Below are 57,671 nucleotides of genomic sequence, written 5' to 3'. Positions count from 1 at the left end.
CCAATTCTAGCCATAATTCTCACCTCCTACCATCTAATTGCTAGTATGCTCAAGTTTACTGCATATATTTATGAAAAGACGGTAGGAAGTAAATCTTTGTTTAGTCGTTATATACGCCAGTAAGCATTTGACTAACGAATTGATCGTTTAATGTATCTTGTGCTGAAGAAGTATTTGAATGGATGTCGATTGAAGCAATAAAATGATTATGTTCTTTCGTATTTGGTTCTACCTCTACGTAATTATCGAATTTACAAAAACCTTTCGTATCCATTAGATCAAATAATTGCAGCATTTCTACTACCTCTTGTCTCGTTCCTTTAATTTGTACACACGCCATATTTATTTCCTCCTTTATTTTGACAAATTGTTTTTTAAAAATAGGATTATGATTATGAAATGAAAAATATGAATGTTATTTTTAGACAGCGCTATTTTTGTTATTTTCCCCCTTTTTCAGCAAAAGTCGTTATATATTCCCGGATTTATAAAATCGGACGTCCGTTTATTGAATACAATAGATTCGTATCAATTGATGAAAATCCTTCTTTTAAACAAATATTTTTTTAGTGGAAATTGGCGAAAAAAATTTTTTGACTTTTTGTAAACGTTAACAATGTTGTTAAATCAGTATAAGTAAAGAAGTACGTATGATTAAAAATTATAAATTTTCTAAAAATTCACTTGATTTATTTAGAAAGGAGAGTAAACTAGGAAACAATAAAAAATTCATAGAACATAGGAGGCGCTTCTAGTGAATGAGCAATGGATTTTCTTAAATGGAGAATTTGTTCCAAAAGCTGAGGCAAAAGTTTCAGTATATGATCATGGCTATTTATATGGCGATGGAGTGTTTGAAGGAATTAGAGTTTATAGCGGTAATGTTTTCCGTTTGAGAGAGCATCTTGTCCGGTTGTATGAATCAGCAAAATCAATCCTTTTAGAAATTCCATATTCATTAGATGAAGTAACAAATATTGTTGTTGAGACGATTCGACAAAATAAATTATCTAATGGATACATTCGCCTTGTTGTATCAAGAGGAGCAGGAAATCTTGGATTGGATCCCGATTCATGTAAGAAGCCGAATGTAGTAGTAATTGCAGAACAATTATCTTTATTCCCACAAGAATATTATGAGAAAGGGATTCCAGTTGTAACAGTTGCAACGCGCCGAAATCGTCCCGATGTTTTATCCCCTCAAGTAAAATCTTTAAATTACTTAAATAATATTTTAGTTCGTATTGAAGCGAAATTAGCTGGAGTACAAGAAGCGCTTATGTTAAATGATCAAGGATATGTAGCTGAAGGATCAGGAGATAACGTGTTTATTGTTAAAGGAAATAAATTAATTACACCACCAAGTTCTGCTGGAGCGTTAGAAGGTATTACACGAAACGCCATTTTAGAAATCGGCGAAAAACTTGGGTATGACGTAAGAGAAGAGTTATTTACAAGACATGATGTATATGTAGCTGATGAAGTGTTTTTAACAGGAACAGCTGCTGAAGTGATTGCTGTTACGACAGTAGATGGTAGGACGATTGGCTTAGGGCAAACAGGTCCACATACGAACCGTTTATTAGAAGAGTTTCGTAAGTTAGTTGTAGAAGATGGAGAGAAAATTTACGAAGAAAATAAAGTTGGATAACAACTTTTTTAACATAAGAAAGCGTTGATAGGGAGGAGTAGTTGATTGTGAAGCCTCACAGAGAGTCGGTGGTTGCTGAAAACCGATGGTTCACGTCGACGAACATCGCCCTTGAGTGCTAAGCTAAAGCATTTGTCTAGGCTTAGACGGTAGCTCCGTTATTAGCTAGATCCATTTATGGATCACTGAGGCAAGAGTATTCTTGCAAAGAAGGGTGGTACCGCGAAATCTTTCGTCCCTTCAGCACATAGCTGGAGTGTGGACGTAGGATTTTTTTATTGTATAAAAGTTTGAAAAAGGGGGCTTATAAGAACAATGTCTTCAAAAACGAAAGAGAAACTGGCAACTGGTGCACAGCTATTGTTAGAAGCGCTAGAAAAGGAAGGCGTAGAAGTGATTTTCGGTTATCCGGGTGGTGCCGTTTTACCTCTCTATGATGCATTGTATGATTGTGAAATTCCGCATATTTTAACAAGGCATGAGCAAGGGGCAATTCACGCTGCTGAGGGGTATGCCAGAATTACAGGGAATCCAGGGGTTGTAATTGCAACGAGTGGACCAGGTGCTACAAATGTAATTACGGGTCTAGCTGATGCGATGATTGATTCATTGCCACTTGTAGTATTTACAGGCCAAGTAGCAACAACGTTAATTGGGAGCGATGCTTTTCAAGAGGCAGATATTATGGGACTTACGATGCCAGTGACAAAACATAACTATCAAGTGCGAAAGGCCTCAGATTTACCTCGAATTATTAAAGAAGCATTTCATATTGCTAAAACAGGAAGACCAGGACCAGTCGTTATTGACCTTCCGAAAGATATGGTAGTCGAGAAAGGTGAGCGATGTAGCAATGTACAAATGGATTTACCAGGATATAACCCTAATTATGAACCGAATCTACTTCAAATAAACAAATTACTCAAAGTAATTGAAACCGCAAAAAAACCGTTAATTTTAGCTGGAGCGGGTATATTGCATGCGAAAGCTTCGAAAGAATTGACAAGTTTTGCTCGTAAATATGAAATCCCTGTTGTGCATACATTACTTGGACTTGGTGGTTTTCCACCAGATGATGAACTATTTCTAGGGATGGGGGGAATGCACGGTTCTTATACAGCCAATATGGCATTATATGAATGCGACTTACTCATTAATATAGGCGCGAGATTTGATGATCGTCTTACTGGAAATTTAGCTTTTTTTGCTAAAGGGGCGACTGTTGCACATATCGATATTGATCCAGCAGAAATCGGGAAAAATGTGCCAACAGAGATTCCTATTGTTGCAAGTGCTAAGCAGGCGTTAGAAGTATTGCTTCAATCAGAAGGAAAGAAAGAAAACCATCATGAATGGCTCTTTTTATTAAAGAATAGAAAAGAAAAATATCCATTCTCTTATAAAAGAAATTCTGAAAGTATTAAACCTCAATATGCGATTGATATGCTATATGAAATTACGAAGGGAGAAGCGATTGTAACAACAGACGTTGGGCAACACCAAATGTGGGCAGCGCAATATTATCCACTGAAAAATCCAGATAAATGGGTAACTTCTGGTGGATTAGGAACGATGGGATTCGGATTTCCAGCAGCAATCGGTGCGCAAATTGCAAAGCCTGAAGAATTAGTTATTGCAATTGTTGGTGATGCTGGGTTTCAAATGACTCTGCAAGAATTAAGTGTATTAAAAGAACACGCTTTACCCGTTAAAGTATTTATTTTAAATAATGAAGCTTTAGGAATGGTAAGACAATGGCAAGATGAATTTTACAATCAAAGATATTCACATTCTTTATTACCATGCCAACCAGATTTCGTCGCTCTTGCAAATGCATATGGCATAAAAGGTGTTCGTATTGACGATCCACTTCTTGCAAAGAAGCAAATCCAGCATGCGATCGAATTACAAGAGCCAGTCGTAATTGATTGTCGTGTACTTCAATCAGAGAAGGTTATGCCGATGGTTGCGCCAGGAAAAGGTGTTCACCAAATGGAGGGAGTGGAAAAAGGGTGAAGAGAATTGTTACAGCGACAGTTCGAAATCAAAGTGGTGTGTTAAACCGAATTACAGGGGTTATGACACGAAGACATTTTAATATTGAAAGTATTTCAGTAGGTCATACAGAATCATCAGATATATCGCGAATGACGATTGTTGTACACGTTGAAAGTGAACAGCAAGTGGAGCAGTTAATTAAACAACTGCATAAGCAAATTGATGTTCTGAAAGTATCAGATATTACAGAAGAAGCGATGATTGCTAGAGAGCTTGCTCTTATTAAAGTAGCAACTTCTGTAGCGAGGGCAGAATTATATAGTTTAATTGAACCGTTTCGAGCCGCTGTAATAGATGTTGGGAAGGATTCCATAGTTGTGCAAGTAACAGGTACGCAAGACAAAGTAGAAGCGTTAATTGAATTACTTCGTCCATACGGTTTGAAAGAAATTGCTAGAACAGGTGTAACAGCATTTACACGTAGTATGAAAAAACAAGATAAGCAAGTTATGTTAATTCAATAATCATTTAAATATAGGGGGAAATGAAAATGGCAAAAGTTTATTATGAGAAAGATGTAACAGTAAATGTATTAAAGGAAAAGAAAGTAGCAATCATCGGATATGGCTCGCAAGGTCATGCGCATGCGCAAAATTTACGTGATAACGGATTTGATGTAGTAGTAGGTTTAAGAAAAGGTAAGTCTTGGGATAAAGCGAATGAAGATGGGTTTTCTGTATATACAGTAGCAGAAGCTGCGGAAAAAGCTGATGTAGTAATGATTCTACTGCCTGATGAATTACAACCAGAAGTATATGAAGCTGAAATTGCACCAAATTTACAGGCTGGAAACTCTCTCGTGTTCGCACATGGATTTAATGTTCACTTTGGTCAAGTAAAACCACCAGCTAATGTAGATGTATTTCTAGTAGCGCCAAAAGGACCAGGGCATCTCGTACGCCGTACGTTCGCCGAGGGCGGGGCTGTTCCTGCATTATTTGCAGTATATCAAGATGCAACAGGAGTTGCGACTGAAAAAGCACTTTCTTATGCTGACGGAATTGGAGCAACGAGAGCTGGTGTACTAGAAACGACGTTTAAAGAAGAAACAGAAACAGATTTATTTGGAGAGCAAGCTGTACTCTGCGGCGGAGTGACTGCACTTGTAAAAGCGGGATTTGAAACGTTAGTTGATGCGGGATATCAGCCTGAACTTGCATATTTTGAATGTTTACATGAACTGAAGCTAATCGTTGACCTTATGTACGAAGGTGGACTTGAAAATATGAGATATTCAGTTTCAGATACAGCGCAGTGGGGAGACTTCGTATCAGGACCACGCGTTGTTACTGAAGATACGAAGAAAGCGATGGGGGCAGTATTAGCAGAAATTCAAGATGGTACATTTGCAAGAGGATGGATTGCAGAACATAAAGCAGGAAGACCAAATTTCCATGCGACAAATGAGAAAGAGAATAAACATGAAATCGAAGTAGTTGGACGTAAATTACGTGAAATGATGCCTTTCGTACAGCCGCGAGTAAAGGTAGGGGTTAAATAATATGAAGCAGGTTTTGTTCATGGATACAACGCTTCGTGATGGCGAACAATCACCAGGAGTAAATTTAAATGAACAAGAGAAATTACAAATTGCTAGGCAATTAGAGAGGCTTGGTATTCATGTAATGGAAGCTGGATTCGCGGCAGCTTCCGAAGGCGACTTCCAATCGGTAAAACGTATTGCGAATACAATTCAAAACGCTACGGTTATGAGTTTAGCTAGAGCGAAAGAAAGTGACATTCGAAGAGCATATGAAGCTGTGAAAGGCGCTGTATCTCCTCGTCTACACGTATTTCTAGCTACGAGTGATATTCATATGAAATATAAACTTTGTATGTCAAAAGAAGATGTGTTAAATAGTATTCATCGCTCGGTTACGCTCGGAAAATCATTATTTCCGACAGTACAATTTTCTGCAGAAGATGCGACAAGAACATCGAGAGCATTTTTAGCTGAAGCAGTAGAAATTGCGATTCGAGCAGGAGCGAATGTAATTAATATTCCGGATACAGTTGGATATACAAATCCGGAAGAGTATTATTCTCTTTTTAAATACTTACAAGAATCCGTTCCATCATATGAAAAAGCGATTTTTTCTTGTCATTGTCACGATGATCTTGGTATGGCAGTAGCAAATTCGTTAGCTGCGGTTGAAGGGGGAGCAGTGCAAGTAGAAGGAACGATTAATGGCATTGGAGAAAGAGCAGGGAATGCAGCGTTAGAAGAAGTTGCAGTAGCTCTTCATATTAGAAAAGATTTTTATAAAGCAGAACCTTCGATGACTTTAAAAGAAATTAAGGCGACGAGTACATTAGTAAGCAGGTTAACGGGTATGGTTGTACCGAAAAATAAAGCAATCGTTGGAGCGAATGCATTTGCTCATGAATCAGGCATCCACCAAGATGGGGTTTTAAAAGAAGTAACAACTTATGAAATTATCGAACCAGCGCTTATAGGAGAATCTCAAAATCTCTTTGTACTTGGGAAACATTCTGGCCGTCATGCGTTTACGGAAAAAATGAAAGAGCTTGGTTATGAATTTACAAATGAAGAGCGAGATGCGGCATTCGAAGCATTTAAAAAATTGGCGGATCGTAAAAAGGAAATTACTGAGGAAGATTTACGCGCAATTATGCTTGGTGAAGCAGCATTTGCAGCCCAGCAATATAACATTACGCAATTACAAGTGCATTTCGTATCAAACAGTACACAATGCGCAACAGTTGTGCTGAAGGATGAGGAAGGAAATGTATATGAAGATGCAGCCACTGGTTCTGGTAGTATTGAAGCGATATACAATGCGATTCAAAGAATTTTAGGATTAGAATGTGAATTGGCAGATTATCGCATACAATCTATTACACAAGGTCAAGATGCACTTGCTCACGTTCATGTTGAATTAAAAGAAGGTAGTCACCAAATATCAGGTTTCGGAGTTGCGCAAGACGTATTGGAAGCGTCGGCGAGGGCTTATGTCCATGCAGCAGGGAAATTAAAATCTCTTATAGCGCTTGTGAAATAAATAATTGATAGGTGAGAGAAGCTTTCCTCACCTATCAAATTAAAGTTCTGAAAATTCAGTTAAAAGGAGTGTTAAAAATGGAAAAACGTATCGTTTGTTTAGCTGGTGATGGTGTCGGTCCAGAAGTAATGGAGAGTGCGAAGGAAGTATTGCATATGGTAGAAAGGCTATATGGACATCATTTTCATTTGCAAGATGAGTACTTTGGTGGTATTGCTATCGATTTAACTGGGCAACCATTACCACAGCGAACACTTGCCGCCTGTTTAGCGAGTGATGCGGTTTTACTTGGAGCAGTAGGTGGACCAAGGTGGGATAGTGCGAAAGAAAGGCCTGAGAAAGGATTATTAGCATTAAGAAAAGGACTCGGTGTATTTGCGAATGTTCGCCCTGTAACGGTAGAAAGTGCAACTGCACATTTATCACCATTAAAAAACGCTGATGAAATTGATTTCGTTGTCGTTCGTGAATTAACAGGCGGAATTTATTTTTCTTATCCGAAAGAGCGAACGGAAGAAGTGGCGACAGATACACTTACGTATCATCGCCATGAAATTGAACGTATCGTTTCGTATGCTTTTCAATTAGCAAATAAGCGGAAGAAAAAAGTAACATCTATTGATAAAGCGAATGTTTTAGAGTCTAGTAAATTATGGAGAACTGTGACAGAAGAAGTAGCACTTCGCTACCCAAATGTGGAAGTAGAACACATTTTAGTAGATGCAGCAGCTATGGAATTAATTCGGAATCCAGGAAGATTTGACGTTATTGTAACGGAAAATTTATTTGGTGATATTTTAAGTGATGAGGCTTCAGTATTAGCTGGATCATTAGGAATGCTTCCATCAGCAAGTCACGCTGAAAAGGGACCTTCATTATATGAGCCTATTCACGGATCAGCACCGGATATTGCGGGGAAAAATAAGGCGAATCCAATTGCGATGATGCGTTCTGTTGCAATGATGCTTGGGCAATCTTTCGGATTAACGAGAGAAGGATATGCAATTGAAGAAGCAGTTTCTGCAGTCCTTAAATCAGGGAAATGTACAGCAGATATCGGGGGGACTGAAACGACAACTTCATTTACAAAGGCAGTTATTCAAGAAATGGAAGAGCAAGCGTTAGTAGGGAGAGGAAGATAATGGGAAAAAGGTTACTAGATAAGCTTTGGGAAAGACATGTAGTTGCGACTAATGAAAATGGATTGGATTTATTATATATCGATCTACATCTTGTTCATGAAGTAACGTCACCGCAAGCCTTTGAAGGCTTGCGGCTTACAAATCGAACAGTCCGCAGACCAGATTTAACATTTGCAACGATGGATCATAATATTCCAACGAAAGATGTTTGGAATATTACCGACCGCATTGCGAAGCAGCAATTAGATACACTTCGGCAAAACTGTAAACAATTTCAGGTGCCATTAGCGGATATCGGAGATGAAGAGCAAGGGATCGTTCATGTAATAGGACCAGAACTTGGACTCACACAGCCAGGAAAAACGATTGTTTGTGGTGATAGTCATACAGCAACACACGGTGCTTTTGGCGCACTAGCGTTTGGTATTGGTACGAGTGAAGTGGAACATGTATTGGCAACGCAAACGTTATGGCAACGAAAGCCGAAAGCGATGGGCATTGAGTTAAAAGGAAAGTTACCGCAAGGTGTCTATGCGAAAGATATTATTTTACACCTTCTTTCAAAGTACGGAGTAGCAGTTGGAACAGGTTACGTAATGGAATTTTACGGAGAGGCCATTCATGCTATGGATATGGAAGAGAGGATGACGCTTTGCAATATGGCAATTGAAGGGGGAGCAAAGGCTGGTATTATTGCACCAGATGAAAAAACGGTTGCTTACGTAAAAGGGCGTAAATATGCGCCGAAAGACTATGAATCTATTAAGGAAAAATGGTCAGAACTTTATACAGATTTAGATGCAATTTATGATTTACATATTCTAGTAGATGTTACAGATTTAGCGCCGTACGTTACGTGGGGAACAAATCCTAGTATGGGTGTTCGGATTGATGAGAAATTGCCAGAAAAGCATGATGCAAATGACGAAAGAGCGTTTTCTTATATGGGATTGAGTCCCGGACAAAGTACGTATGACATTCCAGTTCAACATGTTTTCATTGGATCTTGTACAAATTCCAGGCTTTCTGACTTAGAAATTGCTGCATCTGTCGTGAAAGGTAAAAAAGTAAAAGAAGGTGTGCGAGCACTTGTTGTACCTGGATCTCAAAGGGTAAGAGAAGCAGCGATGCATAAAGGATTACATCGCATATTTGAAGAAGCTGGATTTGAATGGAGAGAGCCCGGATGCTCAATGTGTCTAGGTATGAATCCAGATCAAGTGCCTGAAGGAGAACATTGTGCCTCTACGTCCAATCGCAATTTTGAAGGAAGACAAGGAAAGGGAGCACGAACGCATTTAGTTAGCCCGGCAATGGCGGCAGCGGCTGCGTTATATGGTCATTTTGTTGATATTAGAAAGGAGAGTTATGATGGAGCCATTTCGTATTCATAAAGGTACTGCCGCAGTACTGATGAATGATAACATTGATACAGATCAAATTATTCCGAAGCAATATTTAAAGAGAATTGAAAGAACTGGGTTTGGGAAGTTTTTATTTGATGAGTGGCGATATGATAATAATCGCCAAGAAAACCCTAATTTCCCGCTTAATGCACAAGAAAGAAAAGGAGCCAGCATATTAATCACAGGTGATAATTTTGGATGTGGCTCGTCAAGAGAACATGCTCCATGGGCACTTGCTGATTATGGTTTCCGCGTTATTATCGCTGGAGGATTTGCCGATATCTTTTATATGAATTGTATGAAGAATGGCATGTTACCGATTGTAATGGATAAAGATATGCGTGAACAACTTGCTAAAACAGATGCGAGGGAACAAATTACAGTTGATTTAGAAAATGAAATAATGACAACGAATACGCATAGATTCCATTTTACGATCGAGAAAATGTGGAAAGAGAAGTTATTAAATGGTTTAGATGAAATTAGTATTACAATGCAATATGAACAAGAAATAAAAGAGTATGAAAGAAAAGTGGCTTTACATTAAAAAAATGACGGAATATTAAAAATGTATTTACATTCAAAATTAACTGTTATATACTATGTGAAAATCAGAGGAGAAAGGGAGTAAGTATTATGAATATCGTGCAATCTATTACAATGCTTACACAACTACATCATCATACATGAAACCCTTGAACCTAGCGTGAAAACGTGTAGGTACAAGGGTTATTCCCGTTGTACCTACACTCTACTGAAGAGCCTTGTAGGTATTTTGTCTACAAGGCTCTTTTTATTTTCGGCTTAGGGGAATGAAATAGGCATACATTAGAAGGGGAAAGGTGTGAAAATTTAGATGACAAAATGGAAACGAGCAAACCCGAATGGAACGAGAGATTATTTATTCGAAGAATGTACGTTAATTGAAGAAGTAGAACAAAAATTAAGGCTTACTTTTTTAGAGAGAGGTTATGAGGAAATAAGAACACCTACAATTGAATTTTATGATGTTTTTGCATTTCAAAATAGACCGATAGATGAAGAGAAGATGTATAAATTTTTTGATGAAAAGGGAAGGATTATCGTTTTACGTCCAGATATGACAATTCCTTTAGCGAGAGTTATTGGAACACAGAGATGGGATACGCCACTTAAAGTGACGTATAGCGGGAATGTATTTCGAGCGAATGAATCCCATTCTGGAAAATATAATGAAATCGTACAAAGTGGTATTGAAGTTATCGGGATTGATAATGTAAGAGCTGAAATTGAATGTGTAATAAGTGTCATTCAAGCACTTCAAAAGTTGAAGGTGCAATCTTTTACAATTGAGATTGGGCAAGTACAGTTATATAAATGTATTGTAAAAAAACTCTCCATCCAGGATGAAGAAGAAAGGGTACTTAGAACGTATATAGAAAGTAAAAATTATGCAGCCCTCTCAAATTTTATCGGAGAAAAGAAATTAGATCGATGCGATGAGACAGTAAGATTACTTGAGAAATTGCCAAGGCTATTTGGAAATTTAGAAGTTATTGAGGAAGCAGAAAAGCTTGCTTCAAGTAATGAAATGAAAATGGCAATTGCAAGAGTAAAAGAAATGTATGAAACAATTGAAACGTTAGGATATGGTTCTTACATATCAATTGATTTGGGCATGATTCAACACTTAGATTACTATACGGGTGTTATTTTCAAAGGATATATATATGAAATTGGAGAAGAAATCGTTAGTGGCGGAAGATACGATGAGCTAATTGGGAATTTTGGAGAAATGTTGCCAGCTGTTGGACTCGCGGTACAAGTAAATCAAATTGTGAAGGCGCTGCAAGAGCAGCAAGAACCATATGAACGAAATCAAATTGATATTGTGATTCATTATGAGTTAAATAGATTAGCGGAAGCAGAAAGGTTACGAAATTTACTTCGAAAGGATGGGAAAAATGCTTGGTTATCTCTATTCTCTAATTTAAGCGATACCTTTCAATTTGCAAGAAAAAATAAAATAGGAACGGTCGTTGAGGCAAAGAATGAATACTTAGTGGAATATGTATGGAATGAGAAATGGGTAGTCCAGAAAGAAGGAGAGGCTTCATGCGTAACATTCAAATTGCGTTAACGAAAGGAAGATTAGAAAAACATGTCATTCCACTTTTTGAGCAGATTGGAATTGATTGTTCCGAGCTCAAAAATAAAGGTCGGAAGCTTGTATTTCAAAGTAAAAATACAAATGTTTCATTTATTTTAGTAAAAGCGGTTGATGTTGCTACTTATGTAGAACATGGGGTAGCTGATATTGGCATCGTTGGAAAAGATATTTTAATGGAAAACGAGAAAGATATTTATGAAATGCTGGATTTAGGAGTGGGGATTTGTAAGTTTTGTGTTGCTTCTATTCCTACGTATAATCCGAAGAGTTACCGGAAGAAAAGAATCGCTACGAAATACCCCCATATTACTTCTACTTATTTTCATGATAAGGGAGAGGATGTAGAAATTATTAAGATAGAAGGTTCTGTAGAAATCGCTCCTCTTCTTGGATTGGCAGATGCGATTGTAGATATTGTTGAAACAGGAAAAACATTACAAGAGAATGGACTCATTGTATTTGAGGAAATGTACTTTATATCGGCTCGGATGATTGTAAATAAGGCAGCCTTAAAAACTAAAAAAGACGAAATATTCAGCATTATAAATATGATGGAGCAAGAAATCTTATCAGGGAAATAGGAGGATTTAAAATGGAAATCATTTATGAAGAATTTAAGGAGGCATTATCTAAAATAAAAGTGCTAAGAGAAAACGCTAATATAATAGAAGAAACTGTTCAAAGAAGTGTAAGAGAAATCATTAGACATGTAAGGGAAGGGAAAGATGAGGCTTTATCTTTCTATACAAAAAAGTTTGATGGTGTAGAGATGAAAAATTTTCGTGTAAGTGAAGAAGAAATACAGCAAGCGAGTATGTTTGTAGAGAATTCATTTTTAGAAGCTTTAAAAGAGGCGAAGAAAAACGTTGTTTCGTATCACGAAAAGCAAAAGAAGCACTCAATATTCGATTGTGAAAGTAAAGGGATAATTAGAGGGCAACTCATTCGGCCGTTAGAAAATGTAGGTGTATATGTACCGGGTGGGACAGCCTCATATCCTTCTTCAGTATTAATGAATGTATTGCCGGCGAAACTCGCAGGTGTGAAAAAGATTGTAATGGTAACACCGCCGAGGAAAGGAGGAATTGATCCGCATATATTAGCTGCTGCAGATCTGGCGGGAGTAGATGAAATTTATACGATAGGTGGCGCACAAGCAATTGCTGCTTTAGCATACGGGACGGAATCGATTCCGAAAGTGGATAAAATAGTTGGACCGGGAAATTTGTACGTCGCTCTAGCGAAACGAGAAGTATACGGAATAGTAAATATCGATATGATTGCTGGTCCATCAGAAATTGTAGTTGTCGCGGATGAAACAGGTAATGCAAAATATATCGCAGCGGATTTATTATCGCAAGCAGAGCATGATGAGAGAGCAACGGCGATTTGTATTACAACGAATATGGAACTAGCTAAAGAAGTAGAAAAAGAGGTAGAAAGACAGTTAGAAACGTTACCAAGAAGTGAAATTGCACGTGAATCAATAAATAGAAATGGAGCCATCTTTATCGTTCCTTCTTTAGAGGAGGCGCTAAAGTTATCAAATGAAATTGCTCCAGAACATTTAGAGTTACATATAAAAGAACCAATGAATGCTCTAGATTATGTGAAACATGCAGGCTCTATTTTCCTTGGGCCATATTCACCTGAACCGCTCGGGGATTATTTAGCGGGACCGAATCATGTATTACCAACGAGCGGAACGGCAAGATTTTTTTCTCCGTTATCAGTCGATGATTTCGTGAAAAAATCAAGTTTTATTTCTTATACGGAGGAAGCATTAAAAAATGTACAGCATCATATTGTAGAGCTTGCAAATAAAGAAGGGTTACATGCACATGCGAGAGCAATCCAAATAAGGTTTGAGGAGGAAAAATAATGCGTCAGTCCAGTCAAGCACGTGAGACGACAGAAACAAAAATTAAATTAAATTTGCAGCTTGATGAAAGTACAAATGTATCTATTCAAACAGGAGTTGGTTTTTTCGATCATATGCTTACTTTATTTGCTAGACATGGAAGATTTGGATTGCAGGTTGAAGCAGAAGGTGATGTATTTGTCGATGCACATCACACCGTTGAAGATGTTGGAATTGTACTCGGAAATTGCTTGAAAGAAGCATTGCAAAACAAAGAGGGAATTAATCGTTACGGTTCTGCGTATGTACCGATGGATGAATCTTTAGGATTTGTCGCAATTGATATAAGTGGACGCTCATATTGTGTATTTCAAGGGGAATTAACAAATCCGAAGCTCGGGGATTTTGATACAGAATTGACGGAAGAATTTTTTAGAGCAGTTGCACATGCTGCCAATATTACATTACATGCGCGCATTCTATACGGAAGTAATACACATCACAAAATTGAAGCATTATTTAAAGCTTTTGGTAGAGCGCTTAGAGAAGCGGTCGAAAAAAATGCCAACATTACTGGTGTAAATTCAACGAAAGGAATGTTGTAATTGATTGCCATTATAGATTATGGAATGGGGAATATTCGCAGTGTAGAGCAAGCATTAAAATATATTGGCGCAGAGTACATTGTAACGAGTGATAAAAAAGAGATATTGAGAAGCGATGGCGTGATTTTACCGGGAGTAGGTGCATTTCCGAAAGCGATGGACGTATTAGAAGAAAGAGATTTAGTGTGTGTACTAAAAGAGGTTTGTGATATAGGAAAACCACTCCTCGGTATATGTTTGGGCATGCAGCTTTTATTTGAACGAAGTGAGGAACTAAAAGATTGTAGCGGGTTAGGTTTACTACCAGGGGAAATTCGTAAGTTAAAAGTTTCGTATAAAATTCCTCATATGGGATGGAATGAATTAAGGAAGGAAAGAGAATTTCCGCTTTGGAATGGATTAGTGGATGGTTCTTTCGTGTATTATGTTCACTCATATTACGCGGATTGTCCAGATGAAATTGTATGCGGAGTAAGTGATTATGGAATGCAAGTACCAGGGTTTGTCGCGAAAGGAAATGTATTTGGTGCACAGTTTCATCCAGAAAAAAGTGGCGAAATTGGCATGCAAATATTAAAAAATTTTCAAGGGGTGGTAGAAGCATGGAAATCTTCCCAGCTATCGATTTAAAAGAAGGACGATGCGTTAGACTTTATCAAGGAGAGTTTAGTAAAGAAACGGTGATGAATGAAGATCCAGTAGCGCAGGCGATCATATTTGAAAAGCTTGGAGCGGAAATACTACACATTGTTGATTTAGACGGTGCAATTGCTGGCGAGTCTTTAAATTTGCCCGTCATTGAAAAAATCTGCAAGGCGGTACGTATTCCTGTGCAAGTGGGAGGAGGAATTCGTTCACTTGTAACGGTGGAGAAGTTATTGTCAGCAGGTGTAGAAAAAGTGATTTTAGGAACAGCAGCTCTTTATGATAAGTCATTTTTAGAGGAAGCAGTTCGTCTATATAAAGAGAAAATCATTGTTGGAATTGATGCGAAAAATGGTTTCGTAGCAACGAGAGGTTGGCTTGATCTATCTGAAATTTCTTACGTTAGTTTAGCGAAACAAATGGAAAGTTTAGGTGTTCAAACGATTGTGTTTACAGACATTTCGAAAGACGGGACGCTTGCAGGTCCAAATTTTGAACAATTAGCGATACTTCAAAAAAGTGTGGGCATTCGTCTCATCGCCTCTGGAGGAGTGGCATCTATTCAAGATGTGAAAAAGTTAAATGATATGAATATATATGGGGTCATAATTGGAAAGGCGCTTTACGAGAAAACGATTGATTTAGAAGAAGTATTACAGGTAACGAAGTTATGTTAGCGAAACGAATTATTCCATGTCTAGATGTGAAAGAAGGGCGAGTCGTAAAGGGTGTAAATTTTATAGGATTACAAGATGTCGGTGATCCGGTTGAAATAGCTGAAGCATATAACGAGGCAGGGGCAGATGAAATCGTATTTTTAGATATTACGGCGACTCATGAAGGAAGAAAAACGATTATAGATGTTGTAGAAAAAACAGCAGCAAAAGTATTTATTCCTCTTACGGTTGGCGGGGGGATATCAAGTGTGAAAGATATGTACAATTTACTAAGAGTTGGGGCAGACAAAGTTTCACTAAACTCAGCGGCAGTGCGAAACCCGAAGTTAATAGAAGAAGGGGCAGAACACTTTGGATCACAATGTATTGTCGTGGCAATTGATGCTAGAAAAGTAGCAGAAGATAAATGGAACGTATATGTCAACGGCGGAAGAGTTGACACAGGAATGGATGCCATAGAATGGGCGAAGCGTGTTGTTAAACTTGGGGCAGGTGAAATTTTGTTAACGAGTATGGATGCAGATGGAACGAAAAGCGGATATGACCTTCGTTTAATAGAAGAAATTTCAAAAAGTGTTTCTATTCCAGTCATCGCATCAGGAGGCTGTGGTCATACGGATCATATTATAGAAGTTTTTCAAAAGACAACGGTTGATGCAGCGTTAGCGGCATCCATCTTTCATTATGGTGAGGCGACAGTGCAGAGTGTAAAGCGAAAATTAAGAGATGCAAATATTGAGGTGCGGTTATGAAACCTAATTTTTCAAAAGGATTAATACCGGCAATTGTCATCGAAGAAGGTACGAAAGACGTTTTAATGCTAGCTTATATGAATGAAGAAGCATATAAAAAAACGTTAGAGACGAAAAGAACATGGTTTTATTCTCGTTCGAGGCAGTCGTTATGGAATAAGGGGGAAACATCAGGGAATGTTCAATATGTGCAATCTTTATATTTAGATTGTGATCAAGATTCAATTGTTGTGAATGTGAAACAAGTAGGACCTGCTTGTCATACGGGAGAGAAGACATGTTTTCACTATCAAATTATATAGGGGGATACATATGGAAAATGCCTTTAAGTTGCTGTATAAAACAATTGAAGAACGAAAGGGAAGCCCACTTCCTGAATCGTATACAAATTATTTATTTTCAAAAGGAGAAGATAAAATTTTAAAGAAGATTGGTGAAGAGTGTGCTGAAGTAATTATCGCATGTAAAAATAATGATAAAGAAGAAGTAGTGAAAGAAATAGTTGATGTATTTTATCACTGTTTCGTTTTATTAGCTGAAAAAAATATTGCATTGGAAGATGTGATGCGAGAGGTGAAAGAACGAAATGGAAAGCTTTCGAGAGTTGGGGATAGAAGGGAAATAGATACATTATAAGGGGGAATGTATATGAAAGTAGATTATCATCTTCACTTAGAAGAAGGACCGTATTCAATAGGATGGCTTGCTAAAATAAATGAAGCGTTGGAATGTTATGAACCGCTTCAAGAAAGACATTCTATTGATTGGCTTATGAAAACACAAGAGCGTTTGCAAAAGCGTGTGAAGGAAGGGCCATTTACAACAGAATGGATAGATCTATATTTAGAAGAAGCTGTGCGAAAAGGAATAAAAGAAGTGGGAATTGTTGATCATCTATATCGTTTTCATGAAGCAAAAGGATATTATGAAAAATATGTAGATATTAGTGATTCTAAGCTCGGTCGTATACAGAAAGAATGGTTAGATCAAGTAAGGGTAGTTTCACTGTATGATTTTACAAAGGCAATTGAAGAGGCGAAAGAACGATGGGGGAAAAGAGGTGTCACACTTAAACTTGGAATTGAAGCGGATTATTTTATTGGTTGTGAAGGAGAGTTAAAAGAATTATTAGCGCTAGGAGACTTTGATTATGTAATTGGTTCCGTTCATTTTCTAAATGGCTGGGGATTTGATAATCCAGATACGAAAGAATATTTTGAGGTGCATGACCTACGCGCATTATATGATATGTTTTTTAAAACAGTTGAGAGTGCGATTCGTACCGAGTTATTTGATATTATCGCTCATCTTGATAATATAAAGGTATTTAATTATCGATTGGATGAGAATGAACAGCTTTCTTATTATGAGGAAATTGCCTGTGCATTAGTAGAAACGAATACGGCAACAGAAATAAATGCAGGATTATACTATCGTTATCCTGTTCGTGAAATGTGCCCAAGTCCACTATATTTACAAGTATTAGCTAAGTATGGTGTTCCAATTACGATTTCTTCGGATGCCCATTACCCAAATGATTTAGGGAATTATGTACAAGAAAATATACAAACATTACGAGCTCACGGTGTTACTCAGGTTGCAACATTTACGAAGCGAGCAAGAGTAATGAGGTCGCTTGAAGAAGAAGTAACAAATTCAAAATGAAACGCAATTTTTTGATGAAAACTGTCCTTTTTGTTCAAAATAAGAAAGAATGAAAAGGAGGGTAAGAAATGGCGAAACAACAAAACAAACAAAATGTACAAGGTGCACAGCAACAAGCTTATACTTCTGAAACGAATGCTGCATCTCAATCGGTTATTGAGGAGCAAATTAGCGATACGGTTGCAGAAGGAACTATTGATGTGAAGCTTGGAAAAGAATCGCAGGAAAAAGCGTAAGAAGAGGGGAGAGTTGCATCTCCTCTTTTTTCATGGAAAAGTGTCGATTTTCAAAACTATAATCAAATTCCTTGGTTTTTATATGTGGATTTCTTACAATGAAATATAAGAGATGTCTTATTTTCTATAGAAGAGGTGTTAGTAGTGGCAAAAATATTAGTAGCGGGAAAAATTCCGGAAATTGGATTAGAACTATTAAAAGATCATAATGTAGAAATGTACAATAAAGAGGAGTTAATTTCTATAGATGAATTAACAGAGCGTGTAAAAGATAAAGATGCATTGTTAAGTTTACTTTCGACAAAAGTGCCAAAAGAAGTTATTGATGCAGCGCCTCATTTAAAGATTGTTGCAAACTATGGTGCTGGTTACGACAATATTGATTACACGTATGCGGGCGAAAAAGGAATTGCAGTTACGAATACACCGAAAGTATCAACGGAAGCGACTGCAGAATTAACATTTGCACTTCTTTTAGCAGCGGCGCGTAGAATTCCTGAAGGGGATACGTTATGTCGTACGACTGGATTTAACGGATGGGCACCGTTATTTTTCTTAGGACGAGAAGTCCATGGTAAGACAATCGGAATTATAGGTCTTGGAGAAATTGGGAAGGCTGTTGCAAAACGTGCGAAAGCATTTGGAATGGATGTTTTATATACAGGGCCAAATCGTAAGCTTGAAGCTGAAAGTGAACTGGGAGCAACGTATGTGACGTTGGAAGAATTATTACAAACAGCAGACTTTATTACAATTAACTGTGCTTATAATCCAAAATTACATCATATGATTGATGAAGAGCAGTTTAAAATGATGAAGAAAACAGCGTATATTGTAAATGCTTCACGTGGACCAATTATGAATGAAGCAGCACTTGCTCATGCATTAAAAACGAATGAAATTGAAGGAGCAGCTCTTGACGTGTTTGAATTTGAACCGAAAATTACAGAAGAGCTAAAAGAATTAAAGAATGTAGTACTTGCTCCACACGTAGGGAATGCAACATTTGAAACTCGTGATGCGATGGCTGAAATGGCTGTCAGAAATATTTTAGCTGTATTAAACGGCGAAGAGCCAGTAACACCTGTAAATCAAAAGGTATTAGTTACAAAATAAAAAGAAACCTTCCGGACTCGGAAGGTTTTCTTATTTTTCTTTATTGGCTTTTTTAGACGGTCTTTGTCTAATGAATTGAGATAACATGTACAAAATATATAGTGGAATGGCAATGAATAAGAAAACAGAAAAATTTCCAAATCCTGTTTGATACATTGTAATAATGATTCCAACTAAAAATAGTGTAATAATGATGCTATATCGTGGAATTGGTACATCTTTTAAACTTGGGATACGAATGCGGCTCACCATTAAAAATGCGAACGTTACAAATACGGTAATAAGAACGATTTTTGGAATGGTATGTGAAAATAATGTTAAGAAAGCAACAAGCCCTCCCGCTGCTGTAATCGGTACTCCAGTGAAATATTTCATTGAAGTAGAAGATGGTGTTACATTAAATCGTGCTAAACGATATGCTCCGAAAAGAGGGAATAATCCCGCTATGTATAATCCGATGATTCCGTAGTTTGAGAAAGATGTGTAATACATTAAAACAGCTGGTGCTGCACCAAATGTTACGACATCTGCAAGCGAGTCGAGCTCTTTTCCCATTTGTGAATCAACACGTAATAAACGAGCAACACGACCATCAAGACTATCTAACATCATCCCGATAAGTACTAAAATAGCAGCTGATTTATAATATCCTAAAGATGCATAGCCGATTGATAAAAATCCGCTATATAAATTTCCGAGCGTAAATAAGTTTGGAATAGCTGCTCTATACAAAATCTGATCCCTTGCTTTCTGTAATAAATTCTTAATTAGTGTATGAAAGTTTACTTATTTTATCATACCATAAATTTATTCCTCATACGAAAGAAATTACCAATTTGTGAAAGATTTCATAGAAGGATGGTTCGAAAATTAAGTGGAAATAAAAAGAGGAAGCAACTTGTATAAAGTTGCTTCCTTTACTATTCAAATTTCGTTGTCATCGTTCCGGTTTTATATCGATTATTAGGATCGAAGCGTAATAAATCTCCATAAATTAATTTATCGGAGAGTTTTAATTCTGTTTTTGCTTTTTCAATATACGGCTGACATAACGTCATGTCAGCTTCTTCACCCGTACTTCTTTTGTAGCACATATTTTTTGTATAAACATACTCTTCAGAAACAAAGCTACCATCACGCATTACCATAAGCGGGTCTTTCTCTTTAATAAATAAGTCAGTTCCAAATTCAACGGATTTATTTGTTTTAATACCAAGTAAATGAAGGAGCGTTGGCTTAATATCAATTTGACCGGATACTTTAGAAACAACTTTTCCTTCTTGGCCAGGCACATGAATAATAAGAGGGACTCGTTGTAATTGCATAGAATCGAATGGTGTAATAGTATCTTTTCCTAGGAACTGTGCCATAGCTGCGTTATGGTTTTCGGAAATACCGTAATGATCACCATAAATGACAATAACGGAATTATCATATAATCCTTCTTCTTTTAATTGTTGAATAAATAATTTAAGAGCTTCATCTGTGTAACGAACAGTTGGGAAGTAGCGGTTTACAACACCACTTTCCGAGTTGAATTCATCAACATATTGATCTTCCGGATTTAGAAGAAACGGAAAATGATTTGTTAATGTAATAAATTTTGTATAGAACGGTTGCGGTAAAGATTTTAACTTTGGAATAGATTGTTCAAAGAACTCTTTATCTTTTAATCCCCAACCGACAGACATTTGCTCCGTTCCTGCGTAATCATTTAAATTAAAATAACGATCATATCCAAGCGCAGGATACATTACATCCCGATTCCAAAACGTTTTATCGTTTGAATGGAAGACGGCAGAAGAATATCCGTATTTCTTTAATTGTTCTGGTGTCGCTGTGTATTCATTTGTTGCATGAGTAAAGAATACAGAACCACGATCTAGCGGATAAAGTGAGTTTTCAACGATAAATTCAGCATCAGAAGTTTTGCCTTGTCCAGTTTGATGATAGAAGTTATCGAAATAGAAACTATCCTTAATAAATTCATTTAAAAATGGTGTAATTTCTTTTCCATTTATTTTTTTATTAATAACAAAGTTTTGTGTAGATTCCATTGAAATTAAAATTACATTTTTACCTTTTGCAGCTCCAAATAAGTTTTTATCAACTTGTTTGTCTTTTGAGTCTGTATAGTTTTTAATTTCAGAAAAACCATCCCCACTTGCAAATACACGCTCAGCTGAAGACTTGGATTGAAGCGTAATATCAAATAGATGGTATGTGTATAAACCTAAATTCTTCACGACAGTTTGACGGTCAAATGAGCGCGAGAACATTTGTGGTTTATAAATAACTGATACAACAATTTGTAGTGCTAATAAAGCTGTTACACCGCTAAAGAAAGTTCGCTTCTCTGAGCGGGAAAGTGGTGTTTTGTCGCCAAATGATGGGAATTTACGTGAAATAAACATTAAAATAATTGCATCTGCAAATAAAAGTAATGTTTTGTACGTAAAGAGTTCTTTTATACTTGTCCCTAAATCAGCCATATTGTTTGTTTGGAATAAAACCGGGAAAGTAACGAAATCGTTATAGAACCCATAAAACATTGCGTTTCCAAATAAAATAAATGACAGTATAAAACTGATTCCAATTATAATTCGGTTTCGGTGCTTAGATGCAAGTAAAGCTAAGCCAAAAAATAAAAGTAACGCAGCTAGTGGATTGATAAAAAGCATGAATTCTTCAAAGAAATTATCAATTTTAATATCAAATGCTAGCTTGTACACAATATATGTTTTAATCCATAGTAAAACGACTGCAACGAGTGCAAATCGCAGTTTTGGAAACAGGTGTTGTAGCATAATATACTCCTCTCCTAAAAAGCATGACAGTTCTTGTGAGTCAGTTTGCTTAACGACTCGTTTTATATATACGAACAGTCCTTTGTTATTATGATTATTATACTATGAGTATCATTATACGAAAATAAAAGAAGGTTGTGGGCTTTTTTATAATAATCGAGTAGAAAAAGAGTGGTGGGAGACAATAAAACAGAATTTCTATGTATGATAATTATCGTACGCAGAAAGAATCGCGTGATAATACGGAGGTTATAATGCGAAAATTATTATATTTTATAGCATGCAGTAGTGTTATACTTTTTACTTCACCGAGTGTGTCGGTAGCCCAATATGATGCACCTCTTATGGAAGATGCACTTTATTCTGTTTTATTTCCAAAAATAAATAAAGCAATTGAAAAACAATATGGAAGTTTGAAACCTTATCAATGTCCTAAAATTATTAGTTTAAAAAAAGTGTATAGCGGTACATATTTATTTCAAGCAAGTATTGAAGTGACAAAGTATGAACGTGTTGCTGGGAAAATTGCTCCACCATTTGAGAAGGTAACGATTACATTTAATAACGAAGAAGGCGAATGGGAAGTGACAAAGATTTCGGTAAAGCGCTTACCAAATGATACGAAACTAAACTGTAAAAAAATAATATAAAAAATTGTTTGACAAATAAAATGGTCCTTTGGTATTGTTAATAGCAACAATTAGATGTTTGAAAATTAAATAGACTTACCTCATCTACTCTCAAAGGTAGAGGCCGCGATAGGAAAGAGTAAGCTATGGGAGATTTAATGGAATCTGTGATCATAGGTTGAAAGGGACTATTGCCGAAATATAAGAATAACCATCTTATTCATATATTGGGACTGCATTGAATAAATGTAGTACTGTCATAAGATTTATTTTATGGAGAGCTATTTGGAGATGTTGATGCGGTTTCTTATTTTGAGGAGATAACAACTCGTTTATTTTTTCAATATATATTTTTCCTAATAAGAAACGCGTGTGAACATTGTTCCGCGCGTTTTTTGTCTATCTAAAAGCGTGCTGCAATGAATAGAAGATTGGGGTTATGAGTTTTAGAGGAAATAAGGGAGGAATTTAAATGTATTTACACGGCACAAGCCGAATTAATGGGCAAGGACACTTAGAAATTGGAGGGTGCGATACGACGCAGCTAGCAAAGCAATACGGAACACCACTTTATGTATACGATGAAGAGTCTATTCGAGGAAAATGCCGAGCATTTCATCGTGCTTTTAAAGAAAGTGGTTTCTCTTATCAAGTAGCATATGCAAGCAAGGCGTTCTTGTGCATGGAGATGTGCCGAGTAGCTCGTGAAGAGAATATGTCATTAGACGTTGTTTCTGGGGGAGAATTATATACTGCGCTCCAAGCAGGATTTCCGGCATCACGTATTCATTTTCATGGAAATAATAAAACAGAAGAAGAAATAGTGATGGCTCTTCAGGCGAATATCGGTTGTTTTGTTGTAGATAATTTCTTTGAATTAGAAGTTTTACACGATTTAGCGATGCAACATGGGAAATTTGTGAACATATTAATTCGTGTAACGCCTGGAGTAGAGGCGCACACACATGAATATATTACAACAGGTCAGGATGATTCGAAATTTGGATTTGGTGTTTCAAATGGTCAAGCAATGCAGGCAATTGGATTTGCTTTACAAAAATCCAATTATAATGTGCTAGGGATCCATTCACATATTGGGTCGCAAATATTTGAAACAGCTGGTTTTGTTCGAGCAATTGAAGTTCTTCGCCAATTTTTAGAAGAAGTGAGAGAGCAAACAAACTATGTAGTAAAAGTGTTAAATGTAGGCGGGGGATTTGGAATACGTTACACAGAGTCGGATACACCATTAACTCTTGAGACATATGTGCGAGCTGTAACAAGTGCAGTGAGAGAACAATTTACTCTATGTGAATATCCATTGCCAGAAATATGGATTGAGCCAGGCCGTAGCATTGTAGGTGATGCTGGGACAACAATTTATACAGTTGGATCTGTGAAAGATATTCCTGGTATTCGGAAATATGTATCAGTCGATGGTGGAATGACAGATAATTTAAGACCTGCTTTATATAATGCGCGTTATGAAGCGATGTTAGCGAATCGAGCGAATGATGAGAATGAGGAACTCGTTTCGATTGCCGGGAAATGCTGTGAGAGTGGAGACATGTTGATTTGGGATATTCATTTACCGAAAGTCGCTGCTTCTGATTTACTAGCAGTTTCCTGTACAGGAGCATATGGGTACTCGATGGCGAATAATTACAATCGGATGCGAAGACCAGCCGTTGTCTTTGCAAAAGGCGGAACATCGCAAGTAGTTGTGGAACGCGAAACATATGAAAATATTATTGGGAACGATCGCATACGTATTAAAGAGCTTGTCTAAATAGGAAAAGGAGTTGTTCGAATGGGCAATTCCTTTTTTATAAAATAAAATAATTAAAATATATCGGAAAACTAGGATTGAAAAAAATCAGAATTGTGATAAAATACAAATACAAAGCTTATCAAGAGAAGCGGAGGGAACTGGCCCGAAGAAGCTCGGCAACCTGCTTATAGAAAGCAAGGTGCTAAATCCAGCAAAATGGGATCCATTTTGAAAGATAAGGTAAAATATATTACCGAACAGTCTTTTCGAAATGGGAAAGATTTTTTTTATGAATAAAAAGGGGGGCTGTTCGCGTGAGTGTACGGGAACATTTTGATGAAGTATCCGAGAAGATTGAAGCGATGCTTGCTGATATGAAATATGGTTCAATTACAATTGTTGTGCAAGATGGAAAAGTAATTCAGTTAGAGAAAAGTGAAAAAGTACGTTTAAAGTGAAAAGCGCTGACTAGAAAAACTAGAGGCGGTTTTAACCTATTTTCATTAGGTTAAAACCGTCTTTTTGCTTTTACAGGGGGAAAAAACATGTTGACGTATGAAACGTGGGAAGAAAATGTTGTTTCGTTTTCGGAAGAAGATGAAACAAAAGGTGCGTTATCAGTATTAAATTGGGCTTATAAAGAATATAAAGATGAGGTTGTCTACGCATGTAGCTTTGGGGTGGAAGGTATGGTATTGCTGCACATTATAAACCAAGTAAATCCATCTGCTAAAGTTGTATTTTTGGATACAAATGTTCATTTTCAAGAAACGTATGAATTAATTCAAAAAGTGCGGGAACGATTTCCTTCATTGAATATTATAGAAAAACAGCCAGAACTTACACTTGATGAACAGGCGAAGTTGCATGGTGAAAAACTGTGGGAGAGCAATCCGAATCTTTGTTGTAAGATTAGAAAAATTTTACCTTTAGAAAAATCATTAGTCGTTGAAAAAGCATGGATATCGGGCTTAAGAAGGGAACAATCAGAAACACGTAAGCATACAAAGTTTATAAATCAAGATCATCGTTTTCAATCTATTAAAGTTTGTCCACTCATTCATTGGACGTGGAAAGAAGTTTGGCGATATGTATACAAACATAGCTTGCCGTATAACCCGTTGCATGATGTTGGCTATCCAAGTATTGGGTGTGAGAAATGTACGTTACCTGTAGGGGATGGTGGCGATTCAAGAGATGGTAGATGGGCTGGAAAAGTGAAAACTGAATGTGGTCTTCATTACCAATAAGATGAATCTTGAAATAAAGCTAAGAGAGGATATAGAAAAATGAGCATAGTAAACGAATTAGTAAACCGTATAGATGAGACATATGACGTATCACAAATTGAAAAAGAAATTAAATTAGACAATATTGCGTTAAGTGATTTAGAACTATTGGCGACAGGTGGATATAGCCCCCTTACTGGTTTTTTAGGGAAGGAAGATTATGATTCAGTTGTAGAAACGCTTCGTTTAGCAAATGGTAGTGTGTGGAGTATACCAATTACATTACCGGTAACAGAAAAAGTCGCAGAAAGCCTGAAGGCTGGAGAGGAAGTAAAGCTTGTTAACAATGGAAATATATACGGTGTCATTCAAATAGAAGATATTTTTGTACCAGATAAAGAAAAAGAAGCGTTACTTGTATATAAAACAACGGATGAGGCTCATCCAGGAGTGAAAAAATTATATGAACGACCAAACGTTTACGTTGGAGGAACTATTATTCTAACAAAACGCTTTGAAAATAATCAATTTCCTTCTTATCATTTAGACCCAATTGAAACGAGGGAAGCATTTAAAAAACGTGGGTGGAAAACAGTGGTCGGATTTCAAACGAGAAACCCGGTACATCGTGCCCATGAGTATATTCAAAAATCTGCTCTTGAAATTGTAGATGGTCTCTTTTTAAATCCGCTCGTTGGAGAAACGAAATCGGATGATATTCCTGCTGATGTAAGAATGGAAAGCTATGAAGTACTTCTTCAAAACTATTATCCGAAAAATCGTGTCTTTTTAAGTGTATTTCCTGCTGCCATGCGTTACGCAGGACCAAGGGAAGCGATATTTCATGCGTTAGTAAGAAAGAATTTTGGATGTACCCACTTTATAGTAGGGCGTGATCATGCTGGAGTAGGAGATTATTACGGAACGTATGAAGCGCAAGAAATCTTCACAAATTTTACGATAGAAGAGTTAGGAATTACACCACTATTCTTTGAGCATAGTTTTTACTGCACGAAATGTGAAGCGATGGCTTCAACGAAAACATGTCCGCACGGAAAAGAAGATCATGTTATTTTATCGGGTACGAAAGTAAGAGAATTATTAAGAAATGGTGAGATTCCGCCAAGTACATTTAGTCGTAAAGAAGTAGTGGAAGTGCTAATTAAAGGCTTGAAAAAAGAAGTAGTAACAGAATAGGGAGAGAACGAGATGGATACGAATATTACTTGGCATACAGCTTCGGTTTCAAAAGATGAGAGAAGAGTGAAGAATGGACACCATAGTTTTGTAATTTGGTTTACTGGTTTATCAGCTTCGGGTAAATCTACAGTAGCGAATGCGGTCGCTCGTAAACTGTTTGAAAAGAATATTGGAAATTATGTGCTGGATGGGGATAACATTCGCCACGGTTTAAATAAAGACTTAGGATTTTCTGAAAGTGATCGCATGGAAAATATAAGACGTATTGGCGAAGTGGCAAAGTTATTTGTAGACCAAGGAGCAGTTGTCCTTACAGCATTTATTTCACCATTTCGAGTAGACCGCAAACAAGTAAGAGATTTATTAGCGGCAGATGAATTTATTGAAATTTTTGTGAAGTGTCCGATTGAAGAGTGTGAGAAACGTGATCCGAAAGGACTTTATAAAAAGGCAAGAAAAGGTGATATTAAGGATTTCACAGGTATTGATTCGCCTTATGAAGAGCCAGAGCAAGCGGAATTAATTGTAGAAACGCACAAATATTCTATTGAAGAATGTGCAGAACAAATCGTGAAGTACTTACAAGAGCGTAGTTTTATATAGGGGGATAAACAATGAGTTATGAAAAAGTATGGGCTAACAATGAAAAATTAAATCAGACCGAGAAAAATAAATTAGAAAAAGATGGCTTAGAAATTTTTAATGATATTCCTTACTATGCGGAAAATGGTTTCGAATCTATTCCGAAAGAAGAGTGGGATGCCTTTAAATGGGCAGGCTTGTATTTACAAAGACCGAAAGAAGCTGGTTATTTTATGATGCGGGTAAATATTCCGTCAGGGATTATTACAAATGCACAGGCAGAAGTACTTGCTTCTATCGCTGAAGATTATGGACGTAATGTAATAGATATTACGACGAGACAGGCGATTCAGTTTCACTGGTTAGAAATTCAGCAAATTCCAGATATTTTTAAAAGATTAGCAAGAGTTGGGTTATCTTCAGCGGGGGCTTGTGGTGATATAACGCGGAATATTACAGGTAATCCGCTTGCTGGCATTGATGCAAATGAACTATTCGATACAACGCATATTGTAAAAGAAGTATATGATTACTTCCAACATAATGAAGAGTTTTCTAACTTGCCACGTAAATTTAAAATGTCTATTAGTTCTAATATTTATAATTCAGCAAACGCAGAAATTAACTGTGTTGCATTTACGCCTGCAACGAAAGAAATAGATGGTGAGAAAAAAGTTGGTTTTCATATAAAAGTAGGTGGAGGATTATCAGCTCGACCGTATTTAGCTGATGAATTAGATGTATTCGTTTTACCAGAAGAAGTGAAGGCGGTGGCGATTGCGATTGCTACTATATTCCGTGATTTTGGATATCGTGAAAAACGTCATTTAGCTCGGTTGAAATTTCTTGTTGCGGACTGGGGAGCAGAGAAATTTAAAGAGAAACTAATAGAGTATACAGGGCCTTTACAAAGTAAAGGGGAAAGTGCACTCAAAGGATGGAATGCAGGCTATTTTTATGGTGTTCAAGACCAAAAACAAAAGGGACTAAAATATGTAGGTTTTAATGTACCGGTAGGTCGTTTACATGCAGAAGAAATGTTTGAGATTGCAAGAATCGCAAAGCAATATGGAAATGGACAAATTCGTACATGTAACTCGCAAAACTTCATTATTCCGAACGTTCCTCCAGAAAATGTAAAAGGATTACTTAGTGAACCGCTGTTTGAAGCGATATCTGCTAGCCCGAAATCATTTATTGGTCATGCGGTTTCATGTACCGGTATTGAATATTGTAATCTTGCACTAGTAGAAACGAAAGAAAGATTACGAAAAATTGCAGAATACTTAGATACACAAATTGCACTCGATGTTCCAGTTCGAATTCATATGGTAGGCTGCCCGAATTCATGTGGTCAACGTCAAATTGCTGACATTGGGCTACAAGGGGTGAAAATGAAAACGAAGGAAAAAGGTATTGTTGAAGCGTTTGAAATATACGTAGGTGGAACATTGTTAGATGGCGGTGCCTACAATCAAAAGTTAAAAGGAAAAATAGATGGCGAGGATCTACCTGATGTACTCGCATCATTTATAAGTTATTTCAAAGAGAATAAATTACCAGCCGAAACATTTTATGATTTTGTAGGTCGTGTTGGTGTAGATACATTACAAATAGCGTTAAATAACGTGCTAGAAGAAGTAATAGCGTCTTAGGAGGGACGATATGGATTTATATCGATTTGAAGCTGTGTTAGTAAATAGTATTGTTCCGATTGTTGTTGTTGCTCAAAGTGAAGAACAGGCATTTAAGCTTGCGGAGATTGAGCTTGAAAAGCATTTTTTACCGTTGCCAGAGGTAAAAGAGATTTCTTTGTTTGAAAAAAAGAAGATTCGAAAAGGTGGGGCATTTGTTATCCATGAGTAGAGATCAGTAATACGAAAAAATAAAAACTTCCATTCTTATATACGAATGGAAGTTTCATTTTAATAGAAGAAATGAGGAGAGATGATGGGGAAGGTTTATATTGTTGGAGCGGGTCCTGGCGATCCAGATTTAATTACTGTTAAAGGGTTGAAATGTATTGAGAAGGCAGATGTTATTTTATACGACCGACTTGTGAATAAAGAGCTGCTTTCATACGCAAAGCCTGACGCGGATTTAATTTATTGTGGAAAACTCCCGAATTATCACACGATGAAGCAAGAGACAATTAACACGTTTCTTATTAAGTATGCGAAAAAAGGAAAAGTTGTAACGAGGCTCAAGGGTGGCGATCCATTTGTGTTTGGTAGAGGGGGAGAAGAAGCTGAAGCATTAGCAAAGCAAGGTGTACCATTTGAAATCATTCCTGGTATTTCAGCTGGAATAGCTGCTCCTGCTTATGCGGGCATTCCAGTGACGCACCGTGATGCAAGTGCAAGTTTTGCTATTGTGACTGGGCATAGGAAAGAAGGTGCTGAAGAAGAAGTGAAATGGGAAAGTTTAGCGAAAGGTGTAGAGACTTTAGCGGTATATATGGGGGTTAGTAATTTGCCCTACATATGTGAGCAACTTATGAAGCATGGAAAAGATAAAAGTACGCCAGCTGCTATTATTGAGCAGGGGACGACGTCTATGCAACGCACAGTTGTTGGAACGTTAGGGACAATTGTAGATGTTGCGAAAAAAGAGCAAATTCAAAATCCGAGTATGATTGTAATTGGAGAGGTTGTCCGTTTTAGAGAGAAAATTCATTGGTTTGAGAAGCAGACAGAAAATGCTTATCAAGTAAGTGGAGTGTTGTAAAATGAAAGCCGTCTTATATATATGTCATGGAAGTCGTTTGAAGACAGCGAAAGAAGAGGTGATTCAATTTATTACATCGTGTATGAGCCGTATAGAAGCGACTATTCAAGAGGTTTGTTTTTTAGAGTTAGCGAATCCTTCTATTGAAGATGGTTTTCGTACATGTGTGAAGCGTGGGGCCACTGAGATTATTGCTATCCCTGTTTTTTTATTAGCGGCAGGTCATGTAAAAAAAGATATCCCTTTTGAATTAGAAAAGTTAACCAATCAATTTTCGGATGTTAAAGTGACCTATGGTAATCCGTTTGGTGTATCAGAAACACTTGTTAAATCGGTGTATAGCGGAAGTGGCATCGAACAGGAAGATAAAAATGAAGTGACGTTACTTCTTGTTGCAAGAGGGAGCAGTGATCCTGAAGTATTAAGAGATATAAACTGGATTGCTTCTTTATTTCAAACAAAAGAGAAGGTTAAAAAAGTAGAAGTTTGTTATTTAGCGGCTGCAGAGCCAAAATTTGAGGAGAAGTTAAAGGAAGTTGTAGAACGAAAAGAAAAGAACATCGTTGTACTGCCTTACTTGTTATTTACAGGTTTACTTATGAAACATATTGAGAAAGAAGTGCGCCAATATGAAGTGGAAGAGATAAAACTCAGTCCATATTTAGGGAAGAATGAAGCGTTTCAAGATATGTTAATTCAGAAAACGACGGAGTTATTGAAAGGAGATCAGTATGTATCCACTTACAGTGCGAGTTAATGAGAAACGCGTTGTTGTTATTGGCGGGGGAAAAGTTGCAGGATTTAAAATTATTCCTTTACTCAAACAAGGTGCGGATATAGTTGTGATAAGTCCAGAATTAGATGCGAATTTAGTAAAACTTGTGGAAGAAAAGAAAATTCGTTGGTATCAAAGAGAATATGAAAAAAGTGATATTAAAAGTGCTTTTTTAGTTGTTGCAGCGAGTAGTGATTCAATATTAAATGAACAAGTTGCTGAAGATGCCGCTGAGAATCAATTAGTAAATGTTATTACAAATCCAGAAAGTGGTAATGTTCATTTTCCGGCAGCGATTCATCGTGGTTTACTTAATATAGCAGTTTCTACTGGGGGAGCGAGCCCGAAGCTCGCAAAAAAAATTCGAGATGATATTGCAAATAAATATGATGAGACATATGAATCGTATTTAGATTTTTTATATGAAGTAAGGTTGAAGTTAAAAGATTTACAGTTAGAAAAGAGGGAACGAAATATATTGCTCCAAGAAGTGTTAAAATCAGTATATGTGCAAAATGAGGGGAAAAGAGAAAGTTTTTTACGTGAGTTAGAGGAAAAGGTTTTAAAATAATAAAAGATAAAGTGCGCTTTACAAATATAAAAATATAATTTATAATCACAAGTAACTTCAATAGATGAAATCGATGAGCAAGAAGAGTACGTATATTTGATGCGTTCAGAGAGCTGGGGTTAGGTGGGAGCCCGGTACGATAAAATATACAGAATGGGCTTGCGAGAGGTATGTTGAACATTGTAGTAGGCAACCCGGGTTCCGCCGTTAAAAGGATAGAGTATCGGAATTATTCCTGTACTTGAACAAGTGGGATTTATCAATCCAATTGAGGTGGTACCACGGTATTTACATTACATATATCGTCCTCTACATGCATATTTGCGTGTAGGGGACTTTTTTATTTTCTAAAGGAGGTGTGCGAGTATGAAATGAAAGTGTATAATTAACAAAAGTTTAAATATTCAGAAAAGGAGAAATTATGATGAAAGAAACACAGCAATGGACGTCGAAAATAGGCTTTGTACTCGCAGCAGCCGGAGCCGCAGTAGGTCTTGGTGCGATATGGAAATTTCCATATGTTGCAGGTAATGGCGGGGGAGGCGCATTCTTCCTTGTATTTTTACTATTAACTTTATTTATAGGTATGCCTCTTCTAATAGCGGAGTTTGTTATTGGACGTAGCACGCAAAAAGAGGCGGTTACAGCTTATAAAGTACTAGTGCCAAATAGCAAATTATATCCTTGGATTGGTCGTATGGGAGTTGTTACTTGTTTTAGTGTACTATCTTTTTATAGTGTTGTAGGTGGATGGATTTTACTTTATTTATATTATAGTGTGACAGGAAGTTTCTGGAATGGTGCAGCTGATTATGGACAATTGTTCGGTGAAACGATTTCAAATCCATTAAGTGCGATTGGAGCACAATTTATCTTTATGCTTTGTACGATTTTTGTTGTAAGTAAAGGTGTAGAGAAAGGTATAGAAAAGGCAAGTAAGTACATGATGCCGCTATTATTTATTTTATTTATTGCGATTATTGTTCGTGCGTTAACACTCGATGGTGCTTTTGCTGGAGTAGAGTTCTTCTTAAAACCAGATTTTTCAAAGCTTACAGCAGATACAATTTTATATGCGATGGGACAATCTTTCTTCTCGCTAACTGTAGGTGCCTCGGTAATGGTAACGTATAGTTCGTATTTAAAGAAAGAGGAACATTTAGCGAAATCGGCAACATCTATTGTAAGTTTAACTGTTTTTGTTACAGTACTTGCAGGATTAGCAATTTTCCCAGCGATTTTCGCATTAGGAGTTAAACCGACTGAAGGACCGGGATTACTGTTTATCGTCCTTCCAGCAGTATTTGCAAAAATACCATTTGGTCAATTTTTCTTTATTATGTTTTTAATTTTATTCTTCTTTGCGACTTTAACATCAGCAATTTCAATGCTTGAAATTGTAGTAGCATCTGTTGCGAAAGGTAATGAGAAGAAGCGTCCGTCAGCATCATTATTAATTGGTATTCTTATTTTTGCAGTCGGTATTCCATCAGCGTTATCATTTGGGATTATGAGTGACGTGAAAATATTTGGGAAAACATTCTTTGATTTAGTCGACTTTTCGGTAAGTAACGTATTGCTGCCGTTAGGAGTACTAGCTATTTCATTATTTGTACCAAATAAAATGAGTAAAGAGTTGTTGATGAAAGAATTAGAAGTGACGGAAACGAAAGGGAAAACGTTATTTAACATTTGGTTCTTCTTACTTCGTTATGTTATTCCGGTAACTGTAATAATTGTATTTTTAAATGCGATAGGTGTATTTAAAATGTTTGCATAAAAAAGGCGGGGATCTCCCGTCTTTTTTTATGTTGATGAATGTAATAGACGATTATACGCTTTATAGGCTGTGGTGACAGCGAGGAATGAACCGATTAAAAATAAAACTGAGCCGCCAAATGTAAATATCCGGCCAATATACGTTTCTCTAGCTTCTTCTATTTTTTGTTGTAATTGCGTATTCATATGGATTACCTCGTAAACTATAGGCATTTAGTTATAGTCTATGTAGAATGCCTATATTGTGTGAAGTGTAAATGAAAAACCTCGGTAGGCACCGAGGTTTTTTATAATCCGATATAAGGTGATGGGTCAACTGCGTTTGTCTTGCCGACATTCCATTCTCCAAGATGAAGTTCGAAGTGTAAATGTTGTCCGTATGATTGGCCCGTATTCCCCATAAATCCAAGCTGATCGCCTTGTTTTACAGTTTGTCCATTCGATACAGAACGACTATTCATATGAGCATATACTGTCGTATATGTTTTTCCGTTTATACGGTGAGATAAATACACTACGTTTCCGTAACTAGATGATAATTCTGAGCGAATAACAACGCCATCTGCAGCAGCGATAATTGGAACCGTTCCCGAAGCAGCGATGTCAATTCCTTTATGGTTATCTAAAGAACGTACACCAAATCCGGAAGTTTTTGATCCAGCTGCTGGTTTGATAAAACCACCGATATTTGTATCATGTGGTGTTGGGGCCGCTTGAGCAGATTTAGTAGCTTGTTGTTTGCGAGCCTCTTCTGCCTGGCGGGCTTCTTCCGCTTTACGAGCTTCTTCCGCCCGTTTTTCTTCTTCAATTGCTTTTTGAACAGCTTGACGTTGATTTTCTAAAATGCCCTTGGATTCTTCTAATCCTTCAATCTCTGAATCTACTTTTGCTACTTTCGTATGTAGATCGTTAATAAGAGTTTGTTGCTGCTGTTGGTTATTTTGTAATTCTTGTTGTTTTTGTTCTAGTTTTTGTTCAGAGTCTTTCAGTTGTTGTTCTTTTTTCTCAACAGCCTCTTTTTCTGTCGTTACAGCATTTTGATCAGATGTTTGTTTTTTTACAATATCTGTATCGTTGTTTAATATTAAACTTACGGAGTACATATTATCAACAAGATCAGCAATGTTTGTAGAGTTTGTTAATACTTCTGTAATGATATTTGTACGCGGTTTTTCTTGCATAGATTGTAATCGTTGTTTAATAACTTCCTGACGTGTATCTATGTTTGTTTGTAATTGTTCTATATGTTTCTTTTTGTCAGTAATTACTTGTTGTGTTTTGCTAATTTCTTTTTTTGTATCGTTTAATTCAGTCTCATTTTTATTAATGGAAGTAGTTAATTCATCGATTTTCTTCTGTAATTCTTGAATTTCTTTTTCTATTTGTTCTTTCTCGACTGATTTATTTTGTAAGTCACTTTGTTTGCCTTCTAATTCAGATTGAATGTTAGATAATTTATCTTGATTCGTTTCAGCGTATACGGGTGAAAGTAACGGGGAAGCAAAAATCGTTCCTGCTGCTAAAACACTAAACGCTGCAAATTTCTTTTTCATTGTTGTCTGACTCCTTTCCCTATGAATGTTATATATCATAAGAAGAAGGGTGTCTATCGTTGTAATCATAATGTAAAGAAAATTTTATAAAATTGCTAAGTTTTGTCGGAATTTATCATTTTTCAACTGTAATTGTCATAGTGCTTACATTTTATTCATATGTGTAACAAAGGTATATTTTGGAATTTTCCTGTAAAATGAAGGAGGAAAGTAATCGTTTTTATGAGGTGAAATATTACTTGGAAAGCTAATAAAACACTAGTGAGGAATCGTTCTCATGTGAGGTTTTCTGACATAGGTCTACTTTTTGTCAAGAAAATTATTTGCGTTCGGGCAAAGTTATTTTGTTGTCAGATTTAAATTTTTGATTTATGATTTTTAACAGGGACAAAATGTAGTGAATTGTCGAATAATATGTAATACTCTTAATTTCTTAGTTTTATAGAGATAGAATGAGAGATAGAGTGACACATCGAAGAGGGGGTTACAACAAATATGAAAAGAATAGGACTAGCATGGCAAATATTAATAGGACTTGCGCTTGGTATTGCGGTTGGGGCGATTTTCTTTGGCAATCCAGCAGTGGTGAGTTATTTACAACCAATTGGTGATATTTTCATCCGATTAATTAAAATGATCGTTGTGCCAATTGTTGTAGCAAGTATTGTTGTTGGGGTTGCTGGTGTTGGCGATGTTAAAAAATTAGGTCGACTAGGCGGAAAAACAATTATTTACTTTGAAATCATTACAACAATTGCAATTATTGTCGGTCTATTAATAGCGAATATTTTCCAACCAGGAAAAGGCGTAAATATGGAGCAGTTAACAAAGACAGATATTTCGAAATATACACATACGACAGAGCAAGTACAAAGTCATTCATTTGCAGATACATTTGTAAATATTGTTCCAACGAACATTATGAAGTCGTTAGCTGACGGAGATATGCTAGCTATTATCTTCTTCTCTGTACTATTTGGTTTAGGTGTAGCAGCAATTGGTGAAAGAGGAAGACCAGTTCTTCAATTTTTCCAAGGTGTGGCTGACGCAATGTTTTACGTAACAAACCAAGTTATGAAATTTGCACCATTTGGTGTGTTTGCACTAATTGGTGTTACAGTTTCTACATTTGGTCTTGCTTCATTAATTCCATTAGGGAAATTACTAATTGTCGTATATGGAGCAATGATTTTCTTCGTCGTAGTTGTCTTAGGACTTACAGCGAAAATATTTGGAATTAACATTTTCCAATTCTTTAAGATTTTAAAAGACGAGCTGATCTTAGCGTATTCTACAGCAAGCTCAGAAACAGTTTTACCAAAAATCATGGAGAAAATGGAGAAATTCGGTTGTCCGAAAGCAATTACATCTTTCGTTATTCCGACAGGTTACTCATTTAACTTAGATGGATCAACTTTATATCAAGCAATTGCGGCTATTTTCTTAGCGCAAATGTACGGTATTGATTTATCTATTACACAACAAATTACATTGTTGCTTGTATTAATGGTTACATCAAAAGGGATCGCAGGTGTACCGGGCGTATCATTCGTTGTATTATTAGCGACACTTGGTACAGTAGGTATTCCACCTGAAGGCTTAGCGTTCATTGCTGGTATTGACCGTATTTTAGATATGGCTCGTACAGCAGTTAACGTTGTAGGAAACTCTTTAGCAGCTGTAGTTATGTCTAAGTGGGAAGGTCAATATGACGCTGAAAAAGGACAAGCTTATTTAAAAGAGATTTCTGAAAAGGGTCAAGCGGCTTAATTATAATATGAACAAGCTCTCACATAATATGTGGGAGCTTTTCTGTATATAGAAGAGGAGTAGACATAATGAAACGTAAATATGGTGACGGTTCTTCGTGGAAGAGACTAATAGAAAAGAGTTATACGGTTAAGCAAATGGAAGAGGGAATGCTCGGAATACTGGATATAAAAAAGGTGAGAGAGCCTAGTTGTAAAGAATATGATGGTGAAGAACTTTGTATTGCAGCAGATCAGTATACGTGGATTCAATATTTCATAGACGGGAAAAACTTTGCGATTACCGCTATGTTAGATGATCAGAAAAAATTAGTGCAATATTATATCGATGTGGCGAAAGAATATAAAATAGACGATCGTGGTTTACCGTATTTTGATGATTTATATTTAGATGTAGTATTATTATCTAGCGGTAAGGTGTATGTATTAGATGAAGAGGAGCTAGAGGATGCTTATAAAAGTGGTGATGTCACGAAGGAAGAGTATGAGCTAGCTTGGTACACTACGAAATGGATATTAGCAACAATAAAAAATAGTGAATTTTATTGGATTTCAATATTGGAAGAAGAAATCGAAAAGTTAAAATGATTGTTGTATTCAAATTTTTGTATAATTACCAAAAAAATCTATACAAAAAATAATTGACTTTTGTTTTGTAAGCGAGTAAAGTTAGGGAAGAAATTATTATTAAAAAATAAATATGAAACCTTCTTATAAAGAGAGGCGGAGGGACTGGCCCTACGATGCCTCGGCAGCGGACTCGATTTCAGAGTGCTGTGCCAAATCCAGCAAGCGTGTGCTTGAAAGATGAGAAGAGTGTTTCTTATAGATGTATAAGACCTCTTCTCATCGGAAGAGGTCTTTTGTTATTCATTAGAAAAAGGTTGAAACTAGGGAGAGATGGTACTTTGAAAGAAACGAGAGGAAATGGTTTAGCTTTATTACCACTTGGGATATTTTTGGCGCTATTTATTGGTTCTGGAATTATTACAGGTGATTTCTATAAATTGCCGATACTTGTAGCGATTTCAATTGCTGTAGGAGTCGCTTTAGTGATGAATCGTAAAGAAAGTTTTAATGTGAAAGTAGAGCGGTTCGCTAAAGGTGCAGGAAATCCGGATATTATGATTATGGTATTAATTTTTGTGCTTGCAGGTGCGTTTTCTGAAACTGCTAAAGGAATGGGCGGAGTAGACTCAACTGTTAATTTAGCGTTAACTATTTTACCGCCAGGATTTATCGTAGCTGGAATCTTTGTTATTGGTGCATTTATTTCATTAGCGATGGGAACTTCAATGGGAACAATTGCAGCATTAGCGCCGATTGCTGTAGGTATTAGTGGTCAAACTGATATCTCAATTGCGCTTGCAATGGCTACTGTTGTTGGCGGAGCGATGTTTGGTGATAATTTATCATTTATTTCAGATACAACAATCGCAGCTGTTCGTTCACAAGGAACAGAAATGAAAGATAAGTTTAAAACGAACTTTTTAATTGTGTTACCAGCGGCTATTATTACAATTGTACTATTAGTAATAGTTACTTCAGGAAGTGACACGCAGATTAAAGCACATAGCTTTGATTGGATAAAGATTTTACCGTACGCAGGAGTACTTATTACAGCGCTACTTGGCTGGAATGTACTTATTGTATTAACTGGTGGAACTGTACTATCTGGTGTTATCGGCCTTATAGATGGAAGTTACACGTTAGAAAGTTTCTTTAAAAGTGTAACGACTGGAATGGGCGGTATGATGGAGTTAGTATTACTTGCTATATTAATTGGCGGTATGGTTGAATTAATCCAATATAATGGTGGTATTCAATATTTAATGAATGTATTAACACGTAATATTCGTTCGAAAAAAGGAGCGGAATTTGGTATTGCTGGTTTAGTGAGTATGACGAATATGTGTACAGCGAATAATACGATTTCAATTATCTTTACAGGCCCGCTTGCAAAAAATATTGCAGATCAATATGAAATAGACCCTCGTAAATCAGCGAGTGTATTAGATCTTTTCTCATGTTGTGTGCAAGGATTAATTCCGTACGGTGCCCAAATGTTAACGGCGGCAGGATTTGCAGCGTTATCTCCGGTTGAATTGTTGCCATATGCATTTTATCCAATCTTAGTTGGAGTATGTGGTATTGTTTCTATTTTAATTGGGTTTCCAAGGTTTTCGAAAGTAGCTGAGAAAAAAGAGTATCATAAAACAGCTTAATTTAATATGAATGTTAGTAATTAAAAAACGTGCAGAGAATAGACTCTGCACGTTTTTTTGCGTAAAGGGCTGAATATGACTCGGTCTTAAGTCTGAGTTAAAAACGGTTCTTAAGCTCGTTATGGAAAGATGAAAAAATAGTTAAGATAAGAGTATCAAATCGAAGGGAGGCAAGCACAAGATGAAACAATTTCTAGCGTTTATCGCAGCCGGTATTTTGGCTTTAATTGCTCTTGGTAGTCTTGCTGGTATTGTAGGATTCGCAATCGGAGCAGGAGTTGTATATTGGAGCTATAAATCATTTGTGCGAGCTAAATCATTTTTTGGAAAGTTAGCTTGGGGTATTGTTGGTTTAATCGGTTTATCCATTGCACTTTCTCATTCGCCAGCATTAATCGGTATCGCTGCTTTAGTGGTTTTATACTACGGATACCGTGAGTGGAAAAAAGAAAAAGATGTAGTTGTTGAATCTGCTCCAGAAAGTTCTAAACCATATAGTAACTTTGAAGATGAGTGGAACAAATTAATGAAAAACTAAAACAATAAATCAAATTATAAATAAAGTAGAAGAGAGGAAGATTTATAATGAAACAATCTTTATTCGGACGTGTACGCGATGCAATTTTAGCTGATTTTCATAACGTGTTAGATGAGAAGGAAAGAAAAAATCCAATTGCGATGTTAAACCAATATTTACGTGATAGTGAGCGTGAAATAACAAAAATTGAGAAGTTAATTGAGCGTCATAAAACATTAAAATCTAATTTTGCTCGTGAGCTTGAGCAAGCACGTTATTTCGTTAATAAAAGATCAAAGCAAGCTATCATTGCTCAAGAAGCAGACGAATTACAATTGCACGAACGTGCGTTAGAAGAGGTAGCTTATTATGAAGGGCAAGTAATTCGATTAGAAGAAATGTATGCAGGTGTTGTAGAGCAAATTGATGAGTTAGAGCGTCGTCTTTCTGAAATGAAAAATAAATTAAAAGAAATGCACGCAAAGCGCATGGAACTAATGGCACGTGAAAATATGGCACATGCAAATCGTCGTATGAATACTGCGATGCATAAAATGGATGAAAATAATCCGTTCTTACGATTTGAAGAGATTGAAGATCATATTCGTGACTTAGAAACTCGTATGAATGAAGAGCATGAGCGTGACACGTTTGATATGAAAATTGCAAAACTTGAGCGTGAAATGAAAGAAAAGAATGATGTATCGTTAACGAAAGAGTTAACAAAATAATAGTAGTATATTATAAAACAGGCTTATGATATAGTGATAGGAGAAAAGGTGTTGGAAAGCAATGCCTTTTCTTCTATGTATATGTGACAAGAAGGGGGGAGCTGAAATGAAGAAACATTTTTCAAAGACACAATTAATGGGGATGCTCCTCATCATATTTGGATTCGGTCTTTTTCTTGATATGATACTTGGACATTTTGAACCAGGTGGTCTCATTTTTGCATTTATTATGCTTATGTTTGGAAGGCATTATCGTAAAAAGAATCGTTATGTACGGGGAAATGTATTTTTATTTGTTGGTGGTATCGTATTTTTATTTTTCTTATTTTCATCAGCAGCATTTGTTCTTGTCGTATTTGCTTGTTTAGCTTTAATTGGTTATCAATTGATTCAACAAGGGCATCAGCAAAAAGCAATGAAGGTTGAAATTAAAGAAAAAGGGATTATAGACGAAGAGAAGCAAATATATCGTACAGAAACATATTTGAAAAATATGTTTGTAGGCAATGTACGAATGATGGATCATATTTATGAACTTGAGGATATTAATGTTCAATATGGTGCTTGTGATGTGGAAATAGATTTAACAACTGCTATGATTCCAGAAGGGGAAACGGTAATTGTTATTCGGGGTGTCGTTGGTAATATTCGTTTATATGTGCCATATGATATTGAACTTTCTTTAAATCATTCTGTTATTGTCGGACGTGTGCTCTTGCCAGGTCATGAAGAGACAGGGTTTAACCGCAATGTTACATTTAGAACAGAGCAGTATAAAGAGGCTCCTCGTCGTATTAAAATTATTTCTTCGCTTGTCGTAGGCGACACGGAAGTGAGGAAAGTATAATGAAGAAACAAAAAAATATTTCGTGGATGTATATTCGTTATTCTATGTTGTCCTCAGTTAGTATCGCACTCATTTGTACAATTGTATATGTATGGAAAAGCGAGCAACAAGTGTATGATTTATTATGGAAGGAATCCATCGCTTCTGTTCCAATTGGCTTGTTTATTATGACTACAAGTTTACTTATCGGGGGAATTGTAGGATATGCAATCGGTTATTATATAGAGCAGCGTATACAAGGATTAAATACTTTTCTATTTGAAGTAGAGCGAGGGAATTTTCCGAGCGATGTTTCGTTTACTGCAGATGATGAATTTCATGAAGTGGAACGAAAAGTAATCGTTCTGGCTCGTCGATTAGAGGAGCAAGCTGGACTCTTTCAAAAAGTAACGAATGAACGAGCTCATTGGAATGAAGAGATGAGACAAGAAGCGATTTCTCAAGAAAGGCATCGTTTAGCAAGGGAGTTGCATGATTCAGTAAGTCAGCAGCTTTTCGCAATGTCGATGATGATGTCAGCGATTAATGAACAAATAACTGAATTTCCAGATGTGACAAAAAAACAATTGCAACTTGTTGAAAATATGGTTGTAAATGCTCAATCAGAAATGAGAGCATTGCTCCTTCATTTACGTCCTGTACAATTGGAAGGTAAGAAACTGACAGAAGGTATAGAGGAATTATTAACGGAATTATCGCGAAAACAACATATGAAAATTGAATGGCTTATTGAGCCAATAGAATTAAAAAAAGGTGTAGAAGATCATTTATTCCGTATTGTGCAAGAAGCGCTATCAAACACGTTGCGACACGCGAAGGCAAAGAAAACAGAAGTGCGCCTTCGAAAAATTGATCAATATGCGATTTTAAAAATCATTGATGACGGCGTTGGGTTTAAAGTAGGGGTTAATAAGGCTGGTTCATATGGCCTAAGATCGATGCAAGAGCGTGTTCATGAAATTGGTGGTACATTAAAAGTGCTTAGTTTTCCAAATAAAGGTACACAGATAGAAGTGAAAGTGCCCATTATGATTGAGAGAGGGGGAGAATCATGATAAAAGTATTACTAGTGGATGATCATGAAATGGTTCGAATGGGTGTATCTGCATATTTATCAACGCAGCCAGATATTGAAGTAGTTGGAGAAGCTGAAAATGGAAGAAAAGGTTCAGAGTTAGCTTTGCAATTAAGACCGGATATTATTTTGATGGACCTTGTCATGGACGAGATGGATGGTGTCGAAGCAACACGTGCTATTATTCAAGAATGGCCAGAAGCAAAAATTGTAGTTGTAACAAGTTTTTTAGATGACGAAAAATTGTATCCTGTTATTGAGGCTGGGGCGACCAGTTACTTATTAAAAACATCAAGAGCAAGTGATATTGCAGATGCTGTACGAGCTACTTATGATGGAGAAACGGTATTAGAGCCGAAGGTTACCGGGAAAATGATGTCCCGTATGCGTCAAAAGAAAGAGCAACCTTTGCATGAGGAGTTAACAGAAAGAGAGTCAGAAATTTTGTTATTAATTGCAGAGGGGAAAAGTAATCAAGAGATTGCAGATGAGTTGTTTATTGCGCTCAAAACAGTAAAGACACATGTGAGTAATATATTAAATAAGCTAAATGTAAGTGATCGGACACAGGCGGTTATTTATGCGTTTAGACATCAATTGACGAAATGATACAGTGAAAATTTAATCAGTGGGGAGCTATCCTCACTGATTATTAATTTGAACCGAATCTTATTATTGACGTCAATATATGTAAGCGTTATCATTAGGTTGTTAACAGTACATACAAAGGGGAGAATGTATATGTTAGTTCAAACTATATTTGGCATGGATAAGTCTAAAAAATTAGGGGATTATGTGAACGTATTACAAGCGCTTTGTGAACAATATAATGTTGAAACAGATAAAATTGCAATTATTGAGGCGGCAGAAGAGTACTATTTATTTTTAATAAAGCAAGAAGATTGCTACGATGTTGTCAAAGTAGAAACAGTGGATACAAATATCGATTATTATACGAGAGCGTATAAAATAAGTAGTTTTAATCATACTGCGTATCAAATGTAAAAAAACTCCCTTTTGGGAGTTTTTTTAGGATGCTTTTACTTCATGAGATTCGGTTAGCAAGGGGAATTTTTTCGCACCACTTAGCTTAGCGATTGTAAGGCCGATAAGAGATCCAGCTAATGCAGGTACTAGCCAACCTATTCCTTCATTATATAAAGGGATAAATTCAAAATATGATGTGATAAATGAAACGGAAATACCACCTTGTTTTAATCCATCAAATACGCTTAAGATTGCTGCTCCAATCAAAGCGCCTACATAAACGGAGCGATATCCACCGAAGTATTTATGAAGTAATGATAGTAGTACGAGTACAATCGCAATTGGATACACAACAAGTAGAATTGGAACAGAGATTGCGATAATTTTCGTTAAACCTAAGTTGGCAACTAGTAATCCTAATGTGCAAATGATACTCGCGAACGTTTTGTATGAAAATGTAGTCAATAATGTTGAAAAATATTGGCTGCACGCAGATACGAGTCCAACGCATGTCGTTAAACAAGCGAGTGTAACGATAAGAGATAATAGGAGCAAACCGTATGGACCGAATAATTGTTGTACGATAACAGTAAGTAGCTGTCCACCATTTTTTGCATATCCGAGCGAGACGCTAGTTGCCCCAAGCCAGCCGAGTGCACCGTATACAAGTACGAGCCCTGTAGCGGCAATAAGCCCTGCTTTTGCTGTGGCGATGGCAATGGACTTACGATCATTCACACCTTTAGAGCGAATTGCATTTACAACGATAATTCCGAATGCAAGTGCTGAAATAGTGTCCATTGTTAAGTAGCCTTCCATAAAGCCTTTGAAGATTGGAGAAGTTTGATACTCTTGCATTGCTGGTCCTGATTGCCCAAGTGGTGTAAATACACTTTTAACAAACAATAAGAAAATTGAGAGTAATAAAATAGGTGTTAATATATTTCCAATACGATCAACAAGTTTAGATGGATTCAAACTCAGCCAAAATACGATAGTAAAGAAGATGATTGTATATACAAATAGCACTAGGCTGCTAGAGCGGATTGTTTCTGGTAAGAAAGAACTAACACCCATTTCATAAGCGACATTTGCAACACGTGGGATGCCCATGGATGGACCGATGGCAATATATACAACTACCGTAAAGGAAATTCCGAATAATGGATGAACATGACTTGCAAGTTGCTGCATTCCATTTCCTGATAGAGAAATTGCGATAACAGTAAGTAGTGGTAAGCCAACTCCTGTTAGTAAAAATCCAATCATTGCTGGCCAAAAGTTTTCACCTGCGTTTTGCCCAAGCATGGGAGGGAAAATTAAATTACCTGCCCCAAAAAATAAAGAAAATAGCATAAGACCCGTGAAAAAAATATGTTTTTTTGATACAGTGTTCATTGTTTTTCCTCCTTTTTCATTCATTTGTAAGAACACAAAAAACTCGTCCCTAAAGAAAGGGACGAGTTATATTTACCCGCGATACCACCCTAATTTACACATGTAGAAATAAATCTATATGTGTACGGCTTTGCAACGTACAACATGATACGTGTTCCTTGTAACGGGGGACGGCCGGTAAGAACTTACTGTAACATTCGGTTCTACTTCTCGGAGATGATTTTCGGTTACGCACTGAACGTTGGCTTTCAGCAAATCGCCAACTCTCTGGGGAACAGTTCTATAACGTACTCGTTCTCGTCAATGAATTTTTATTCAAGTATTCTGACAGTATTGTTGCATGTTTTTTTTAGAAAGTCAATATATTTTTTGGAAGATATATTTATATACGGAAATATCGAAAGTGATATTCGTTGTTGTAAAGGGAATGATGAATTGTAAAATGGGAGTAAAAATTTGCGGAGAATTGTAAAATTTATAGAGAAAATTGATATTTATAGGAGTGAAGAAGGGATTGTTTGAATTTATAGAGAATAATACAACAATCCACTTGCTGGAAAGAACAAACCAAAAGAGGTGACTGAAATGCTTGCGATGGGAGTATTATTTGGCATTATTGCTATAATTGGTTTTATGTGGTTATATTATTCGCGTTCGTTTAAACAAGCAGAAGTTTTACTCTTTCAAAAAGGTAGTTTGTTGACAAATCAGTCTAGATATTTAGTATGTCCGAAGTGTGGAAGTGCACAGGCCAGAAGTGGAGGATATCAAGAGTGTTGCAAAATTAGATTATGAAAGAAAGGAAGCCTCACATTATTTTGTGAGGCTTCCTTCCTTACAACTTCATCGCGCTCCAAATTGTCCATCGATCTCTTTCAATAATAGGAGAGACGTTTTGTAATGCGGTCTGTATATGATGTAGAAGTTGAGAAAGTTCATCATCTGTTAATTCATATAGAATGGATCGACCTGTTCGAGGAGATAAATCTTGCAATAATGCTTCTACAGAATCATGTATTTTTCGTATTTCCCATTGTGTTTGTGGGGGAAGTACATGAAGAGAATGTTTTTGCAATTCTGTCTGTATAGTGTTGGTTTTTGGGCGTCTTTTTGACTCTATTTCAATGAGTTTTGGAAATAGAGAGAAAAAATATCCGCGAATGTGTTCGGGACTTCCTGGAATTGTACAATCTTCAATTGTTCGATCTTGTAAAATAAGTACACCGTTTTTATTTAATATACGAGAAGCTTCACGTAAAAATGTAGGAATGTCTTGTAAATGATGAATAACTGCGCGAGAAATAACTATGTCGAATGTTTCATTAAGGTATGGGAGATTATGTGCATCACTGTGGACGAATGAAATGTTTGGAAAGTTGTTACAATTTTCTTTTGCAGCTTGTAATATTTCTTTTGAAAAATCAAGTCCCACAACATTTTTTGCTCCCATAAGAGCGAGTTCTTTCGTATAAATTCCGCCACCACAGCCGATATCAATTATTTGCTTGTTTTGTATTTCTGTAATGTTTTTTACCATTTCAGCCCAAGAAATATGAGCGTTTCTTGTTGCATATGTGTACTTATTATTTTCATCATGAAAATTAATGGACATGATAAAGACCTCCTTTCAATGATTAGTATAGCGTATTTAATAGGATGTCACGTTTTTGTTTTATGTATGAAGATTATAAGGATTTCTTATCGTAAAAGGAGGATTAATTTGAAAGGGAAATATGTATTGGTGTTGTTGTTTGTTATGTTACTAGCAGCTTGTGGTCAAGTTGAGCCAAAAAAAGAAACAAAAAAAGTAGAAGAGACGGTGAATGAAGTGAAAGAAACAATAGGGGTAACCGTTATACAAAGAAAACATAAAGAGAAAAAGTTGCAGGAATCAGAAGCGAAGTTAATAATAGACATTTTGGATAAAGCTGAGAAACAAGAAATAACAGGAAGCTTCGGTGAACCTGAATATGAAATACACATTAGTAGAGATGGGAAAAAAGAAACTTATTATGCATGGTTAAGGGGAGAAGATAGACGAGGATGGGTGCAATATAAGAAAGCTATGTATATGTTGAATGAAAAAGATACGGAAAAGCTTTTGGATATATTTCCAAATGTCTCAGAACAAAAAGAAAGTGAGATGCAGGTAAGCCCTTTAACGGAAGTAACAAAAAAAGATTTGCAGATTACCGCGTTTCATATTAAAACAGGCGATCAAAACGTGAATTATATGGTACGGTATACGATTTCACAATCACTATACAATAAGCTAGTGAAGGAGCAAGAATATTATTTGCAACTCAATTTTCCAGAAAAAGTTCAAAAATTAATTGGAGCAAAAGAGAGTGAAATGATTTTAGGTGAAAAAGTAAAGGGAGGGTATAAGCAATATGAATTGCATGCTACTGTTCCGATAAAAAGCGCTTCAGAATCACAATTAAAATCATTAGAAACATATTACGAAAATTATGATTTGAAAATATTAAACAGTGAAAAAGAAAAAATAGGTTTGTTTCAAAATATAATTCAGATTGTTAAAGATTATGGTGAAAAAATGAATTTTCAAAGATAAAGTGAGACTTTAATTAGCCCTTATGGATTGGAATGAATGTAAACTCGTCAAATCTATATGGCCTTTCCTAGGAAATGATAATAGAGAGGGGAAAACACCCCTCTCTATTACTTTGCTTTTGCAGATGGCTCATTCATTGATTTTCGTGTAATAAGAAAAGAAATCATAAGAGCGGAAAGGATGACAAGGGCAATAAATACGTGATTGGGCAACAAATCTAATAATAATACGTAACTAACGGTATAAAAAATAAGAGTTGAAGCTAAAAACGATAGAGCACCTATTATAAGAGATTGTAAATTCATTTGTGTACACCTCCTTTTATTTATATTTTTGGCTTAAAATGGATTATATAAACATTATTTCTAACAATAGAAAAAAATATGTCATAATAGAGAAAAGAACAAGCTTTGATGAATGAATATGATTCATTAATGAGAGATAAAGGAGAGGAATATGAAAAATAATAAAAAAGGATTATGGGGAATTATTGTTGCGATAGGTCTATTTTTACTGTCTAAGTTAAAGTGGGTATTTGCAATTTTTAAATTAGCAAAGTTTTCAACGGTATTTAGTATGTTTCTATCGCTTGGCGCATACGCAGTTCTATATGGTTGGAAATTTGGAGTAGCGCTCATTTATTTGTTGTTTGTTCATGAAATGGGCCATTTATGGGCTGCCAAAAGAAAGGGGATCCCAACATCGCCAGCAATCTTTATTCCATTTATGGGGGCCCTTATTGGAATGAAAGAGATGCCGAAAAATGCGAAAGATGAAGCTTACATTGCCTATATGGGTCCACTTTTCGGACTTCTGTCATTTTTACCAGCGATACCGCTTTATATAATGACGAAAGAGCCATTTTGGGCGCTTGTTATTTTGCTTGGAAGTATGATTAATTTCTTTAATTTAATTCCCGTTTCGCCGCTAGATGGTGGGAGAATTATTTCAGTTGTCAGTACTAAAATTTGGGGAGCAGGCCTTATTTTATTACTTGGCTATTCAATTTACTTTAAAAGTATTTTGGGAGGATTTATTGTTATTATCGGTTGTATGGAGTTATATAGAGTAATAAAGAGAGATGAGCCGATTAAGGAATTAGGGCATAAAATTGATGGGATGAAAGAATATGTTACTAGGCTTGAAGAAGAATTAAAAGAAACGGGTGCTGTACATCGGACTATATACGTGATGCATCATGAGATGAATGCATTAAGACAAAGAGAACGGGAAAAAGAGTTACAAATAGGTGAACTTCAAAAAATGGAAGTGTTAGAGTATCTTTTACCGAAGTTCGAACCGTTAGATTATGTTCCATATGAAGATGAAAAAGATGAGTATACAATTCACATAAGGGAAGCATTTGAAGCGTCAGAAAGAAAATTAAATGAATGGAAAACAGAAAAGGAACAACAAGAAAACTATTATAAAGTGGATGCGAAAACGAAATGGACAGTATTTGCTTGTTATATCGGATTAATGGTTATACTCGGTTACACAGCTTATGAAGGATATATTGTTTTACAAGAACATTTACCAACGAGAAATGTATAGAAAAATATTGTCGAAATGATAGGAAGAATTAATACAGGAATTATATTTCTACGAGAGAATGTTACAAGTATAGTCATACGTTGTAATATTTTTAGTAGAGAAGGAGTTCTGTGTATGAAGAAATTGTTAAATGTATTAGGTATTATTATCGTGATGATCATTGCGAGTTATAGTCTTATGAAAGTGCTGTTACATTATGCGAATAAGCCTGCTGAGGTAAATACAATAGCTCAAATAGAAGATGTGCAAGAAGAGACAAAAGTGCTAGATTTTATTCGAATGACACATGAAAGCTATAATAATTTCTTAAATTATGGTAAAGCAGAGAATTATACAGACGGGGATTGGAATCAATTTAAGCAATGGTTTCAACAACAAGAACAATCTTTAAAAAATATACATACGGAAATAAAGAATGAAAAAATAAAACGCGATGTAAATAGAAGCTATGAAATTGTAAAAAAAGGTGTGGAACTTCAAAATATTGAGTATGTAGTGTATGCCCACCGTGTATATCATGACTTGGATATTATCGTAAATAAATATAGAGGTGAAACGAATATCTGGGGGTATACGGAGTTTGGCGATGGGAAAGATATAAAAGTAATCGAACAAGCTATACAAACAAAATAATAAGCTAGCTAGAATTCTAGTTAGCTTATTTTCTTTTGTAAATGCAATGTTCATATATTATTCACAAAAACACCGTGTTAATAGTGATTAAAATCACAATCTGCATTATAAGATTCAGTTAAACTAAAAACAGTTAAGGAAATAGAGGAGTGGGATACAATGTTAAGTGCAAAAACAATTGAAATCGTAAAGTCAACAGTACCATTATTACAAGAAAAAGGTGTTGAAATTACAACGAGATTCTATCAAATTTTATTTTCGGAACATCCGGAGTTGTTGAATATTTTCAACCATACGAATCAGAAAAAGGGAAGACAACAACAAGCGTTAGCGAATGCTGTTTATGCAGCTGCAACGTACATTGATAATTTAGAAGCAATTATTCCAGTTGTAAAACAAATTGGTCATAAGCATAGAAGTTTAGGAATTAAAGCTGAGCATTATCCGATTGTAGGTACATGTTTACTACGTGCCATTAAAGAGGTCGCAGGTGCACCTGATGAAGTTTTAAATGCATGGGGAGAAGCATATGGTGTCATTGCTGATGCATTCATTAGCATTGAAGCAGAGATGTATGAAGAAGCTGCACATAAAGAAGGTGGATGGAAAGACTTCCGCAAATTTGTGATTGTTAAAAAAGTGAAGGAAAGCGATGTTATTACGTCATTTTATTTGAAACCTGAAGATGGAGGGAAAGTTTCTTCATTCATCCCAGGTCAATATGTAACGATTCAAATCAATATTGAAGGTGAGACATATACACATAATCGTCAATACAGTTTATCCGATGCTCCTGGGAAAGAATATTATCGTATTAGTGTAAAAAAAGAAAAAGGTGTAGATACACCAGACGGTAAAGTGTCTAATTACTTACATGGACATGTAAAAGAAGGAGATGTTTTACCAGTAAGTGCACCAGCAGGAGATTTCGTGTTAAATATGGATTCAACATTACCAGTTGTACTAATTAGTGGTGGAGTAGGGATTACGCCGATGATGAGTATGTTAAATACGTTAATTGAACAAGATTCAAAACGTAATGTATATTTTGTTCATGCAGCAATAAATAGTAATACACATGCAATGAAAGAACACGTTAAGGCAGTAGAAAATGAATATGAACAAGTTAAAGCATATACTTGTTATTCTGCACCGACTGAAAAAGATTTAGAAATGAAGAACTTTGATAAAGAAGGTTTCATTGAAAGTGAGTGGTTAAAAACTATTATTCTGACAACTGAAGCAGAATTTTATTTCTGTGGTCCAGTAGTATTTATGAAGCATATAAATGCTGCACTAACTGATTTAGGTGTGAAACAAGAGCATATTCATTATGAATTTTTCGGCCCAGCAACAAGCTTACAATAAGCAAAAAAAACGAGGTATTTATTTTACCTCGTTTTTTATTTGTTCTCGTAATAAACGGTTTACTGTTTCACGGCGTATACCTATCAGTTGGCCAATTTCGGTTTGTGTTAATATTTCATATATAGGAATGTCACCTAAATATAGGGTGAACCATTCTTGTAAACGATGAAGACGTTCTTTCGGAGAGACGGTTGTCAATTGATCAATTCGTTGTTGCATCATTCTTAATTTAGATTGCAATTGCATAGCGATGTTAGCATACGATTCGGGATTTGCTTGAAGTCTCTCGTACCATTCATTACTAGTGATCGGTTCCACTTCTGTTTTTATTAAAGCGATAGCTGTACCGTGATATTCTTTCGGCGAAATTAAAGAATGATGAGGTATCGTTTCACCTGGAACGATAATGTTGAATAGAAATGGTGTTCCGTCTTCTTCTAGCCGAACTACTTTTAATAAGCCTGTTTTTATAAAGTATAAAGGACCGTCCTCGCCTTGACGGAATAGTACATCTCCTTTGTGTAGAATCAATGTTAGCCCCCCATTAATATGTTTCTATTTCTTCTATTTTAGCGTATATGTATATAGATAATATGCTATTTCAACAGCAATTTCATTGACGAAATGTATGCTATTACAGTAGTATACTATTTAGTGTGTAATAGTACTAGCAATGAATACGCTGTAGGGGGTTTAGTATATTGTTAGATGCGATGAGAATGACGGATATGAGAATTCCGGCGAATGCTATCATTCATGTAGAAGAGATGAAAGGTGGAGTCGTTTTATCCGTTGAAGTAGACGGCCAAATTATTTATACGATGGCTTATGATGAAGAAACAGATAGTTATGCTGAATTATATGATCGAAACGATAAGAGGGCGTGCCAAGTACATGAAGATTTCATGGGATGGTCACTTCTTCATTAAAAAAGATGTCAATATGACATCTTTTTTTATTAAATCGATAGAATATACAAAGAAATGAAATATAAGGATAAAATTTGTAATAATTGATTTTGCATTGTTAGCGCTCTGTAACTGCAAGTGTACTATTTTTTCGCTATCATAAAGATAACAGTCGCAGTTATAGGAGTGGTCAACTTGAAGAAAGTACATATTTCAAATTATATGTTATTATGTGTTTGTTTAATTTTATTTGTTCTCCTCGGAGGATTTTTATATTCATGTGTATAAGAAAAACGCATTCTAAAAAGAATACGTTATAAAAGGGAAATAATGATTAATCTAGTTCCAAGAATAATTAACGTAATACGTAATAAATTAATTACGGCATTGCCACTTAGTTTTGTATTAATGTAAGCCCCGATTTTTCCGCCGATCCATGCACCCGGAATCAGGATTAATGCATAAATCCAGCTGACATTTCCAAGTGAGATGTGAGTTGCAGAACTTACAATTGCTGATAGAAATACGATGAACATTGAAGTTGCTACTGCAATATGTGCTGGGAATGCAAAAAGAAGCATCATTGCTGGAACAAGTAAGGCACCGCCACCAATTCCAAATAATCCAGATATAAACCCAACTATAAAGGCGATAAAGATAGCAAGAAACGGTGGGAATTGGTAGTGTACAGTATTTCCATCATTATCTGTAAAAGAACGCTTAATTACAGACGTATTTGAGAGGGAAAGAGGTTTTAATTTGTCTCGAAGCATAAGTAGAATTGAGACGAATATAAGGAAAATCCCAAAGTATAAAGAAAATGTGTCTTGGTTTAAAAATTTATTTGCCCATGATCCGATAATACCACCAGGGCCGCTTCCGATAAATAAAATAAGTCCACTTTTATAATCTACTCGCTTATGCTTCATGTAAGTAAGGGTGGAAGATAGTCCTGTGAAAACGACTGTTACCATAGAAGTCCCTACTGCAAGTTGTGGTGATAAACTGTGTAATCCAATTAATAACGGAACAATAATAATTCCGCCTCCAAGCCCAACTAGGCTGCCGACTGTTCCGGCGATTAGTCCGATGAAAAGTAACATGATGTATTCCAAAATTGCCAACTCCTCTAAATAACTTATCCACCAATTATTATACACGCTTTTTAATGAGAAATAGGCTTGTTCACAAAAAAGTCGTCTTCCTAGAAAAATAAGGAAGACGACTTTTGATTAGAAAACAAAATGTAATAGGTAGTAAAACAGAGCAGCTAAAGAAGCTGAAATAGGAAGTGTAATAACCCATGTAATTAACATACGTTTTGCAGTTCCCCATCTTACCCCTTTCACACGGTGAGAAGCACCAACCCCTAAAATAGAAGAAGAGATAACGTGCGTCGTACTAACCGGTAAGTGAATGAATGTTGCACCGAAAATAACAAGTGATGATGATAAATCGGCAGCTACACCATTTACAGGACGAATTTTCATAATTTGTCCACCGACAGTTTTAATAATTTTCCATCCACCGACAGAAGTACCAAGCCCCATTGCGATAGCACAAGATAATTGTACCCAGAACGGGATATCGCTAGAAGTATGATAGTTATTAGCCATAAGAGCCATCGTAATAATTCCCATTGCTTTTTGTGCATCATTCGTACCGTGTGTGTAGGCTTGTAATGCTGCAGTGAAAATCTGGAATATACGGAAGTTCTTATTCGTTTTCGTTAAGTTAAAGTTTTTAAATACTACTTTAAAAATACTGTATACGATATAACCAATAACGAAAGCGATAATCGGTGAAATGATTAAAGCTTCAATAATTTTAATAAATCCTTTAAGATTTAGCGAGCTAATCCCAGCGGCCGCAATTGCTGCACCTGCGATTGATCCGATAATTGCATGCGAAGAACTACTTGGAATACCGTAGTACCAAGTAATTAAGTTCCAAGCTATTGCCGCAAGCAAAGCAGCTAAAATTACAAGAGAACCATTTTGTAAGGCGAATGGATCAACGATATCTTTTGTAATCGTTTTTGCTACACCTGTAAATGTCATTGCGCCTAAAAAGTTCATAATAGCCGCCATAATAATGGCATGTCTAGGCTTTAGAGCTTTCGTTGAAACAGCCGTTGCAATAGCGTTTGCTGTATCGTGAAATCCATTGATAAAGTCAAAAGCTAAAGCGCAAATGACTACTAAAACGGTCAGTATCAAGAGTGTATCCATGATCAAACTCCTTACGCGTTCTTCATAATAATTGTTTCTAATACGTTTGCAACGCTTTGACAGCTATCAGCTACTTCTTCAAGCTCTTCGTAAATCTCTTTAAATTGAATAATCTTAATCGGATCTTTTTCACGAGAGAATAAGTTCTTAATCGCATGACGGCGAATATCATCACACTGTGATTCATAATCCTTAATCTTAATCGCATTTGTACGAATGTCGACTAATTTTTTGTTAGACATTAATTCAACAGAGTTTGCAATCTCAATCGCACATTGATTAATTGCTTCTACGAATTTAATCATGTATTCATCAGCTTCTGTAATAGAATACATTTCGAACAGACCAGCACTGTGATCTAATCCGTCTAATACATCATCCATACTCATTGCAAGTTGTAGGATGTCCTCACGCTCAATTGGAGTGATAAACGCTTTGTTTAACTCCATAATGATTTCGTGAATAAATGAGTCACCTTTTGACTCATACTCTTTCATGCGCATAGAAAACTCTTTTAAATCGCTAGCATTTTTAATTTTATACTCCACGAAAAACTGCGCGCCTTCTTTTAAATTTTCGGAAACATTCATTAACATTTCAGAAAATTTATCTTTTTTTGATTTAAAGACCATTATTGTTACCCCCACAAAAGTAATATATGTAAAATATATTGGCTAATCAATTCTAACAAAAAACTGTCGTTTTTTAAAACATTTTATCGAAAAGTTTACAAAAACTTAACATAACTCTCGTTGTTCTATTAATAATATTAATATCCAATAGTGAATATCTTACTTGTAGAATGTCCTTTTCTTGCAAAAAGTATGAATGCAAAAGAAAAGCTTTACACTATAGGAATGACTACGTTATTATAATAAATTTAAAAGGCGGTATATTCTTCCTTTTAAAAAGAAGAGTGTAAATAAATGAAGGAAGTGAACGAATGAAATTGAAGAACACTCATTTAAAAAAAATGCTTGAGTGGTTCAATAAGAGGAAGAAACTTCGTAATTCATTAATTGTATTGGGAAGTGTATTCGTTACTCTATTTATTGCTGTAAATATAATAATTTCCATTCAAGACATATCTGAATTAAAACAAGCTGTTCCGCAACCGACTTTAATTTATGATGCAAATAATGAGGTTGCAACAAAATTAGCTTCTTCAAAAACAGAAGGCGTTAAAAGAAAAGATATTCCTGATATTATGGTTCAGGCAATTGTTGCAGTAGAAGATAAGGAATTTTTTAACCATCATGGTATTTATTATAGTGGAATTATAAGTGCGGTTTTTAAAAATATTACAGCAGGAGAAGTTGTAGCTGGGGGAAGTACAATTACACAGCAGCTTGCGAAGAATGTATTTCTGACACAAGACCGCACATTTTCGCGTAAAATAAAGGAATATTTTTTAACAAAAAAAATAGAGCGTACGTATACGAAAGATGAAATTATTGAAATGTATATGAACCAAATTTATTTTGGTGAAGGTGCTTGGGGTATAAAAAGGGCGGCTAAATCTTATTTTGATAAAGATGTAAAAGATTTAACAATTTCAGAAGCTGCAACGATTGCGGGCTTAATTAAAGCGCCGTCTGCGTATTCACCTTATAAAAACTTTAACAAGTCAATTGAAAGACGTAATGTTGTATTAAGTTTAATGAAAGAGCAAGGGTATATTTCTGACGAACAGTATAGTAAAGAAAAAGAGAGCGGACTTGTGTTAAAACGAGGCGTTGATGATAAATACAAGGGAAAATACTCTCAATATGTAGACTATATTGTTAGAGAAGCGATGGACAAGTACGAATTAACACAAAATGAAATTTTAGCGGGTGGTTATCGTATTTATACAGAGCTTGACCCGAAAAAACAACAGGCTGTAGAAGACGTTGTGAATAATGATAGTTATTTCAAAGATAGTGGCTCAGACCAACTTATGCAAACGGGTGTAGTTCTTATGAATCCAAAAACAGGTGGTGTACCAGCTCTAGTTGGAGGCAGAGGGCCGTATCAGTTTTTACAGTTTAACCATGCAACGCAATTAAAAAGACAACCTGGCTCAACGCTAAAGCCTTTGGCTGTATATGTACCAGCGTTAGAACAAGGATATGAAGTGTACGATATATTAAAAGATGAACCATTTAACATTAAAGAATATAAACCACAAAATAGCGATCATACTTTTCACGGTGATGTGACAATGTATGAAGCTGTGGCAAAATCGTACAATGTTTCGGCTGTGTGGCTATTAGAACAAATTGGATTAGATAAAGGATTGAAATCTTTAGAGCGATTTGGTATTCCATTAGTAGCAGAAGATCGTACGTATCCGATTGCTTTAGGCGGTATGCATGTGGGGACATCTCCATTTGTAATGGCTCAAGCATACAGTACATTTGCAAATGACGGTGTCCAAGTGGAAGCTCATGCAATTAGAGAGATACAAAATGCTGAAGGTGAAACGATTGGAAAGTGGTATAAGAAAGAGACACGAGTGACGAGCGAGAAAATTTCTCAAAAGATGACATATTTATTAAAAGGTGTTGTCGAAAAGGGAACGGGCGAAAAGGCGAAAGTTACTAATGTTGATACAGCAGGTAAGACAGGAACTACTCAAATTGTAAATGGCCCGAGCACCGGTGCAAAGGATTCATGGTTTGTTGGATACACACCAGATTTGGTAGGTGCGATTTGGGTAGGATATGATAAAACAGATAGCGATCATTATGTTCCAGGTGGTAGTCAAATTACGACGACAATGTTCCGGGATATTATGAAAAAAGCGAACGCAAATCCAGCTCAAAAAGCGTTCCAGTTATCGCTCATATCTGAGGCTGATTATAAAAAACAATTGACTACAATAGAAGAGGAAAAACGAAGAAAAGAAGAAGAGAAGAGAAGAAAAGAAGAAGAACAACAACGAAAACAAGAGCAACAAGAGTGGCTTGATAAAGTGAAAGAATGGATTCCTTCATTTTGGTAAAAGAAAGAGGCGAATAAAGAAATTCGCCTCTTTTTTTGTATGAAAACAAAATGAAATTTTAATCGTTAGAGATTTTTGTCTATCTTAATTAGCTATTAATCCATATCCGTTGAGATACATAATATTACTCGTTAAGTATAATATTCGTACTGCCAAAAGATTCGGAATCGTATGTGACGATTATTTTGCCTTTACTAATAGGTTCGTAAGGTAAGTCCTCTTCGTAATTACCGTTATTTTCATTGTGGATAGAAAGTGTAATTTCATCGATTTTTTTATTTGTATACTGATCTTTAATCGTTTCAGCAATCTGGAGTAACGCCTCGGAACTAGAAGCTTTTGTAATAAGCATTCCTTTTATAACTTTTTTTTCATTCTTTGTGGCATTGGAATAAGGGATGTTGCTTTGTTTCGTATATAGAAGTTTGTATGGAGTAGTTTTTCTCTCTGCTTTTGATATAGTGGAATATTTTAGAGTTAAAAAAAATCCTACACATAAAATAATGCATACCATAAGTGCAAACCAAATGCGTATTAGTGACATAACTCTCATTTTCATCCCTCTTTCATATCTTTGACTTCACTATTTATCATACAAAATGAGGATTAAGATAGAGTAAATTTGAGGTAAAGAAACGTAAAGAAGGAGCACTTATCCTCCCAAATAAGTGCTCCTTTCTATATAAAGAGAGATTTAATGCACAGTTAAACGATACATATTATTATAAATATACTTTTCAAGCGAAAATTAGTAAATTCGGAATACAGATAGTGTTGCAGTTGTATCGCCCGTGTTAGGAATAGAAATAGTGTTTGCTGTAGGTTGTACAGAAATTGTTGTACCAGCTTGTAAAGTAACGATTGTAGAGAACGATACAGCACTACCGATAACGTTAGTTGAGAAATTACGAGTAGGTGGTTGGCCGTTGAATGAAATACCGAATCCAAACGGTGAAGAGCCTGGGAAAGTTGTAGACGCTGAGAAATTAATATCATATACGCCTGTTTCTAAAATTGTTAAAGTATCTGCAGTGTCATTAAAATTAATGTTATTTATTTCGAAAACTTGATTAAATTGGATGTTTGTTCCAGGGGATATTGTTTGAGCATTGGAGTTTCCGATTGCCGCAATCGTTACAGGAATTGGCGTACCCGCTGGTCCCGTAGCGCCAGTAGCACCTGCTGGTCCTTGAACACCTTGAGCACCCGTAGCGCCAGTAGCACCCGCTGGTCCTTGAATACCTTGAGGCCCTTGAGG

The 57,671-nt window shown here is 36.1% G+C and carries 63 protein-coding genes, 3 riboswitches and 3 other annotated features (1 of these 69 running past the window's edge); of the genes, 48 read left to right on the top strand and 15 right to left on the bottom strand.

What is annotated here, in order from left to right; genetic code table 11:
- Both ACS2QP_RS24265 and ACS2QP_RS24260 read right to left on the bottom strand, forming a co-directional pair.
- Positions 1-14, bottom strand: partial view of a YkuS family protein gene (locus ACS2QP_RS24265; RefSeq protein ID WP_153582514.1) — the start only. Its footprint begins 226 nt before the window's first position; the window shows 14 of its 240 coding nt (coding positions 1-14); the start codon lies at positions 12-14; its stop codon lies beyond the left edge, outside the window.
- Between the two features lie 86 nt (positions 15-100).
- Positions 101-340 (bottom strand): DUF3911 family protein, encoded by a 240-nt coding sequence (locus ACS2QP_RS24260; protein WP_000752512.1) that lies wholly within the window; start codon positions 338-340, stop codon positions 101-103.
- A 414-nt stretch (positions 341-754) separates the two neighbouring features.
- Between ACS2QP_RS24260 and ilvE the strand changes: the two genes are divergently transcribed.
- The 20 genes from ilvE to ACS2QP_RS24160 all read left to right on the top strand — a co-directional run bounded on the left by ilvE (position 755) and on the right by ACS2QP_RS24160 (position 18,986).
- Positions 755-1,651 carry a branched-chain-amino-acid transaminase gene (gene ilvE, locus ACS2QP_RS24255; protein ID WP_438882948.1) on the top strand — a complete coding sequence of 299 codons (897 nt, stop codon included), beginning with the start codon at positions 755-757 and terminating at the stop codon, positions 1,649-1,651.
- 15 nt (positions 1,652-1,666) lie between these two features.
- Positions 1,667-1,894, top strand: a binding site (T-box leader).
- Between the two features lie 72 nt (positions 1,895-1,966).
- A complete protein-coding gene (gene ilvB, locus ACS2QP_RS24250) occupies positions 1,967-3,667 on the top strand; it encodes an acetolactate synthase large subunit (RefSeq protein ID WP_332283707.1) in 1,701 nt (566 codons plus the stop codon).
- The gene (ilvN, locus tag ACS2QP_RS24245; RefSeq protein ID WP_000822952.1) at positions 3,664-4,173 is read left to right on the top strand and encodes an acetolactate synthase small subunit; all 510 of its coding nucleotides are present in this window, start codon (positions 3,664-3,666) and stop codon (positions 4,171-4,173) included. The genes ilvB and ilvN overlap by 4 nt, the downstream gene beginning before the upstream one ends.
- A 26-nt stretch (positions 4,174-4,199) precedes the next feature.
- The gene (gene ilvC / locus ACS2QP_RS24240; RefSeq protein WP_063535959.1) at positions 4,200-5,210 is read left to right on the top strand and encodes a ketol-acid reductoisomerase; all 1,011 of its coding nucleotides are present in this window, start codon (positions 4,200-4,202) and stop codon (positions 5,208-5,210) included.
- Between the two features lies 1 nt (position 5,211).
- Positions 5,212-6,732 carry a 2-isopropylmalate synthase gene (gene leuA, locus ACS2QP_RS24235; RefSeq protein WP_438882947.1) on the top strand — a complete coding sequence of 507 codons (1,521 nt, stop codon included), beginning with the start codon at positions 5,212-5,214 and terminating at the stop codon, positions 6,730-6,732.
- Between the two features lie 77 nt (positions 6,733-6,809).
- Positions 6,810-7,874 (top strand): 3-isopropylmalate dehydrogenase, encoded by a 1,065-nt coding sequence (gene leuB / locus ACS2QP_RS24230; protein WP_000415365.1) that lies wholly within the window; start codon positions 6,810-6,812, stop codon positions 7,872-7,874.
- Positions 7,874-9,268: a 3-isopropylmalate dehydratase large subunit gene (leuC, locus tag ACS2QP_RS24225; protein WP_326263545.1), complete on the top strand. Its 1,395-nt coding sequence runs from the start codon at positions 7,874-7,876 to the stop codon at positions 9,266-9,268. The genes leuB and leuC overlap by 1 nt, the downstream gene beginning before the upstream one ends.
- A complete protein-coding gene (leuD, locus tag ACS2QP_RS24220; RefSeq protein ID WP_000433189.1) occupies positions 9,246-9,827 on the top strand; it encodes a 3-isopropylmalate dehydratase small subunit in 582 nt (193 codons plus the stop codon). The genes leuC and leuD overlap by 23 nt, the downstream gene beginning before the upstream one ends.
- A gap of 309 nt (positions 9,828-10,136) precedes the next feature.
- Complete coding sequence (locus tag ACS2QP_RS24215; protein WP_000170298.1) at positions 10,137-11,399, top strand: ATP phosphoribosyltransferase regulatory subunit; 1,263 nt, start codon at positions 10,137-10,139, stop codon at positions 11,397-11,399.
- Positions 11,375-12,010: an ATP phosphoribosyltransferase gene (gene hisG, locus ACS2QP_RS24210; protein WP_001244493.1), complete on the top strand. Its 636-nt coding sequence runs from the start codon at positions 11,375-11,377 to the stop codon at positions 12,008-12,010. Before ACS2QP_RS24215 ends, hisG begins: the two co-directional genes overlap by 25 nt.
- 11 nt (positions 12,011-12,021) lie before the next feature.
- Positions 12,022-13,311 carry a histidinol dehydrogenase gene (gene hisD, locus ACS2QP_RS24205; protein ID WP_000402933.1) on the top strand — a complete coding sequence of 430 codons (1,290 nt, stop codon included), beginning with the start codon at positions 12,022-12,024 and terminating at the stop codon, positions 13,309-13,311.
- Positions 13,311-13,895 (top strand): imidazoleglycerol-phosphate dehydratase HisB, encoded by a 585-nt coding sequence (hisB, locus tag ACS2QP_RS24200; protein WP_438882946.1) that lies wholly within the window; start codon positions 13,311-13,313, stop codon positions 13,893-13,895. The genes hisD and hisB overlap by 1 nt, the downstream gene beginning before the upstream one ends.
- On the top strand, positions 13,896-14,525 hold the full coding sequence (gene hisH / locus ACS2QP_RS24195) for an imidazole glycerol phosphate synthase subunit HisH (RefSeq protein WP_000560360.1): 630 nt from the start codon (positions 13,896-13,898) through the stop codon (positions 14,523-14,525).
- Complete coding sequence (gene hisA / locus ACS2QP_RS24190; RefSeq protein ID WP_000402298.1) at positions 14,498-15,217, top strand: 1-(5-phosphoribosyl)-5-[(5-phosphoribosylamino)methylideneamino]imidazole-4-carboxamide isomerase; 720 nt, start codon at positions 14,498-14,500, stop codon at positions 15,215-15,217. The genes hisH and hisA overlap by 28 nt, the downstream gene beginning before the upstream one ends.
- On the top strand, positions 15,211-15,969 hold the full coding sequence (gene hisF, locus ACS2QP_RS24185; protein WP_098212758.1) for an imidazole glycerol phosphate synthase subunit HisF: 759 nt from the start codon (positions 15,211-15,213) through the stop codon (positions 15,967-15,969). Before hisA ends, hisF begins: the two co-directional genes overlap by 7 nt.
- Entirely contained in the window at positions 15,966-16,271 is a 306-nt protein-coding gene (gene hisI, locus ACS2QP_RS24180; protein ID WP_000803956.1) for a phosphoribosyl-AMP cyclohydrolase, read from the top strand. The genes hisF and hisI overlap by 4 nt, the downstream gene beginning before the upstream one ends.
- Before the next feature lie 10 nt (positions 16,272-16,281).
- Positions 16,282-16,605 carry a phosphoribosyl-ATP diphosphatase gene (gene hisE, locus ACS2QP_RS24175; RefSeq protein ID WP_438882945.1) on the top strand — a complete coding sequence of 108 codons (324 nt, stop codon included), beginning with the start codon at positions 16,282-16,284 and terminating at the stop codon, positions 16,603-16,605.
- A gap of 12 nt (positions 16,606-16,617) precedes the next feature.
- On the top strand, positions 16,618-17,634 hold the full coding sequence (locus ACS2QP_RS24170; protein ID WP_000861836.1) for a histidinol phosphate phosphatase domain-containing protein: 1,017 nt from the start codon (positions 16,618-16,620) through the stop codon (positions 17,632-17,634).
- A gap of 68 nt (positions 17,635-17,702) precedes the next feature.
- A complete protein-coding gene (locus tag ACS2QP_RS24165; protein WP_001118878.1) occupies positions 17,703-17,870 on the top strand; it encodes a YozQ family protein in 168 nt (55 codons plus the stop codon).
- Positions 17,871-18,014: 144 nt separating this feature from the next.
- Positions 18,015-18,986, top strand: coding sequence for an NAD(P)-dependent oxidoreductase (locus ACS2QP_RS24160; RefSeq protein ID WP_001062858.1), 972 nt, complete (start codon positions 18,015-18,017; stop codon positions 18,984-18,986).
- A gap of 30 nt (positions 18,987-19,016) precedes the next feature.
- On the opposite strand, the gene pssA is transcribed toward ACS2QP_RS24160, so the two are convergent.
- Positions 19,017-19,718, bottom strand: a complete 702-nt coding sequence (gene pssA, locus ACS2QP_RS24155) for a CDP-diacylglycerol--serine O-phosphatidyltransferase (protein WP_000285417.1) — start codon at positions 19,716-19,718, stop codon at positions 19,017-19,019.
- A 188-nt stretch (positions 19,719-19,906) separates the two neighbouring features.
- A complete protein-coding gene (locus tag ACS2QP_RS24150) occupies positions 19,907-21,793 on the bottom strand; it encodes an LTA synthase family protein (RefSeq protein WP_000939078.1) in 1,887 nt (628 codons plus the stop codon).
- A 254-nt stretch (positions 21,794-22,047) separates the two neighbouring features.
- Here ACS2QP_RS24150 and ACS2QP_RS24145 point away from each other — a divergent pair, with 254 nt between their 5' ends.
- The 12 genes from ACS2QP_RS24145 (at position 22,048) to ACS2QP_RS24090 (ending at position 33,057) form a co-directional block, all read left to right on the top strand.
- Positions 22,048-22,443, top strand: a complete 396-nt coding sequence (locus ACS2QP_RS24145; protein ID WP_031312108.1) for a DUF3888 domain-containing protein — start codon at positions 22,048-22,050, stop codon at positions 22,441-22,443.
- An 89-nt stretch (positions 22,444-22,532) separates the two neighbouring features.
- Positions 22,533-22,714: riboswitch (Lysine riboswitch) on the top strand.
- A gap of 180 nt (positions 22,715-22,894) precedes the next feature.
- Complete coding sequence (gene lysA, locus ACS2QP_RS24140) at positions 22,895-24,211, top strand: diaminopimelate decarboxylase (protein ID WP_438882944.1); 1,317 nt, start codon at positions 22,895-22,897, stop codon at positions 24,209-24,211.
- A gap of 115 nt (positions 24,212-24,326) precedes the next feature.
- Positions 24,327-24,435: riboswitch (SAM riboswitch) on the top strand.
- A gap of 72 nt (positions 24,436-24,507) precedes the next feature.
- The gene (locus tag ACS2QP_RS24135; RefSeq protein ID WP_000116158.1) at positions 24,508-24,651 is read left to right on the top strand and encodes a YezD family protein; all 144 of its coding nucleotides are present in this window, start codon (positions 24,508-24,510) and stop codon (positions 24,649-24,651) included.
- Positions 24,652-24,738: 87 nt separating this feature from the next.
- On the top strand, positions 24,739-25,443 hold the full coding sequence (locus ACS2QP_RS24130) for a phosphoadenylyl-sulfate reductase (RefSeq protein ID WP_000959020.1): 705 nt from the start codon (positions 24,739-24,741) through the stop codon (positions 25,441-25,443).
- A gap of 39 nt (positions 25,444-25,482) precedes the next feature.
- Entirely contained in the window at positions 25,483-26,619 is a 1,137-nt protein-coding gene (sat, locus tag ACS2QP_RS24125) for a sulfate adenylyltransferase (RefSeq protein ID WP_000029491.1), read from the top strand.
- A gap of 12 nt (positions 26,620-26,631) precedes the next feature.
- The gene (gene cysC / locus ACS2QP_RS24120; RefSeq protein ID WP_000380499.1) at positions 26,632-27,225 is read left to right on the top strand and encodes an adenylyl-sulfate kinase; all 594 of its coding nucleotides are present in this window, start codon (positions 26,632-26,634) and stop codon (positions 27,223-27,225) included.
- 11 nt (positions 27,226-27,236) lie between these two features.
- Entirely contained in the window at positions 27,237-28,859 is a 1,623-nt protein-coding gene (locus ACS2QP_RS24115; protein ID WP_000119621.1) for a nitrite/sulfite reductase, read from the top strand.
- A 10-nt stretch (positions 28,860-28,869) separates the two neighbouring features.
- Positions 28,870-29,070: a DUF3906 family protein gene (locus ACS2QP_RS24110; RefSeq protein WP_000366914.1), complete on the top strand. Its 201-nt coding sequence runs from the start codon at positions 28,870-28,872 to the stop codon at positions 29,068-29,070.
- Between the two features lie 84 nt (positions 29,071-29,154).
- The gene (gene cobA, locus ACS2QP_RS24105) at positions 29,155-29,931 is read left to right on the top strand and encodes a uroporphyrinogen-III C-methyltransferase (RefSeq protein ID WP_000521262.1); all 777 of its coding nucleotides are present in this window, start codon (positions 29,155-29,157) and stop codon (positions 29,929-29,931) included.
- 1 nt (position 29,932) lies between these two features.
- Positions 29,933-30,688, top strand: a complete 756-nt coding sequence (locus tag ACS2QP_RS24100; protein ID WP_438882943.1) for a sirohydrochlorin chelatase — start codon at positions 29,933-29,935, stop codon at positions 30,686-30,688.
- On the top strand, positions 30,663-31,277 hold the full coding sequence (locus ACS2QP_RS24095; protein WP_000283356.1) for an NAD(P)-binding protein: 615 nt from the start codon (positions 30,663-30,665) through the stop codon (positions 31,275-31,277). The genes ACS2QP_RS24100 and ACS2QP_RS24095 overlap by 26 nt, the downstream gene beginning before the upstream one ends.
- A gap of 64 nt (positions 31,278-31,341) precedes the next feature.
- Positions 31,342-31,590, top strand: a binding site (T-box leader).
- 111 nt (positions 31,591-31,701) lie between these two features.
- Positions 31,702-33,057, top strand: coding sequence for a sodium-dependent transporter (locus tag ACS2QP_RS24090; protein WP_000665430.1), 1,356 nt, complete (start codon positions 31,702-31,704; stop codon positions 33,055-33,057).
- Positions 33,058-33,083: 26 nt separating this feature from the next.
- Here ACS2QP_RS24090 and ACS2QP_RS24085 read toward each other — a convergent pair whose 3' ends face one another.
- Entirely contained in the window at positions 33,084-33,242 is a 159-nt protein-coding gene (locus ACS2QP_RS24085; RefSeq protein WP_001096001.1) for a hypothetical protein, read from the bottom strand.
- A 101-nt stretch (positions 33,243-33,343) separates the two neighbouring features.
- On the bottom strand, positions 33,344-34,609 hold the full coding sequence (locus ACS2QP_RS24080; protein WP_000726086.1) for a murein hydrolase activator EnvC family protein: 1,266 nt from the start codon (positions 34,607-34,609) through the stop codon (positions 33,344-33,346).
- A 495-nt stretch (positions 34,610-35,104) separates the two neighbouring features.
- Here ACS2QP_RS24080 and gltP point away from each other — a divergent pair, with 495 nt between their 5' ends.
- The 9 genes from gltP (at position 35,105) to ACS2QP_RS24035 (ending at position 42,778) form a co-directional block, all read left to right on the top strand.
- On the top strand, positions 35,105-36,379 hold the full coding sequence (gene gltP, locus ACS2QP_RS24075; protein ID WP_000821134.1) for a glutamate/aspartate:proton symporter GltP: 1,275 nt from the start codon (positions 35,105-35,107) through the stop codon (positions 36,377-36,379).
- Positions 36,380-36,447: 68 nt separating this feature from the next.
- Positions 36,448-36,966 (top strand): DUF402 domain-containing protein, encoded by a 519-nt coding sequence (locus ACS2QP_RS24070; protein WP_025688989.1) that lies wholly within the window; start codon positions 36,448-36,450, stop codon positions 36,964-36,966.
- A gap of 120 nt (positions 36,967-37,086) precedes the next feature.
- Positions 37,087-37,192, top strand: a riboswitch (SAM riboswitch).
- Between the two features lie 94 nt (positions 37,193-37,286).
- Positions 37,287-38,603: a Na+/H+ antiporter NhaC family protein gene (locus ACS2QP_RS24065; RefSeq protein WP_000665496.1), complete on the top strand. Its 1,317-nt coding sequence runs from the start codon at positions 37,287-37,289 to the stop codon at positions 38,601-38,603.
- A gap of 181 nt (positions 38,604-38,784) precedes the next feature.
- Positions 38,785-39,141, top strand: coding sequence for a lmo0954 family membrane protein (locus ACS2QP_RS24060; RefSeq protein ID WP_000808640.1), 357 nt, complete (start codon positions 38,785-38,787; stop codon positions 39,139-39,141).
- Positions 39,142-39,188: 47 nt separating this feature from the next.
- A complete protein-coding gene (locus ACS2QP_RS24055; RefSeq protein ID WP_153582506.1) occupies positions 39,189-39,851 on the top strand; it encodes a PspA/IM30 family protein in 663 nt (220 codons plus the stop codon).
- A gap of 106 nt (positions 39,852-39,957) precedes the next feature.
- Positions 39,958-40,698 (top strand): cell wall-active antibiotics response protein LiaF, encoded by a 741-nt coding sequence (gene liaF / locus ACS2QP_RS24050; RefSeq protein WP_000716095.1) that lies wholly within the window; start codon positions 39,958-39,960, stop codon positions 40,696-40,698.
- Positions 40,698-41,753: a sensor histidine kinase gene (locus ACS2QP_RS24045; RefSeq protein WP_153582505.1), complete on the top strand. Its 1,056-nt coding sequence runs from the start codon at positions 40,698-40,700 to the stop codon at positions 41,751-41,753. The genes liaF and ACS2QP_RS24045 overlap by 1 nt, the downstream gene beginning before the upstream one ends.
- Positions 41,750-42,382: a response regulator gene (locus ACS2QP_RS24040; RefSeq protein ID WP_000598709.1), complete on the top strand. Its 633-nt coding sequence runs from the start codon at positions 41,750-41,752 to the stop codon at positions 42,380-42,382. The genes ACS2QP_RS24045 and ACS2QP_RS24040 overlap by 4 nt, the downstream gene beginning before the upstream one ends.
- 57 nt (positions 42,383-42,439) lie before the next feature.
- Positions 42,440-42,778: a DUF3992 domain-containing protein gene (locus ACS2QP_RS24035; protein ID WP_332283812.1), complete on the top strand. Its 339-nt coding sequence runs from the start codon at positions 42,440-42,442 to the stop codon at positions 42,776-42,778.
- A 24-nt stretch (positions 42,779-42,802) separates the two neighbouring features.
- Here the strand turns inward: ACS2QP_RS24035 and brnQ3 are convergent, their stop codons facing one another.
- Entirely contained in the window at positions 42,803-44,158 is a 1,356-nt protein-coding gene (gene brnQ3, locus ACS2QP_RS24030; protein WP_438882942.1) for a branched-chain amino acid transport system II carrier protein BrnQ3, read from the bottom strand.
- A gap of 54 nt (positions 44,159-44,212) precedes the next feature.
- Positions 44,213-44,471 (bottom strand) — a binding site (T-box leader).
- Between the two features lie 272 nt (positions 44,472-44,743).
- On the opposite strand from brnQ3, the gene ACS2QP_RS24025 reads away from it, so the two are divergent.
- Positions 44,744-44,953, top strand: a complete 210-nt coding sequence (locus ACS2QP_RS24025; RefSeq protein WP_000880630.1) for a hypothetical protein — start codon at positions 44,744-44,746, stop codon at positions 44,951-44,953.
- Between the two features lie 40 nt (positions 44,954-44,993).
- Here ACS2QP_RS24025 and ACS2QP_RS24020 read toward each other — a convergent pair whose 3' ends face one another.
- Positions 44,994-45,770 carry a class I SAM-dependent methyltransferase gene (locus ACS2QP_RS24020; RefSeq protein WP_153582502.1) on the bottom strand — a complete coding sequence of 259 codons (777 nt, stop codon included), beginning with the start codon at positions 45,768-45,770 and terminating at the stop codon, positions 44,994-44,996.
- 108 nt (positions 45,771-45,878) lie between these two features.
- Between ACS2QP_RS24020 and ACS2QP_RS24015 the strand changes: the two genes are divergently transcribed.
- The gene (locus ACS2QP_RS24015; RefSeq protein ID WP_332283722.1) at positions 45,879-46,733 is read left to right on the top strand and encodes a hypothetical protein; all 855 of its coding nucleotides are present in this window, start codon (positions 45,879-45,881) and stop codon (positions 46,731-46,733) included.
- 107 nt (positions 46,734-46,840) lie between these two features.
- Here ACS2QP_RS24015 and ACS2QP_RS24010 read toward each other — a convergent pair whose 3' ends face one another.
- Complete coding sequence (locus tag ACS2QP_RS24010) at positions 46,841-47,038, bottom strand: hypothetical protein (RefSeq protein WP_001053356.1); 198 nt, start codon at positions 47,036-47,038, stop codon at positions 46,841-46,843.
- Positions 47,039-47,189: 151 nt separating this feature from the next.
- Between ACS2QP_RS24010 and ACS2QP_RS24005 the strand changes: the two genes are divergently transcribed.
- The 3 genes from ACS2QP_RS24005 (at position 47,190) to hmpA (ending at position 50,288) form a co-directional block, all read left to right on the top strand.
- Positions 47,190-48,287 (top strand): site-2 protease family protein, encoded by a 1,098-nt coding sequence (locus ACS2QP_RS24005; protein ID WP_063535979.1) that lies wholly within the window; start codon positions 47,190-47,192, stop codon positions 48,285-48,287.
- Between the two features lie 114 nt (positions 48,288-48,401).
- Entirely contained in the window at positions 48,402-48,920 is a 519-nt protein-coding gene (locus ACS2QP_RS24000; protein WP_000735227.1) for a hypothetical protein, read from the top strand.
- Between the two features lie 159 nt (positions 48,921-49,079).
- On the top strand, positions 49,080-50,288 hold the full coding sequence (hmpA, locus tag ACS2QP_RS23995) for an NO-inducible flavohemoprotein (RefSeq protein ID WP_332283723.1): 1,209 nt from the start codon (positions 49,080-49,082) through the stop codon (positions 50,286-50,288).
- A gap of 18 nt (positions 50,289-50,306) precedes the next feature.
- On the opposite strand, the gene ACS2QP_RS23990 is transcribed toward hmpA, so the two are convergent.
- Positions 50,307-50,819: a Crp/Fnr family transcriptional regulator gene (locus ACS2QP_RS23990; RefSeq protein WP_000600582.1), complete on the bottom strand. Its 513-nt coding sequence runs from the start codon at positions 50,817-50,819 to the stop codon at positions 50,307-50,309.
- 170 nt (positions 50,820-50,989) lie between these two features.
- Here ACS2QP_RS23990 and ACS2QP_RS23985 point away from each other — a divergent pair, with 170 nt between their 5' ends.
- Positions 50,990-51,217: a hypothetical protein gene (locus tag ACS2QP_RS23985; RefSeq protein WP_000883009.1), complete on the top strand. Its 228-nt coding sequence runs from the start codon at positions 50,990-50,992 to the stop codon at positions 51,215-51,217.
- 293 nt (positions 51,218-51,510) lie between these two features.
- Here the strand turns inward: ACS2QP_RS23985 and ACS2QP_RS23980 are convergent, their stop codons facing one another.
- From ACS2QP_RS23980 to ACS2QP_RS23970, 3 genes are all read right to left on the bottom strand, one after another.
- On the bottom strand, positions 51,511-52,311 hold the full coding sequence (locus ACS2QP_RS23980; protein ID WP_000455762.1) for a sulfite exporter TauE/SafE family protein: 801 nt from the start codon (positions 52,309-52,311) through the stop codon (positions 51,511-51,513).
- 117 nt (positions 52,312-52,428) lie between these two features.
- The gene (locus ACS2QP_RS23975) at positions 52,429-53,427 is read right to left on the bottom strand and encodes an inorganic phosphate transporter (protein ID WP_153582499.1); all 999 of its coding nucleotides are present in this window, start codon (positions 53,425-53,427) and stop codon (positions 52,429-52,431) included.
- A gap of 11 nt (positions 53,428-53,438) precedes the next feature.
- Positions 53,439-54,059, bottom strand: a complete 621-nt coding sequence (locus ACS2QP_RS23970) for a DUF47 domain-containing protein (protein ID WP_000231449.1) — start codon at positions 54,057-54,059, stop codon at positions 53,439-53,441.
- A 311-nt stretch (positions 54,060-54,370) separates the two neighbouring features.
- On the opposite strand from ACS2QP_RS23970, the gene ACS2QP_RS23965 reads away from it, so the two are divergent.
- Complete coding sequence (locus ACS2QP_RS23965; RefSeq protein ID WP_153582498.1) at positions 54,371-56,413, top strand: transglycosylase domain-containing protein; 2,043 nt, start codon at positions 54,371-54,373, stop codon at positions 56,411-56,413.
- Positions 56,414-56,537: 124 nt separating this feature from the next.
- Here the strand turns inward: ACS2QP_RS23965 and ACS2QP_RS23960 are convergent, their stop codons facing one another.
- A complete protein-coding gene (locus ACS2QP_RS23960; protein ID WP_001265567.1) occupies positions 56,538-56,966 on the bottom strand; it encodes a hypothetical protein in 429 nt (142 codons plus the stop codon).
- Positions 56,967-57,161: 195 nt separating this feature from the next.
- Positions 57,162-57,671: Gly-Xaa-Xaa repeat protein (locus tag ACS2QP_RS23955; RefSeq protein ID WP_438882941.1), on the bottom strand; the 510-nt coding region annotated here is incomplete at its 5' end.

Source organism: Bacillus cereus group sp. Bce019 (assembly GCF_051781745.1).
Lineage (GTDB): Bacteria > Bacillota > Bacilli > Bacillales > Bacillaceae_G > Bacillus_A > Bacillus_A cereus.
Note: the sequence above shows the minus strand (reverse complement) of the source record. Positions and strands in the feature narration are given on the sequence as shown.

Bases quoted from the DNA above. Each gene is read 5' to 3' on its own strand.
- ACS2QP_RS24260 (WP_000752512.1), bottom strand. From the start codon at position 340: ATGGCGTGTGTACAAATTAAAGGAACGAGACAAGAGGTAGTAGAAATG.
- ilvB (WP_332283707.1), top strand. From the start codon at position 1,967: ATGTCTTCAAAAACGAAAGAGAAACTGGCAACTGGTGCACAGCTATTG.
- ilvC (WP_063535959.1), top strand. From the start codon at position 4,200: ATGGCAAAAGTTTATTATGAGAAAGATGTAACAGTAAATGTATTAAAG.
- leuA (WP_438882947.1), top strand. From the start codon at position 5,212: ATGAAGCAGGTTTTGTTCATGGATACAACGCTTCGTGATGGCGAACAA.
- leuB (WP_000415365.1), top strand. From the start codon at position 6,810: ATGGAAAAACGTATCGTTTGTTTAGCTGGTGATGGTGTCGGTCCAGAA.
- leuC (WP_326263545.1), top strand. From the start codon at position 7,874: ATGGGAAAAAGGTTACTAGATAAGCTTTGGGAAAGACATGTAGTTGCG.
- leuD (WP_000433189.1), top strand. From the start codon at position 9,246: ATGGAGCCATTTCGTATTCATAAAGGTACTGCCGCAGTACTGATGAAT.
- ACS2QP_RS24215 (WP_000170298.1), top strand. From the start codon at position 10,137: ATGACAAAATGGAAACGAGCAAACCCGAATGGAACGAGAGATTATTTA.
- hisG (WP_001244493.1), top strand. From the start codon at position 11,375: ATGCGTAACATTCAAATTGCGTTAACGAAAGGAAGATTAGAAAAACAT.
- hisD (WP_000402933.1), top strand. From the start codon at position 12,022: ATGGAAATCATTTATGAAGAATTTAAGGAGGCATTATCTAAAATAAAA.
- hisB (WP_438882946.1), top strand. From the start codon at position 13,311: ATGCGTCAGTCCAGTCAAGCACGTGAGACGACAGAAACAAAAATTAAA.
- hisA (WP_000402298.1), top strand. From the start codon at position 14,498: ATGGAAATCTTCCCAGCTATCGATTTAAAAGAAGGACGATGCGTTAGA.
- hisF (WP_098212758.1), top strand. From the start codon at position 15,211: ATGTTAGCGAAACGAATTATTCCATGTCTAGATGTGAAAGAAGGGCGA.
- hisI (WP_000803956.1), top strand. From the start codon at position 15,966: ATGAAACCTAATTTTTCAAAAGGATTAATACCGGCAATTGTCATCGAA.
- hisE (WP_438882945.1), top strand. From the start codon at position 16,282: ATGGAAAATGCCTTTAAGTTGCTGTATAAAACAATTGAAGAACGAAAG.
- ACS2QP_RS24170 (WP_000861836.1), top strand. From the start codon at position 16,618: ATGAAAGTAGATTATCATCTTCACTTAGAAGAAGGACCGTATTCAATA.
- ACS2QP_RS24165 (WP_001118878.1), top strand. From the start codon at position 17,703: ATGGCGAAACAACAAAACAAACAAAATGTACAAGGTGCACAGCAACAA.
- ACS2QP_RS24150 (WP_000939078.1), bottom strand. From the start codon at position 21,793: ATGCTACAACACCTGTTTCCAAAACTGCGATTTGCACTCGTTGCAGTC.
- ACS2QP_RS24145 (WP_031312108.1), top strand. From the start codon at position 22,048: ATGCGAAAATTATTATATTTTATAGCATGCAGTAGTGTTATACTTTTT.
- lysA (WP_438882944.1), top strand. From the start codon at position 22,895: ATGTATTTACACGGCACAAGCCGAATTAATGGGCAAGGACACTTAGAA.
- ACS2QP_RS24130 (WP_000959020.1), top strand. From the start codon at position 24,739: ATGTTGACGTATGAAACGTGGGAAGAAAATGTTGTTTCGTTTTCGGAA.
- sat (WP_000029491.1), top strand. From the start codon at position 25,483: ATGAGCATAGTAAACGAATTAGTAAACCGTATAGATGAGACATATGAC.
- cysC (WP_000380499.1), top strand. From the start codon at position 26,632: ATGGATACGAATATTACTTGGCATACAGCTTCGGTTTCAAAAGATGAG.
- ACS2QP_RS24115 (WP_000119621.1), top strand. From the start codon at position 27,237: ATGAGTTATGAAAAAGTATGGGCTAACAATGAAAAATTAAATCAGACC.
- ACS2QP_RS24110 (WP_000366914.1), top strand. From the start codon at position 28,870: ATGGATTTATATCGATTTGAAGCTGTGTTAGTAAATAGTATTGTTCCG.
- cobA (WP_000521262.1), top strand. From the start codon at position 29,155: ATGGGGAAGGTTTATATTGTTGGAGCGGGTCCTGGCGATCCAGATTTA.
- ACS2QP_RS24100 (WP_438882943.1), top strand. From the start codon at position 29,933: ATGAAAGCCGTCTTATATATATGTCATGGAAGTCGTTTGAAGACAGCG.
- ACS2QP_RS24095 (WP_000283356.1), top strand. From the start codon at position 30,663: ATGTATCCACTTACAGTGCGAGTTAATGAGAAACGCGTTGTTGTTATT.
- ACS2QP_RS24090 (WP_000665430.1), top strand. From the start codon at position 31,702: ATGAAAGAAACACAGCAATGGACGTCGAAAATAGGCTTTGTACTCGCA.
- ACS2QP_RS24085 (WP_001096001.1), bottom strand. From the start codon at position 33,242: ATGAATACGCAATTACAACAAAAAATAGAAGAAGCTAGAGAAACGTAT.
- ACS2QP_RS24080 (WP_000726086.1), bottom strand. From the start codon at position 34,609: ATGAAAAAGAAATTTGCAGCGTTTAGTGTTTTAGCAGCAGGAACGATT.
- gltP (WP_000821134.1), top strand. From the start codon at position 35,105: ATGAAAAGAATAGGACTAGCATGGCAAATATTAATAGGACTTGCGCTT.
- ACS2QP_RS24070 (WP_025688989.1), top strand. From the start codon at position 36,448: ATGAAACGTAAATATGGTGACGGTTCTTCGTGGAAGAGACTAATAGAA.
- ACS2QP_RS24060 (WP_000808640.1), top strand. From the start codon at position 38,785: ATGAAACAATTTCTAGCGTTTATCGCAGCCGGTATTTTGGCTTTAATT.
- ACS2QP_RS24055 (WP_153582506.1), top strand. From the start codon at position 39,189: ATGAAACAATCTTTATTCGGACGTGTACGCGATGCAATTTTAGCTGAT.
- liaF (WP_000716095.1), top strand. From the start codon at position 39,958: ATGAAGAAACATTTTTCAAAGACACAATTAATGGGGATGCTCCTCATC.
- ACS2QP_RS24045 (WP_153582505.1), top strand. From the start codon at position 40,698: ATGAAGAAACAAAAAAATATTTCGTGGATGTATATTCGTTATTCTATG.
- ACS2QP_RS24040 (WP_000598709.1), top strand. From the start codon at position 41,750: ATGATAAAAGTATTACTAGTGGATGATCATGAAATGGTTCGAATGGGT.
- brnQ3 (WP_438882942.1), bottom strand. From the start codon at position 44,158: ATGAACACTGTATCAAAAAAACATATTTTTTTCACGGGTCTTATGCTA.
- ACS2QP_RS24025 (WP_000880630.1), top strand. From the start codon at position 44,744: ATGCTTGCGATGGGAGTATTATTTGGCATTATTGCTATAATTGGTTTT.
- ACS2QP_RS24020 (WP_153582502.1), bottom strand. From the start codon at position 45,770: ATGTCCATTAATTTTCATGATGAAAATAATAAGTACACATATGCAACA.
- ACS2QP_RS24010 (WP_001053356.1), bottom strand. From the start codon at position 47,038: ATGAATTTACAATCTCTTATAATAGGTGCTCTATCGTTTTTAGCTTCA.
- ACS2QP_RS24005 (WP_063535979.1), top strand. From the start codon at position 47,190: ATGAAAAATAATAAAAAAGGATTATGGGGAATTATTGTTGCGATAGGT.
- ACS2QP_RS24000 (WP_000735227.1), top strand. From the start codon at position 48,402: ATGAAGAAATTGTTAAATGTATTAGGTATTATTATCGTGATGATCATT.
- hmpA (WP_332283723.1), top strand. From the start codon at position 49,080: ATGTTAAGTGCAAAAACAATTGAAATCGTAAAGTCAACAGTACCATTA.
- ACS2QP_RS23975 (WP_153582499.1), bottom strand. From the start codon at position 53,427: ATGGATACACTCTTGATACTGACCGTTTTAGTAGTCATTTGCGCTTTA.
- ACS2QP_RS23970 (WP_000231449.1), bottom strand. From the start codon at position 54,059: ATGGTCTTTAAATCAAAAAAAGATAAATTTTCTGAAATGTTAATGAAT.
- ACS2QP_RS23965 (WP_153582498.1), top strand. From the start codon at position 54,371: ATGAAATTGAAGAACACTCATTTAAAAAAAATGCTTGAGTGGTTCAAT.
- ACS2QP_RS23960 (WP_001265567.1), bottom strand. From the start codon at position 56,966: ATGAGAGTTATGTCACTAATACGCATTTGGTTTGCACTTATGGTATGC.